The organism is Phormidium tenue FACHB-1050, from assembly GCF_014696925.1.
Classification (GTDB): Bacteria; Cyanobacteriota; Cyanobacteriia; order Pseudanabaenales; family Pseudanabaenaceae; genus Pseudanabaena.
In genome coordinates, this window is record NZ_JACJQY010000039.1 from 1 (window position 1) to 57291 (window position 57291).

45 protein-coding genes are annotated in these 57291 nt (G+C 43.2%); 26 read left to right on the top strand and 19 right to left on the bottom strand.

What is annotated here, in order from left to right; genetic code table 11:
• The 10 genes from H6G05_RS19165 to H6G05_RS19210 all read left to right on the top strand — a co-directional run.
• Window positions 1–516 (top strand): WD40 repeat domain-containing protein (locus H6G05_RS19165; RefSeq protein WP_190580443.1); only part of this gene is annotated, 516 nt, incomplete at its 5' end.
• A gap of 271 nt (window positions 517–787) precedes the next feature.
• Window positions 788–1027 carry a ribbon-helix-helix domain-containing protein gene (locus H6G05_RS19170; protein ID WP_190580445.1) on the top strand — a complete coding sequence of 80 codons (240 nt, stop codon included), beginning with the start codon at window positions 788–790 and terminating at the stop codon, window positions 1025–1027.
• Window positions 1028–1064: 37 nt separating this feature from the next.
• Window positions 1065–1370, top strand: a complete 306-nt coding sequence (locus tag H6G05_RS19175) for a DUF433 domain-containing protein (RefSeq protein ID WP_190580447.1) — start codon at window positions 1065–1067, stop codon at window positions 1368–1370.
• Between the two features lie 63 nt (window positions 1371–1433).
• Complete coding sequence (locus tag H6G05_RS19180; RefSeq protein ID WP_190580449.1) at window positions 1434–1685, top strand: hypothetical protein; 252 nt, start codon at window positions 1434–1436, stop codon at window positions 1683–1685.
• Window positions 1686–1687: 2 nt separating this feature from the next.
• The gene (locus H6G05_RS19185; RefSeq protein ID WP_190580457.1) at window positions 1688–2107 is read left to right on the top strand and encodes a type II toxin-antitoxin system VapC family toxin; all 420 of its coding nucleotides are present in this window, start codon (window positions 1688–1690) and stop codon (window positions 2105–2107) included.
• Between the two features lie 49 nt (window positions 2108–2156).
• On the top strand, window positions 2157–2516 hold the full coding sequence (locus tag H6G05_RS19190; protein ID WP_190580459.1) for a CU044_2847 family protein: 360 nt from the start codon (window positions 2157–2159) through the stop codon (window positions 2514–2516).
• Window positions 2517–2597: 81 nt separating this feature from the next.
• Window positions 2598–5462 carry an excinuclease ABC subunit UvrA gene (gene uvrA / locus H6G05_RS19195; RefSeq protein ID WP_190580462.1) on the top strand — a complete coding sequence of 955 codons (2865 nt, stop codon included), beginning with the start codon at window positions 2598–2600 and terminating at the stop codon, window positions 5460–5462.
• A gap of 29 nt (window positions 5463–5491) precedes the next feature.
• Window positions 5492–5728 carry a DUF2281 domain-containing protein gene (locus H6G05_RS19200; protein WP_190580464.1) on the top strand — a complete coding sequence of 79 codons (237 nt, stop codon included), beginning with the start codon at window positions 5492–5494 and terminating at the stop codon, window positions 5726–5728.
• Window positions 5729–5731: 3 nt separating this feature from the next.
• Entirely contained in the window at window positions 5732–6121 is a 390-nt protein-coding gene (locus H6G05_RS19205; RefSeq protein WP_190580466.1) for a type II toxin-antitoxin system VapC family toxin, read from the top strand.
• A 68-nt stretch (window positions 6122–6189) separates the two neighbouring features.
• Window positions 6190–7959 carry an ABC transporter ATP-binding protein gene (locus H6G05_RS19210; RefSeq protein ID WP_190580469.1) on the top strand — a complete coding sequence of 590 codons (1770 nt, stop codon included), beginning with the start codon at window positions 6190–6192 and terminating at the stop codon, window positions 7957–7959.
• Between the two features lie 31 nt (window positions 7960–7990).
• Here H6G05_RS19210 and H6G05_RS19215 read toward each other — a convergent pair whose 3' ends face one another.
• The gene (locus tag H6G05_RS19215) at window positions 7991–12142 is read right to left on the bottom strand and encodes a PAS domain-containing protein (RefSeq protein WP_190580478.1); all 4152 of its coding nucleotides are present in this window, start codon (window positions 12140–12142) and stop codon (window positions 7991–7993) included.
• A 754-nt stretch (window positions 12143–12896) separates the two neighbouring features.
• Here H6G05_RS19215 and H6G05_RS19220 point away from each other — a divergent pair.
• From H6G05_RS19220 to H6G05_RS19235, 4 genes are all read left to right on the top strand, one after another.
• Entirely contained in the window at window positions 12897–14366 is a 1470-nt protein-coding gene (locus H6G05_RS19220; RefSeq protein WP_190580480.1) for a TldD/PmbA family protein, read from the top strand.
• 414 nt (window positions 14367–14780) lie between these two features.
• Window positions 14781–17255 (top strand): response regulator, encoded by a 2475-nt coding sequence (locus H6G05_RS19225; RefSeq protein WP_190580482.1) that lies wholly within the window; start codon window positions 14781–14783, stop codon window positions 17253–17255.
• Between the two features lie 185 nt (window positions 17256–17440).
• Window positions 17441–18058 carry an ABC transporter ATP-binding protein gene (locus H6G05_RS19230; protein WP_190580484.1) on the top strand — a complete coding sequence of 206 codons (618 nt, stop codon included), beginning with the start codon at window positions 17441–17443 and terminating at the stop codon, window positions 18056–18058.
• A gap of 175 nt (window positions 18059–18233) precedes the next feature.
• On the top strand, window positions 18234–18689 hold the full coding sequence (locus H6G05_RS19235; protein ID WP_094532240.1) for a gas vesicle protein K: 456 nt from the start codon (window positions 18234–18236) through the stop codon (window positions 18687–18689).
• A gap of 31 nt (window positions 18690–18720) precedes the next feature.
• On the opposite strand, the gene larC2 is transcribed toward H6G05_RS19235, so the two are convergent.
• The 9 genes from larC2 to H6G05_RS19280 all read right to left on the bottom strand — a co-directional run bounded on the left by larC2 (window position 18721) and on the right by H6G05_RS19280 (window position 28408).
• The gene (gene larC2 / locus H6G05_RS25660) at window positions 18721–19209 is read right to left on the bottom strand and encodes a nickel pincer cofactor biosynthesis protein LarC2 (RefSeq protein WP_277874772.1); all 489 of its coding nucleotides are present in this window, start codon (window positions 19207–19209) and stop codon (window positions 18721–18723) included.
• Window positions 19210–19223: 14 nt separating this feature from the next.
• Window positions 19224–20114 carry a nickel pincer cofactor biosynthesis protein LarC gene (larC, locus tag H6G05_RS25665; protein ID WP_190580493.1) on the bottom strand — a complete coding sequence of 297 codons (891 nt, stop codon included), beginning with the start codon at window positions 20112–20114 and terminating at the stop codon, window positions 19224–19226.
• A gap of 426 nt (window positions 20115–20540) precedes the next feature.
• Complete coding sequence (locus H6G05_RS19250) at window positions 20541–21638, bottom strand: pentapeptide repeat-containing protein (RefSeq protein WP_190580495.1); 1098 nt, start codon at window positions 21636–21638, stop codon at window positions 20541–20543.
• A 75-nt stretch (window positions 21639–21713) separates the two neighbouring features.
• Entirely contained in the window at window positions 21714–22655 is a 942-nt protein-coding gene (gene queG, locus H6G05_RS19255; RefSeq protein WP_190580497.1) for a tRNA epoxyqueuosine(34) reductase QueG, read from the bottom strand.
• Between the two features lie 41 nt (window positions 22656–22696).
• A complete protein-coding gene (locus H6G05_RS19260; protein WP_190580499.1) occupies window positions 22697–23875 on the bottom strand; it encodes a J domain-containing protein in 1179 nt (392 codons plus the stop codon).
• Between the two features lie 180 nt (window positions 23876–24055).
• Window positions 24056–24739 carry a tetratricopeptide repeat protein gene (locus H6G05_RS19265; protein ID WP_190580501.1) on the bottom strand — a complete coding sequence of 228 codons (684 nt, stop codon included), beginning with the start codon at window positions 24737–24739 and terminating at the stop codon, window positions 24056–24058.
• Window positions 24740–24910: 171 nt separating this feature from the next.
• A complete protein-coding gene (locus H6G05_RS19270; protein WP_190580503.1) occupies window positions 24911–25957 on the bottom strand; it encodes a hypothetical protein in 1047 nt (348 codons plus the stop codon).
• A 384-nt stretch (window positions 25958–26341) separates the two neighbouring features.
• A complete protein-coding gene (locus H6G05_RS19275; RefSeq protein WP_190580505.1) occupies window positions 26342–26647 on the bottom strand; it encodes a hypothetical protein in 306 nt (101 codons plus the stop codon).
• Between the two features lie 27 nt (window positions 26648–26674).
• A complete protein-coding gene (locus H6G05_RS19280; RefSeq protein WP_190580507.1) occupies window positions 26675–28408 on the bottom strand; it encodes a TolC family protein in 1734 nt (577 codons plus the stop codon).
• A gap of 396 nt (window positions 28409–28804) precedes the next feature.
• Between H6G05_RS19280 and H6G05_RS19285 the strand changes: the two genes are divergently transcribed.
• From H6G05_RS19285 to H6G05_RS19295, 3 genes are all read left to right on the top strand, one after another.
• Window positions 28805–30334: a leucyl aminopeptidase gene (locus tag H6G05_RS19285; protein ID WP_190580509.1), complete on the top strand. Its 1530-nt coding sequence runs from the start codon at window positions 28805–28807 to the stop codon at window positions 30332–30334.
• A gap of 79 nt (window positions 30335–30413) precedes the next feature.
• Window positions 30414–35912, top strand: coding sequence for a WD40 domain-containing protein (locus H6G05_RS25450; protein ID WP_190580511.1), 5499 nt, complete (start codon window positions 30414–30416; stop codon window positions 35910–35912).
• Window positions 35913–36140: 228 nt separating this feature from the next.
• Window positions 36141–36755, top strand: a complete 615-nt coding sequence (locus tag H6G05_RS19295; protein WP_190580513.1) for a hypothetical protein — start codon at window positions 36141–36143, stop codon at window positions 36753–36755.
• Window positions 36756–36795: 40 nt separating this feature from the next.
• Here H6G05_RS19295 and H6G05_RS19300 read toward each other — a convergent pair whose 3' ends face one another.
• Entirely contained in the window at window positions 36796–37296 is a 501-nt protein-coding gene (locus tag H6G05_RS19300) for a gamma carbonic anhydrase family protein (protein WP_190580516.1), read from the bottom strand.
• A 70-nt stretch (window positions 37297–37366) separates the two neighbouring features.
• On the opposite strand from H6G05_RS19300, the gene H6G05_RS19305 reads away from it, so the two are divergent.
• Entirely contained in the window at window positions 37367–39172 is a 1806-nt protein-coding gene (locus tag H6G05_RS19305) for an ABC transporter ATP-binding protein (RefSeq protein WP_190580518.1), read from the top strand.
• 62 nt (window positions 39173–39234) lie between these two features.
• Window positions 39235–39807, top strand: a complete 573-nt coding sequence (locus H6G05_RS19310) for a Uma2 family endonuclease (protein ID WP_190580520.1) — start codon at window positions 39235–39237, stop codon at window positions 39805–39807.
• A 29-nt stretch (window positions 39808–39836) separates the two neighbouring features.
• Here the strand turns inward: H6G05_RS19310 and gshA are convergent, their stop codons facing one another.
• The 3 genes from gshA to guaA all read right to left on the bottom strand — a co-directional run bounded on the left by gshA (window position 39837) and on the right by guaA (window position 44129).
• Entirely contained in the window at window positions 39837–40982 is a 1146-nt protein-coding gene (gshA, locus tag H6G05_RS19315) for a glutamate--cysteine ligase (protein ID WP_190580522.1), read from the bottom strand.
• Between the two features lie 217 nt (window positions 40983–41199).
• Window positions 41200–42399 carry a DUF3095 domain-containing protein gene (locus H6G05_RS19320; RefSeq protein WP_190580524.1) on the bottom strand — a complete coding sequence of 400 codons (1200 nt, stop codon included), beginning with the start codon at window positions 42397–42399 and terminating at the stop codon, window positions 41200–41202.
• Between the two features lie 134 nt (window positions 42400–42533).
• Window positions 42534–44129, bottom strand: coding sequence for a glutamine-hydrolyzing GMP synthase (gene guaA, locus H6G05_RS19325; RefSeq protein ID WP_322096401.1), 1596 nt, complete (start codon window positions 44127–44129; stop codon window positions 42534–42536).
• Window positions 44130–44335: 206 nt separating this feature from the next.
• Here guaA and H6G05_RS19330 point away from each other — a divergent pair, with 206 nt between their 5' ends.
• The 3 genes from H6G05_RS19330 to H6G05_RS19340 all read left to right on the top strand — a co-directional run bounded on the left by H6G05_RS19330 (window position 44336) and on the right by H6G05_RS19340 (window position 46324).
• Complete coding sequence (locus H6G05_RS19330; protein WP_242025656.1) at window positions 44336–44953, top strand: DUF2808 domain-containing protein; 618 nt, start codon at window positions 44336–44338, stop codon at window positions 44951–44953.
• 114 nt (window positions 44954–45067) lie between these two features.
• On the top strand, window positions 45068–45532 hold the full coding sequence (locus H6G05_RS19335) for a YbjN domain-containing protein (protein ID WP_190580526.1): 465 nt from the start codon (window positions 45068–45070) through the stop codon (window positions 45530–45532).
• Between the two features lie 57 nt (window positions 45533–45589).
• Window positions 45590–46324 carry a lipoate--protein ligase family protein gene (locus H6G05_RS19340; RefSeq protein WP_190580528.1) on the top strand — a complete coding sequence of 245 codons (735 nt, stop codon included), beginning with the start codon at window positions 45590–45592 and terminating at the stop codon, window positions 46322–46324.
• Here the strand turns inward: H6G05_RS19340 and H6G05_RS19345 are convergent.
• Entirely contained in the window at window positions 46280–46906 is a 627-nt protein-coding gene (locus H6G05_RS19345; protein ID WP_190580550.1) for a pseudouridine synthase, read from the bottom strand. The two genes, H6G05_RS19340 and H6G05_RS19345, sit on opposite strands and share 45 nt — an antisense overlap.
• Window positions 46907–46958: 52 nt before the next feature.
• The gene (locus H6G05_RS19350) at window positions 46959–47504 is read right to left on the bottom strand and encodes a CAP domain-containing protein (RefSeq protein WP_190580530.1); all 546 of its coding nucleotides are present in this window, start codon (window positions 47502–47504) and stop codon (window positions 46959–46961) included.
• A 145-nt stretch (window positions 47505–47649) separates the two neighbouring features.
• Here H6G05_RS19350 and H6G05_RS19355 point away from each other — a divergent pair, with 145 nt between their 5' ends.
• Complete coding sequence (locus tag H6G05_RS19355; protein ID WP_190580532.1) at window positions 47650–48408, top strand: EAL domain-containing protein; 759 nt, start codon at window positions 47650–47652, stop codon at window positions 48406–48408.
• 254 nt (window positions 48409–48662) lie between these two features.
• The gene (locus H6G05_RS19360) at window positions 48663–48845 is read left to right on the top strand and encodes a hypothetical protein (RefSeq protein ID WP_103667401.1); all 183 of its coding nucleotides are present in this window, start codon (window positions 48663–48665) and stop codon (window positions 48843–48845) included.
• Here H6G05_RS19360 and H6G05_RS19365 read toward each other — a convergent pair.
• The 3 genes from H6G05_RS19365 to H6G05_RS19375 all read right to left on the bottom strand — a co-directional run bounded on the left by H6G05_RS19365 (window position 48842) and on the right by H6G05_RS19375 (window position 51997).
• A complete protein-coding gene (locus tag H6G05_RS19365) occupies window positions 48842–49216 on the bottom strand; it encodes a DUF1257 domain-containing protein (protein WP_190580534.1) in 375 nt (124 codons plus the stop codon). The two genes, H6G05_RS19360 and H6G05_RS19365, sit on opposite strands and share 4 nt — an antisense overlap.
• A 35-nt stretch (window positions 49217–49251) precedes the next feature.
• Window positions 49252–50871 carry an AAA family ATPase gene (locus tag H6G05_RS19370; protein WP_190580536.1) on the bottom strand — a complete coding sequence of 540 codons (1620 nt, stop codon included), beginning with the start codon at window positions 50869–50871 and terminating at the stop codon, window positions 49252–49254.
• A gap of 109 nt (window positions 50872–50980) precedes the next feature.
• Window positions 50981–51997, bottom strand: a complete 1017-nt coding sequence (locus H6G05_RS19375) for a transaldolase (RefSeq protein WP_190580538.1) — start codon at window positions 51995–51997, stop codon at window positions 50981–50983.
• Between the two features lie 424 nt (window positions 51998–52421).
• Here H6G05_RS19375 and psaA point away from each other — a divergent pair, with 424 nt between their 5' ends.
• Together psaA and psaB are read left to right on the top strand one after the other, a co-directional pair.
• The gene (gene psaA / locus H6G05_RS19380; protein WP_190580540.1) at window positions 52422–54674 is read left to right on the top strand and encodes a photosystem I core protein PsaA; all 2253 of its coding nucleotides are present in this window, start codon (window positions 52422–52424) and stop codon (window positions 54672–54674) included.
• A gap of 25 nt (window positions 54675–54699) precedes the next feature.
• The gene (psaB, locus tag H6G05_RS19385) at window positions 54700–56928 is read left to right on the top strand and encodes a photosystem I core protein PsaB (RefSeq protein ID WP_190580542.1); all 2229 of its coding nucleotides are present in this window, start codon (window positions 54700–54702) and stop codon (window positions 56926–56928) included.
• Window positions 56929–57291: the final 363 nt, after the last annotated feature.

Below are 57291 nucleotides of genomic sequence, written 5' to 3' on the forward strand. Positions count from 1 at the left end.
ACGGGAAGTTCCGACAAGACCGTCAAATTGTGGAATCTGGAAGGAAAAGAAATCCAAACCTTGACAGGGCATAGCTATGATGTCTTGAGCGTAGCCTTTAGTCCCGATGGCAAGACCATTGCCACGGGAAGTTCCGATAAAACCGTCAAATTGTGGAATCTGGAAGGAAAAGAAATCCAAACCTTGACAGGGCATAGCTATGGTGTCTTGAGCGTAGCCTTTAGCCCCGATGGCAAGACCATTGCCACAGGTAGTTGGGACGGCATCGTCAAATTGTGGGATCTGGAAGGAAAAGAAATCCAAACCTTCAAAGGGCATAGCTATAATGTCAGGAGCGTAGCCTTTAGCCCCGATGGCAAGACCATTGCGATAGGAAGTAACGACAAAAACGTCAAATTGTGGAATTTAAATCTTGATGACCTGATGGCGAAGGGTTGCGCGTGGCTCCACGACTATCTCGTTAATAACCCCAATGCCAGTGATGAAGACAGACAGGCTTGTCAAGTAAAAAGGTAAAAGTAAAAAGGAAAAAATTTGTAGGGGTTTTGCATTTGCGCCACCATTCCCAAACACCCCACATAAACCTCCATTCGCAAATGCAAAACCCTCTTCGCTTTCACCAATCGCTTGTCCCTGCGTTGTCAGGTATTGGAGCCGAGCATTCCCAAATCAAAGGAACCTGAGAATTTAGAAATTATCGCGGGAATGCTATGCCCCTACGCATGTTTACTAATCCCAACACTAGAGATAAAGATATAATCGATATAACGATCGCATCAATTAACCTATGCCTATCACCCTCCAACCCGAACAAGAGCAATTTATTCAAAACCAGCTCGCCACAGGACGATACACCAACGCCACTGAAGTAATCGCCGAAGCATTGCAACTTCTAGAAAAACGCAACCATTACGATCGCTGGGTCGAAGAACTAGGCAACAAAATCGACATAGCCGCCGCAGAACTCGATCGCGGTGAAGGTATTGATGGCGAAACAGCTATTAATCAGCTTCTATCGCGTCATTGATAAAAAACCTTAGTTCCTTGTTATGGAGGTCTGTACGATGCTCGACACACCAACCCAATATATGCACATCCAACTTCAAGGCAACGTACCTATCATCGCAGGTACGACCATGAAAGTCGTCGAGCTAGTCACCTCGCACCTCACCTATGGCTGGAGTCCCGAAGAACTACATTTTCAATATCCCCATATCGCTCTCAGCAAAATTTATTCCGCTCTCGCCTACTATTGGGATCACAAACAAGAAATTGATACCGACATCCAGCGCCGCCTCGACTATGCCGAACAAATGCGCCTAAACGCTCCCATCTCACCATTGCAAGCCAAACTTCAAGCAACACATTAATCTATGGCTATAATTTGACATGGTTAATGATTAATCTATTTGCAGGTATTGGAGAAAATTACAATGATTACTTTAGACACAGCGATCGCCAAAATCAAACAACTTCCAACAGAAGATCAAAAAGAAATAATTCGCTTTGTTGAGTTCATAGAATTCAAAAGCAGAAAAGCAATTACAAACCAAGATGAAATAGAAATTGCAGAAACAAAACCCATTTCTTTTGCTGAAGCCGCCAAAGACTTAATTGGTTGCTTAGATGGATTACCTCCAGACCTATCGACCAACAAAGCCTATATGCAAGGTTTTGGACAGTAATCATGCCAAAAAGTATCATTTTGGATACGAGCGTTTTAGTTGCCCTGCTAAGTGTTCGCGACAACCATCACGCTTGGGCAAAAGCTACTGTCGAAGCGATCGCCACCCCATTTTTAACCTGCGAAGCCGTCTTGACCGAAACTTGCTTTTTGTTGAGAAGTCATGATATGGGACGGAGAGAAGTTTTGAGATCGTTACAGCAAGGATATATACAAGTTCCTTTTCATTTGAGTGATGAAGCTGAAGCGATCAATCTACTCATGAATCGCTATCAAAATGTACCAATGTCCTTAGCAGATGCTTGTTTAGTGAGGATGTCAGAAATCTATGTGGATAGCGCTGTTCTGACCTTAGACAGCGATTTCAAAATCTATCGCAAGCACCGCAACGAACTGATTCCCGTAATTATGCCCGACTTGTAAGATCACATTCAGTCACATATCATAAATCCCTTCACCTGAGAGAAAAAACATGCCCCAACTCATCCCCACCGAACTCGAAGACGGAACCATTATTTATTTTCAAGTCGAAGAAACTGCGGTAACTTCCACTACGCCAAAGCGATCATTTGGTCTTCCTGAAAATGATCAAAATGCCGTCAAAGAAAAAGCAATGCAAAGTTTTCATGCCATGCAAAGCCTCGTGCGTGGCTACACCGTCAACACCCTCAACGCCTTTCGCAATTTAGGAAGTGCCGAAGTCAGCGAAGTCACCCTAGAATTTGGCGTGAGCCTTGATGCTAAAGCAGGCGTACCCTTCATCGCATCAGGCGGCGCAAGCTCCAATCTAAAAATTACCGTAAAATGCGTGTTTCCCAAGAAGCCAGAATAACTACAACCACCACAAATCTCCCAGCGATCGCATACACTAGTAACAAATCTTTACGCCAGCTAAAGCATAAATCGCGATCGAATGCCAGACCATACCCATATCCACGTTAGAGGTGCTAGACAGCACAATCTCAAGAATGTTGACCTGACGATTCCCCGCGATCGCCTGATCGTGTTTACAGGTGTGTCTGGCTCTGGTAAGTCATCTCTCGCTTTTGACACGATTTTTGCCGAAGGACAACGCCGCTATGTGGAGTCGCTGAGTGCCTATGCGCGGCAATTTTTGGGACAAGTCGATAAGCCTGATGTGGACTACATAGAGGGTTTGAGTCCTGCGATTTCCATTGACCAAAAATCAACTTCCCATAACCCTCGCTCAACCGTCGGTACGGTCACCGAGATTTATGATTATTTGCGGCTATTATTTGGTCGTGCAGGTTCGCCACATTGCCCCATCTGCGATCGCAATATAGCGCCTCAGACCATTGATCGGATGGTGGACTCGATTATGGAGCTTAGCGATCGCACTAAGTTTCAGTTGCTAGCACCCGTAATTCGTGGCAAAAAGGGAACTCATAAGAAATTACTATCTACCCTAGCCAGTGAAGGCTTTGCACGGGTGCGGGTAGATGGAGAAGTGCGAGAGCTTAGTGACAATATCGAATTAGATAAAAACAAACTGCATGATATTGAAATTGTGGTTGATCGTCTAGTTCGTAAAAATGATATTCAAGAACGTTTGACTGATTCCCTCGCAACTTGTTTAAAACGTGCCGAAGGGATTGCAATGGTCGAGATTTTGCCCTCATCCCCAGACCCTAAATCTGAGAAAGTTAGCAACCTGCTAACTTTCTCAGAAAACTTTGCCTGTCCTGAGCATGGCGCGGTAATGGAAGAACTATCGCCGCGCATGTTCTCCTTTAATTCTCCCTATGGCGCTTGTCCAGCCTGTCATGGATTGGGAAGTATTAAAACTTTTAGTCCTGAGTTGCTAGTTCCCGATCCATCTTTGCCAGTCTATGCTGCGATCGCGCCTTGGGCAGATAAAACCCATACTTATTACATTTCACTGTTATCCAGTGTTGGCGAATATGTAGGCTTTGAGATTACTGCACCTTGGGAAAAACTTACCCAGTCACAGATTGATATTATTTTGCATGGCACTACAGAGAAGATTTTAATTAAGCCAGACTCGCTCTATCGCGATCGCAGTGAGGGATATTACAAGCGCTATGAAGGTGCGATCGCTATTCTCGAACAGCAATATAAGGAAGCTGGAGAATCGCAAAGACAGAAGTTAGAGAACTATCTCATCGAAGAGTCTTGCTCGACTTGCGAAGGAACAAGGCTGAAACCAGAATCTCTCGCAGTGCGGATTGGTGGGTATAACATTAACGATTTTGTGTCAGTGCCGATTGGGACTTGTCGCGATCGCCTCAAAAATCTCGATCTTGATGATCGGACAAGACAAATAGGCGATCGGGTCTTGCAAGAAATCGAAGCCAGATTGCAATTTCTGCTGGATGTGGGCTTAGATTACCTCACTCTTGATCGTTCTACCATGTCCCTCTCTGGCGGCGAAGCCCAACGTATCCGCCTTGCTACCCAAATTGGTTCTGGTTTGACAGGCGTTCTCTATGTTCTTGACGAGCCGAGCATAGGACTACATCAACGGGATAACTCGCGGCTGCTTGCGACATTAACCAAACTTCGCGATCTTGGGAATACCTTAATCGTGGTCGAACATGACGAAGAAACTATTCGTGCTGCTGACTATCTCGTAGACATTGGTCCAGGGGCAGGAGTACATGGCGGTAAGATCGTCGCGCAGGGTACGGTCAAGGATATTGAGCAGCATCCTGAATCCCTCACAGGTGCTTATCTATCTAAACAAAAGCTGATTCACACACCCGCAGAGCGTCGCGAAGGTAATGGCAAATATTTAGAGATTTGTAATGCCTATCTCAATAATCTGAAGCACGTCAATGTCACACTTCCACTTGGTAAGCTAGTTTGTGTCACAGGTGTATCAGGTTCAGGCAAATCCACGCTTATTAATGACCTGCTCCATAATTCTCTAGATCATCATTTTTCGCGCAAAGTACCAGCACCTAAAGGCATCGATGAAATTAAAGGACTCCAAGCTCTAGACAAATTCATCGTCATCGATCAATCTCCCATCGGACGCACACCTCGTTCCAATCCTGCTACTTATACAGGCTTATTTGATGTCATTCGTGAAACCTTTGCACTGACGACGGCGGCGAAAACGAGAGGCTATAAAGCAGGACAGTTCTCTTTTAATGTTAAGGGTGGACGTTGTGAAGCTTGCTCTGGACAAGGTGTAAATGTTATCTCAATGAATTTTCTTCCCGATGTCTATGTGCAGTGTGATGTTTGCAAAGGCGCAAGATATAACCGTGAAACTCTGCAAGTTAAGTACAAAGAGAAGACGATCGCCGATGTGTTGGATATGACCATCGAAGAAGCAATGCACTTTTTTGAGAATATTCCTTCTGCTCATGCCAAATTAGGAATGCTAGTAGATGTCGGTTTAGGCTATGTGCGTCTCGGTCAGTCTGCGCCCACGCTCTCAGGTGGTGAAGCCCAACGGGTCAAGCTAGCCACAGAACTAGCGCGTCGAGCTACAGGTAAAACTCTCTATCTCATCGATGAACCGACTACAGGTTTAAGTTTTTACGATGTACATAAACTCCTAGACGTGATGCAACGCCTTGTGGATAAAGGTAATAGCATTATTGCGATCGAGCATAATCTCGATGTGATTCGTTGTGCCGACTGGGTGATTGATCTGGGGCCAGAGGGAGGCGATCGCGGTGGTGAGATTGTCGCTGAGGGTACGCCCGAACAGGTCGCCAAGGTCAAAAAATCCTATACTGGCAAGTATCTCAAACAAGTATTAGCGGATTACCCCCGTGCTAAGTAGTAACCTGTAAAAAATAGGAGGTTAAATTTATGATTGCTACCCAACAAGAACTCCTCAAGACCTTTGCGAGCCTTCCGCCCGAAGCACAACGCCAAGCCCTAAACTTCATCGCCTTCTTGCAACAAACATATGCCCCTGCGATCTCTAAACCACAAAAAACAGAAATTGATTGGACAAACGATCCATTTATAGGCATGTGGCAAGAGCGTCAAGACATGGATGACAGCACAACATGGGTACGCAATATTCGGAATAGCGAGTGGTAGGCTATGACAAATCTAACCATTATTGATACAGATATCTTGATTGATACTTCTCGTAGTAAAAGTGAAGCAATTGATTATCTGCAAAATCTACAAGCAAGCAGCACTCTTGCAATTAGTGCAGTTACACAAATGGAACTCATTGTCGGTTGCACCAATAAAGCAGATTTGAGAAAGATCGAAAATTTCCTCCAACAATTTTCGATCATCAAAATTGATCAAGATATTTCAGACAGATCAGTGGAGTTACTAAAATTTTACCGTTTGAGTCACGGATTGCTCATTGCTGACAGCCTGATCGCAGCCACTGCGATTGTTTGGGATTATCCACTCGCCACCAAAAATCAACGCGATTATAAATTTATCCAAGAATTAAACCTGTTGCCATATCCATAGGCACAAAAATCGTAAGACAAACAATCGCATATCTTAAGAACAATCCAAAAGCAACTAATTTACATCCCATGACTTATGTTCATCCGTTTATCCGACTGACTCGCTATGCCCGTACTTATCGCCAACAAATTTGGACAGCGACAACTTGCTCAATTTTAAATAAATTCTTCGATTTGGCTCCCCCAGTCCTGATAGGTGCAGCGATCGATCTGGTACTCCAAAAAGAGAACTTTTGGGCAAATCCCTTTGGTGTCCAAGGATTAGCAGCGCAGTTACTAGTACTTTCGGCAATTAGTGGCGTGATCTGGGGCTTGGAGTCGATTTTTGAGTATGCCTATGCGCTTCAGTGGCGTAACCTTGCTCAGACGATCCAGCATGACTTGCGCCTTGATGCCTATCAGCATTTACAAGAGTTAGAGCTAGCCTTTTTTGAGGAGCGGAGTTCGGGTGGATTGATGTCGATATTGAGTGATGATGTTAATCAATTAGAACGATTTCTTGACGGTGGTGCAAATGAAGTAATTCAAGTTTCGGCGACGATTCTGTTGATTGGTGGTGCATTTTTTGTGATTACGCCTAATGTGGCTTGGTTAGCCCTGTCGCCGATGCCGTTTATTTTATGGGGTTCGATTTGGTTTCAGAAATTCCTTGCGCCGCGCTATGCGGAAGTTCGCGAAAAAGTGGGACTGCTAAATGGGCAACTATCGAATAATATTGGCGGAATCACGACGATTAAGGCATTTGTGACAGAAGCCTATGAACGTAAACGCATTGAGAAGGAAAGTAATCAATATCGTCAAAGTAATCGCAAGGCGATCGCCTATAGTGCCGCGTTTGTTCCTTTGATCAGAATCCTGATCTTTATGGGATTTATTGCGATTCTTTATTATGGTGGCTTGGAGGTTCAGGCAAACAGGCTTTCGGTAGGCAATTACTCCGTGATGATTTATCTAATTCAGCGACTTTTATGGCCGCTCACGCGCTTAGGTGAAACCCTCGATCAATATCAAAGAGCGATGGCTTCGACTAACCGCATTCTCGATTTGCTCGATACCCCGATCGCAATTCATTCAGGCTCACAGGTACTAGACTCTGTAGTAAATGGTGATATTCAATTAAAAAATGTCACCTTTGGCTATGCTGCAAACTTCCCAATCGTAGAAAATCTATCCTTAGAAATCGCCGCCCATAAAACTACTGCCATAGTTGGGGCAACGGGTTCGGGCAAAAGTACTTTGGTGAAGTTGCTCCTACGCTTATACGAAATTCAATCGGGAAATATCTTGCTTGATCGCATTGATATTCGTGACTTAGAATTGCGATCGCTACGTTCTTGCATGGGCTGGGTAAGCCAAGATGTATTTCTATTTCATGGTTCAGTTCTAGAAAATATTGCCTATGGTTCCTTTGATGCAACCGTGGATCAGATTGTCGAAGCTGCCAAGATTGCCGAAGCCCATGACTTTATCCAAGCTCTGCCCAAGGGTTACGATACGATTGTCGGTGAGCGTGGTCAAAAGCTATCAGGTGGTCAGCGCCAACGAATTGCGATCGCCCGTGCAGTGTTACGCAATCCACCGATTTTAATCCTCGATGAAGCAACTTCGGCAGTGGATAATGAAACGGAATCGGCGATCCAAAAATCTTTGGATCGGATTACCAAAAATCGCACAACGATCGCGATCGCCCATCGTCTATCCACTATTCGCAATGCCGATCGCATCTATGTCATGGATCAAGGAAAAGTAGTAGAAACAGGAACTCATGATCAGCTAGTTGCGAACAATGGTATCTATGCAGGTTTATGGAATCTGCAAACAGGACAAACCCATATTTAAAGAAAAAAGACTGCCCAAAGGGCAGTCTTTTTTATAACACTGGTGAGCTACCTCCTCTAGATTGGAAAGTTTGATATACATAGTTATATTGGTCTTCTATATTCTCTAAAAGACTAGCAATTTTGCTGATATCTTCTTCAGTATGTGTCTTCGACTTGATTAACTTCTTGCAAATAGATTGTAGGGCTTGGCAAGAACTAAAAAGCTGGGCAGCTCCAAAGGTAGCACTTCCTCCTTTGAGGGCGTGATTATGGGCTTCAATCTTCACAAAGTCCTTAGTTTGAAAAGCCTCCTTCATTGTGGCGATCGCCTTTGCCGAATGTTCTAAATAGACATTGATTAATTCTTCTAAGTTCTGTGTACCTACAGAATCTTCTAGATTTGATAGGATCGATAAGTCAACAGGCGGCTGACTATGAATAGCAAGATGTTGATGTTGGGGAATCCTTTGTAACGCTGCTATTAAGCTGCTAGTTTTTAGAGGCTTAGTGAGATAGTCATTCATTCCTGCACTCATGGCTGACTCACGGGATTCTGAGAAAGCATTTGCTGATAGCCCAATGATCCAAGGTTGTTGACTTGGCAACTGGCGGATACTTTTGCTTGCAGTCAAGCCATTCATAATTGGCATTTGGATATCCATAAAGATCAGATCGTAGGCTTGATCTAAGAAAGCATTGATGGCTTTCTGCCCATTTTCCGTAAAACCTGCTTTATAGCCTAAGTTTTCTAGCATCAATAGCAGAATCTTTTGATTGACAGGATTATCTTCGACAACCAAGATTTTAAATGGATAACATTGAGCAAAATTCTCATCTCTCAAAATCTCATCGCTTGCAAATGGAGCTTGAGTTCTTGTATTAGTTGCATCTTGGGGGATAGTTGGGACTTTTTCACTAAAAATATTGCAAAAAGCTTGATAAAGTTTTGAGGCAGATATCGGCTTAGTGATGTAATCTCCAAAGCAAGCTAAATTGGCATTGTCATTCTCATTAAGAATGATGTTTACAGGGGTTAATAGAATTAAATTTAACTCAGGAAAAATTTCTTGAATGTGTTTAGCTAGTTCTAAACCATCCATTTGAGAACCATCAGATTCTATAAGTTGTCGGTCAATTAAAATTACATCAAAGTTCGATGTTGTCAATGATTGCAGCGCATTAGCGGCTGAGTAGACAGCCTGTAAGTTCATCTCCCACGGTTGCGTGTATAAAGCGATCGCCTGCTGGAGTGTCGAATTAGTGTTAACGCTTAAAATCCTCTTACCCCTCAGGTCTGGCGCGATCGCTGTAGTATCTTCGTCTTCAATAATGGCGCGTACTTGGATGGAGAAGCTGAAAGTAGAACCTTTACCGACATTGCTGCTAACCCCTATTTCACCGCCCATCAATTCGCAAAGTTGTTTACAAATTGCTAGTCCCAAACCAGTGCCGCCATATTGTCGCGCAATCGAATTATCAGCTTGACTAAAGGCTTTAAAAAGTTTGGAGATCGCTTCAGGAGCAATGCCAATTCCTGTATCGCTCACATCAAAATGCAATTCGTAAGTGTTAGTCTGATGATCGATTAATCGCGAATTTACCGTAATAATAATTTCCCCAGATTCGGTAAATTTAATGGCGTTACTTACTAAATTGACGAGGATTTGACGTAAGCGCGTATAGTCTCCAATCAACTGTTGCGGGACATCTAGACTTACAAATGGGACTAGTTCTAGGAACTTCTCAGCCGTGCGTGATGACATCAGTTCTAGAACTTCCTCAATACATTGTTGAAGTTTAAAAGGACGCTCTTCGAGTTCAAAATGTCCTGACTCAATTCGTGAGAAGTCAAGGATATTATTAATTACCGATAGTAGTACTTCCCCACCTTGACGAATCGTAGTGACATATTGCTGCTGTTGCCGCGTTAGGGGCGTACTTTCTAAAATCTCGGTCATTCCAATCACAGCATTCATCGGAGTTCGCAGTTCATGACTCATGACAGCGAGAAATTCGCTTTTAGCTTTGTTTGACAACTCGGCTACTCGCGCCGCCGCTAGTTTGGCTTCAGTTTGTTTGCGCTCAGTTACATCTTCTACCCCAGCGACAAATTGAATTGGCTTGCCATTTTCATCTCGCACTAGTCCAAATCGACTAATCACATCGATCGCATGACCATTTTTATGGATATATTGTTTCTCCAGTTCACCACTAGTTGCTTCATTCGCAATTAAGCGATGGAGAGCCGTTAATGTTTTTTCAACAGAATTGGGATGAGTCAGTTCAATTGCTGTCATAGCCAGCAATTCTGCTTCGGTATATCCAAATGTTGTACAGAAGCCCTGATTTACCATCAAAAATTTACCTTCTAAATCAAAGGTGGCAATCCCTATTGGTACATTGGCGAGTGTTAACTTAAGTAAGGCTTCACTCTGAAGTAGTTTTGCTTCTACAAGTTTGCGATCGCTAATATCTTGAGCCGTTCCATAAAGATTAATAATGCTTCCATGATCGTCATATTCCGCATGACCAAATGCTTCAATGTAAATATAGGATTCATCAGATTTTTGGACACGTAAGTCTAAATGATATGAACCGCCATTTTTGACGGCATTATCAACTGCTTGAATGTGTTTTTGGCGATCTTCTTCTACATAATATTGCAAAATCTCCTCATAACTGGGGACACCTAAATTTGGATCACGTCCAAAAATATGAAATAATTCGTCTGACCAAATGGTTTTCTGCTCAATGACATTCCATTCCCAATTACCAATCTTGGCGATTTGTTGAGCTTTTGCTAGGATTGACTGACTTTTGCGTAAAGTTTTTTCAGTCGCTTTGAGTTCACTAATATCTCTACCTTCAGGAATTAGTAAAATCACTTGTCCCGATTCATCTTTGAGAGGACGGAGCGAGAAATCGATAGTTGTAATTGTCTGACCAGCGCCAAATATATCCATTTCATAACGGACAAATTCACCTTGAGCAGCTTGCTGAACTGCTTGTTTTATCCGATTTTGCGTAGCCTCCGAAATTGTCAGCCAATAGGTTTCCCAGATTGGCTTACCAATTACCTCGGCGTGAGTAATTCCCCCAAAGTCTAAGGCTGTTTGGTTTACTTCCAAGAAAATACCATCAAGAGAAAGTAAGCCCACAAATTGAAAAGTGTTGTTAAAAATCCCTTGAAATCTTAGTTCGCTTTCTTTGCGATCGCTAATATCAAAAGCGGAACCCCGTAAAACTTTAGTTTTCCCATCTGTTGCCAAGCCAAGGTGAGCAGTATCACGCAACCATATAATTTTGCCATCACTAGCAATCATTCGATATTCACAGCAAAAAGGCTCTCCAGTCTCTATAGTGTGGCGAACTGCTTGATGTACGCGATCGCGATCGTCAGGATGCACATAATCAGCCCAAGTATTAAAAAAACCTGCATTCCATTTAGAAGAATCGATACCTAAAAGTGCTTGCAATTGTGGACTAATATAGGCAAACTCTGAAGTGTTCGTGATGGGGGAGACATAACATACATTAGGAATCTGCTCCACAAGATAACGATAATTCTCCATCCACCGATACAAGGTTGCGTAGGATTGCTCAGCTTCTTTTACCTGCTCTAGCAAACGGGTACTACGATTTTCTCGTTGTAAAATAATCTCGATCTGCATGGCTATTTGTTGGAGCATCAGCACATCATCTTGATCCCATGAGCTTTGAAAAGACTTCCCACCCAAAGCGGTGCATTGATGAACTGTCAGAAATCCCCATAATGGATGCTCTGGCTCTCGATCTGACAATATGATTGGCACAAGTAAATAAGCTTTACCTACAAATACTTCCGCCAAGTTAAGCTCACACCTAGTCATCCCCGCAGTATAAAGATCAAGGATTTGTCCCGTAATATCCTGTCCCCACTGATATTCTTCTCTCAGAATATTCTCAAGCTGAAATTGCGAGCAAGGCTGACATTGTGGTGCGATCGCCTCTGCAATAATCTTGCCACTGATCCCTATTCCACTATGGCGATCGGCAAATTTATCGAGCTTATAGATAGAAACATGAACAGCCTGAACTAAATTCAGTAACTTTGTGGTGATTGTTTGAAAAATTTTTTCTACGTTATCGCACTGATTATCATAATGGCGCATACTTTGCAAAATTTCTGAGCAAATCAGCATCCTTGATCTGAATTTATCCATTTCAATACTTGAATGGTTATCTAAACTACTAATTTTCGCATCCTTTGATGATGAGGATCTGTCAGGGTCTAAATCTAGAGGGGAATTCACTCATAACTCCAGTTAGTTCATAGTTTACAAAGATTATGGTGATAGTAAAATCTAGTACTAGCAGGTGACACAGCACTACGAAATGACATTCAATGTTTAGGTAGGGACAAGCCCCCGTGCTTGCCATCACTCAACAGTAGCCATAGATTGATCATCTGCGTTCCACTTAAAATCGAGAAGAACTAATGGAAATTTATGATAATCGTCTCAAAATAAGTATAGCAAAGCTTCTAAACTATGATTTTTACAATCGCTTGTAGTACTTAAAACATAATAAAAAATTGTGACAGCTAAGATTTATAGTAGTATTTCATGATTTTACCATAGCAATCTTCCTGTTACAAAAATGTGCAACTGTTACTTTTATAGTGCTTTATGCTCAAATCCAAACCAATAAAATTTTTGAAAGTGTTGCTTTGTAACACTTTCAAAAATTTTATTGTGGTTCGTTAGAGCGATAATTGCTGTATAGCTAACTTTTTAGCAATGTAAGTTTTGCTGAGAACATAAAACCCAAATCAATGAAGGTGGCGCAAAGCGCCGCCTTCATTGATTTGGGTCTTGATTTGTCCTAATTATCTCTGTCCTTGCGATAGGATTCGGTGAGAGCATTTCTTGATTTGTTACACTTGCTAAAGAAATCATTAACTAACTACTCAACATCATGATCAGTAACCTGATTCAGACAAAAGAGCTATCAAATCTGCAATATGCAACCGTCAGCGATCGCTTTGACGAAACATGGGAAGCCCCACTGGCGATTCTGTTGGGACTTGGACGCGCCGCAGGTGCGGATTTTGTAGAATTTTTCTTAGAGCGTAACAATTACATTAGCTGTCTTGCAGAAGATGACACGATTACAAGTATCTCGCCACGATTGTCTACAGGAGCAGGGATTCGTGCTTTTAAGGGCAAAGCCGATTGTTATGTCAGCACCAATGATTTGACTTTTCTAGGACTAAAATCAGCCCTCGAACGCGCTCTGTCCATCCTAGGACTACAACTTCCTTCTCAAAAATCGATTATTCCTTCTATTCATTTAGAGCTATTCCGTGACTATGCCACTAAAAAAGATAAAGAATCATGGATCGCGCAATGTAGCCCCATGCGAGAAATGGGTGATATCCTGCTTGGAGCCAATGCACTGTTAGCCAAAAAAGGTAAACATATCCAATCAAGGCGATCGGGCTATTTCCGTGATTGGCAAGAAGTTCTAGTTGCTGCTAGTGACGGTACATTCGCTAGAGATATTCGCCTTACTCAGTCGATAGGTTCTAACTTACTCTGTGCGGATGGTGCAAATCGTTCATCCATTGGTAAGCGGGTTGGCGGTACGAGCGACCCCAGCTACCTTCGTAATTGGAACTATGAACCCGTCGTCGATGAAATCGTCGAAGCCGCAGGTCAAATGCTCTATGCTGATTATGTGGAATCTGGTTCCTATCCGATTATTATGGCAAATCAGTTTGGTGGTGTGATTTTCCATGAAGCCTGTGGACATTTACTAGAAACGACGGGCATCGAAGCCAAAACAACGCCTTTTGCTGAGATGAAAGGTAAGAAAATTGCCCATGAAAACCTCACAGCTTGGGATGAAGGACGCTCTGAAGAAGCTTTTGGAACCATCGATATGGATGATGAAGGAATGCCCACACAGCGCACCCTCTTAATTGAGAATGGAATTTTGAAAAACTTTATTAGCGATCGCGCTGGTGAGTTACGCACTGGACATCCGCGCACAGGTAGCGGTCGTCGCCAAAGTTACGCCTATGCGGCGGCAAGTCGGATGCGAAACACCTATATTGATGCAGGTGATTTTTCCTTGGACGATCTGTTTGCCTCAGTGGATAAAGGCATTTACTGCAAAAAGATGGGTGGCGGTAGCGTTTTGCCTACTGGTCAGTTTAACTTTGCCGTTGATGAAGCTTACCTCATCGAAAATGGCAAAATTACCAAACCGCTCAAAGGAGCTACTTTGATTGGGGATGCTAAAGAAATCATGCAAGAAATTTCGATGAGTTCTCGCGATCTAGAACTTGCCGCAGGTTTCTGTGGCTCCGTCAGTGGCAGTGTTTATGTCACGGTTGGTCAACCTCATATTAAGGTTGATGCGATTACCGTCGGGGGGCGCTAATCTCGCAAAAAAGGTGACGCAGATCGTCGCTTTTTTGCCTTTAGGTAGCGTTTAGTCTAGTTTGTTTCCCCACCTTCGGCGGGGAAACAAACCTTTGTACCTCGTTTGTTTGAAAATTGCTATATAAAAGAGCCGTAATACCAGATCAAGAAAGTGTGACAACACTTTCTTGATCTGGTATAAAGTAAGACTTTTAACTGACGTTACGTGGAACCCTCATCCCCCAACCCCTTCTCCCGCAAGAGAAGGGGATCAAAACCCATATTTTCTTGTTCCCCTCTCCTGCGGGAGAGGGGTTAGGGGTGATGGCTTTACAATCTTCCACGTAACATGAGTTTTAATAAAAATCTAGGTTTTACTTCAGCACAAAGCACTGTAAGCTTTCTACTAAAATGATCAAAAGGTGATCAAGTCGTGCAAGCAAATGCGATCAATGTTGCTCAATCAACAATACTCTTAGTTGACAATGATCCAGATATTCGCCATGAACTAGCATCGGCTCTAAAAAAGCATGGCTATATCGTCAAAACTGCTGGAGATAGCAGTGGTGCTTTGTTGTACGTGCAATCCCATCCTCCAGACTTGATCCTGTTGAATATATTCTTGCCACAAATAAGTGGCTATGAAGTGGCTCGCATTCTCAAGGCTGACACAATCACCGAAAATATTCCAATCATTTTTACGAGCATCCATGATGATATCGCCGCAAAGCTTCAAGCTTTTGAAAGTGGTGGTTCAGATTTTATTGTCGTCAAACTGTCTCAGCTTGCTGAACTATTTGCGCGTGTGCATTTACATTTGTCATTGCGGCATCTGCAAATACACCTAGCGCAAAAGAATCAAGAACTCTCTCACGCGGTATTTGACAGAATTGGGATGCTCAAGGATCTTCAACGGACTAACCTCCTACTCCATGCTCAAAAAGAGGCGGTGATCGATGGAATTCTTGCCGTTGATGAACAAGGACGCATTGTTAGTTTTAACCGTCGGTTATGCGAAATGTGGAACATTCCCCATAACTTATTTATGGGTGATGGGCTGGAGCCTGAGTTTCATAATGGATCGCCACTGGGGACATTTTTTGTTAAATCCGATCTTCCCGAAGTATTAATAAGTTTGATAGAGACTACTTACGATGATCCTGATGTAGTCAGACATGGCGAAATTATTTATGGCGATCGCGTATTTGATTACTACACTAGCCCTGTCAGTTCTGAGCAAAATAAATTCTTTGGCTTGATTTGGTGCTTTCGAGATATCACCGCCAAAAAACAGGCAGATCTACTACAGATGCAATTAATGGAGGATCTGCGTAAAGCCAAAGATGAGGCTGAAGAAGCAGTTCGCACTAAAGCTGCTTTTCTGGCGATGATGAGCCACGAAATTCGGACACCGATCAATGGGGTGATCGGTATGACCCAACTCCTAGCAGGCACTGATCTCAACAATGAACAGAATAAATTTGTACGGACGATCCAAGTCAGTGGGGAAATGCTACTTTCAGTAATCAATGATATTTTGGATTTCTCGAAAATTGAATCTGGCAAATTGGAATTAGAAAGTGTAGCCCTAGATGTCAGAGCTTTGGTACGCGATATCTATGACGTGCAGTTATCGAAAGCCAAGGAAAAAAGTCTGAAGTTTGAAGTTAGTATGCATACCTATGTTCCTCCCTTTATCGTAGGAGACGTGACCAGACTGCGACAAATTCTATTGAATCTCGTTTCTAATGCCCTCAAATTTACAGATACAGGTTCAGTGCGAATTGGGGTGCGTTTAGCTTCTGAGCAAGTTCCTAACCCCGATCAGCCCTTTCAATTACTATTTTCGGTAACTGATACGGGGATTGGCATTACCGATGAACAGAGACAGCGACTATTTCAGCCTTTTTCGCAAGCAACTGCGACGACCGCCCGTAAATATGGCGGTACTGGGCTAGGACTCGTGATCTGTAAGAATTTAGTAGAGACTATGGGAGGTAAAATTCAAGTCGAAAGTAAGACTAATCAAGGTTCGATTTTTTCCTTTACCATCACCACCCAAATTGCTAAGGAACGACCAAGCTATACTCTGCAAGATGCGATGAATAAGAGTATTAGTAATGGTAGTCGGTTAGGCGATCGCGTGCCATTAAAAATTTTGATTGCGGAAGATAATTTAATTAATCAAGAACTGGCGATGGCGATGCTGATTAAGATGGGCTATCAGCCTGATGTCGTCGATAATGGCTTGGCAGTATTAGAAGCTTTACAGGTAAACCGTTATGATTTGTTATTGCTAGATGTGCAGATGCCAGAAATGGATGGATTAGAAACCGCAGCTCATCTGGTTAATCATTGGCATGATCTCCACACGGGTTATGAACGTCCTACGATTATTGCCATGACTGCTAGTGCGATGCAGGGCGATCGCGAAATGTGCTTACGCGCTGGGATGGATGATTACATCAGCAAGCCAATCATGATGGATTCACTGCAACGGACAATCGAGAAATGGGCTGTGGGTGAGCAAATTAATGAGGCGGATGCAATCAATACAGTTGCTAAGGATATGAGTTCTTCAGTGATCGATCCAGCCGCCATTAAAAATCTTCAACAAATTAATCCTAAGTTGATTGGGCGGATGATCAATTTATTCACGATCGAAGAAGCACCCGTCCTATTGAAAAACTTGAGACAGGCGATCGCCAATAACGATCTGCAAGAGGTGAGCTATAACGCACACACCTTGAAAGGAAGTAGCAATATTTTGGGAGCTAAGACTCTAGGAAAACTTTGTCTTGAAGTTGAGCTAAAGGGCAAACGTGAAGATCCCGTAGGCTTGCCCGACCTCTTCTCCCAAATTGAGCAGCAATATCAAATCGCTTGCGAAGAACTTGCAAAATTATGAACCCGTTTTTTAGGGATTACGCAAAAATGACTTGAAATCCGCACTGCAAAGTAAGGGAAATTCATGAATTGCCCTTACTTTGTGTTCTTTAGCATTTGAAGAAGTGTTAGCGCAAAGTGTTGCCATTTCTTCTTTTTAAGAATGAAGGTTAGAATGGCTTAGCCATTCTAACCTTCATATTTTTTATGCTTTCTATCCGCAATCTTTGCTATCACCCACCTGCTACCCCTGAAGCAATTCTTCAAAATATATCTTTTGAGTTGCAGGATCGGCAATTGGGCTTGATGGTGGGACCCAGTGGTTCTGGTAAAAGTACCTTACTGGAAATTTTGGCTGGATTTGTCGATTGGACTAGTGGCAGCATTTATTGGCACTCTCAAGAATTACTACCTGACCACTTGCAGCAAATATGTGGATTAGTATTTCAGTTTCCTGAACGTCATTTTTGTGGAAGTACGATTTTAGAAGAATTAAGATTGGGACATATCGATCTAGATGGCGATCGCATCCAAGGAGCATTAAATTCTGTGGGTTTAAGCCATCTCAGTCCCAGTGCATCACCACAGTCACTGAGTGGTGGTCAGCAGAGACGATTAGCGCTTGCGGTACAGTTAATTCGTCAACCCAGCCTGTTATTGCTTGATGAGCCTACCGCAGGCTTAGACTGGTCAATGCGAAAGCAAATCCTTGGCATCCTGCAAGAACTTAAAAAAAATTGGACAATTCTCGTCGTCACCCATGATCCTGAAGAGCTTGACTCGATGGCTGATCAAACTTGGACTATTTCCCATGGCAAGATATAAAAAGAGCAGGTTGCAGCGCTTCGTGTTGCAACCTACTCTAACAACAATTCTCGAAAGTTTGACAACACTTTTGTGAATAAAAAAACAAACCTAGTAAAGGTTTTTAAATTAAGAAATGGCGTAGCCATTTCTTAATTTGGTATAAACTACGCCAAGAAGCCTGTGGAATTCTCTAATGACTGATAGTAATGACAGTTTAATTGTCAAGCCCAAAAAATCTGGACTAGCGCCACTAATTCTCACATTAGTAGAACTGTTGCGTCAGTTAATGGAAGCCCAAGTAATTCGACGGATGGATGCTGAAAAGTTAACTGAATCTGAAATAGAGAAAGCCGCCGATAGTTTGCAAGCTTTAGAACAGCAGATTTTTAATCTTTGCGAAGTTCTCGATATCGATCCTGAAGACCTGAATCTTGATTTAGGTGAATTTGGCAAACTACTGCCTAGACGTGGTGCATATTATCCCGACAAATCATCAAGTGAATCATCAATTTTGGAATTGCTCGATCGCTTAATCAGTACAGGAATCGTTTTAGAAGGTGATGTACAAATAGGCTTAGCTGACATTAATTTAATAGACCTCAAGTTGAAATTATTACTAACTTCAGGCGATAAATCTGCATCTCATTAACATCATTGCATTGATTAATCGTAGGGGCAATTCATGAATTGCCCCTACGATTAATCAATTCTCCCGCTAGTTTAACTATTTCTTGAACTCGAATTAATGGAATATTATGCGATCGCGCTAACTTTGCACAGTCCTCATATTCTGGCTGAATCGTACAGAATCCATCGCGCCATGCAATCTTGACCCGCGCCTTGCCATATTCCGTTTCGACTTCATGAATTTCCCGATAGAGAATTTTACGCTCCTGTAATCGATACCTAATGCCGAGAGTACTGGTTTCCCGAAACAGAATTTGCTCACAAATGGTTTGGCGATCGCAGGGACAAGTAACCGTAATCAGTATTCCATTGCGCGATTTCTTCATGCCGATCGCTTGGGTATAAACATCAAGAGCGCCATTTTCCAATAACTGCTCCATGGTATAGGCGATCGCCTGTGCAGTCATGTCATCGACTTGCGTTTCTAAAACAGCGATGGTTTCGACAGTTTGAAACCCTTGAAGTAAAGGAACATCGGGCAACGCCCGATGTTCCTTTACTTCAAGGGTTTTTTTTTGCTCTTACCAATCCATAGCCGCAAAGTATTTGGAATTTCTAGATCTTGCGTACCAGCACCTAAACCCACTTTTTTGATTTTCATTAAGGGAACTTCACCAAAACTTTCACTGAGAGTTACGGCGATCGCTGCCCCTGTGGGTGTGACTAATTCCTTCCTAATACCATTATCAAACGTAGTCACCCCATGCATTTCCCACAATTTCAATGTAGCAGGTGCTGGCACTGGCATTTTGCCATGATCGCAATTTACATATCCTCCACCCGCAGGCAAAGCTGAGCAATAGATTTTTTCAACTTCTAACCATGCAAATCCTGCACAGGTACAGACAATATCAACGATCGCATCGATCGCCCCCACTTCGTGAAAATGTACTGCTTCGGGCGCAATGCCATGTACTGCTCCTTCCGCGATCGCTAGTTCTTTAAATGTTGCTAAACTCCAAACTTCAACCTGTTTAGGTAATTTAGCATCACGAATGATCTTCTCAATATCGGGTAAGTGACGATGAACTGGATGGGAATGCGCTTTATGGGAATGTGGCTTATGGGAATGCTCATGGCTATGGGAATCATGATTATGTTCTTCATGGCTATGGGAATGACCATGATCAGAATGAGAATGAGATTGTTCAGCCGCAATGGTGGGTGGCTCAGCACCGCTATAGTCTAGTAATTCGACATGCATTTTTGTGGCTGCAATCCCACCTCTATGAACAGATTCTGTCCACAGCTTCACTTCGCGATCGAGTCCTAATTGATGAACAATATTTTGCAAATACTCTAAAGGTACACCTGCACTCACCAACGCACCTAAGCACATGTCACCTGCAATTCCTGTCGGACAATCCAAATATGCAACGATTCCCATGCTAAGCCTTACGAAATTTATAAAAACAACCTGCAACTGAATCCTAACATTTCAAAACCCCAAACTTGTGAGGCGGCGCTTTGCACCGCCTCACAAGTTTGAGGTTTTATATCCTAGGCAAAACTACTCTGAAGAACAAGTGGCTTAAGCCACTTGCCTTTCTTACAAAAGATTTTGGCTTTCTATAGCAACACAAGAGATAGCTAGGACAGATCAAAACCAAAAAGATGAGTGGCGGTGCTTCGCGCCGCCACTCATCTTTTTGGTTTTATGTCCCAAGCAAAACTTACATTGCTATTTATAGCTGTTGCCATTCTTGTTAGGACATAAAACCCAAATAGTGTGAGGCGGTGAAAAGCGCCGCCTCACACTATTTGGGTTTTGATTTGTCCTGATACAGGTGGCTATAGCTATATAACAACAGCATTATTTCGGAGAAATCCCAATTACTCCCTGAAGATTTGCACCTGTCCAAATAGTACTTTCAATAACTACATCAGTTAAATTAGCATTAGCCAGATTTGCCTTTTCTAAGTTAGTTCCAATTAAGATCGCACCACTCAAATCCGCACCTCCTAAGTAAGCATTTTGTAGGTCGGCGATCGCAAAATTTGCTTTTTTAAGAATTGCCATACTCAGATCCACTTCCTGCATTTCCGCATGGCGAAATTTTGTTTCGATACAAGTTGTCTGTGACAAAATAGCTCTGTACATATAGGTTTGACTGAAATCAGCATCGCTGAGATTAGCTTTCGTAAAATTAGCCATGCTCAGAGAAGCATCATTTAAAAATGTGTTATGTAATTCGGCTCTAACCAGTTGCGCTCCACTTAAAATCGCACCACCTAAATTTGCATTGTTCAAAATCGCATTGTTTAAAATTGCCTCACTAAAATTTGCCATTAGACATCCCGCCATACTAATGTCAGCAAAATCAAGGGATGCTCCGTATAAATTGGCACGGGTTAATAATGCTCCCCTTAATTTGGAGCGATTTAGTTTAGCTTTACTTAAGTTCACATTGCTTAAGTTTGCGCCACTAAAGTCAGTGTTTTGGAGATTTGCACCACTAAGATTTGCACCGCTGAGATTTGCACTTTTGAAGCTCTCATCACTCAGATTCACACCACGTAAATCTGCGCCACTAAGATTCGCGATGCCAAGATTTATGCCTCTCAGTTCTAGCGATCGCAGATCTGTGTTAGAGAGATTCACATCCTGAAGATTAGCCTGACTAAAGTTAACTTGCTTGAGAGTTGCACCACTCAAATTAGCTCCTTTTAGATTGGCATTTACAAAGGCTGCCTCAGTTAAGTTTGAACCCGAAAGATTTGCTTGGGTCAAATCTGTTTTACTCAAGTTAGCTTTACTCAAGTTTACTTTAGACAGATTTGCACCACCTAGCTTCAAACCAGATAAGTCAGCCTTTTGCAGATCAATCTCCTCAGACTGAGTTTTTTCGCGCCAAGCATTCCAACGCTCAGCGCCATCTTTAATATGTCGAACAATCTTTAGATCAGCCAAGATGATTTAGTTACTCAAATTGATGTTTAGAGATGATTCTAATTTAAGCTGTTTCATTGAATAAATCCATACAAGCTAAATGGCTGAATTGATCGCAGCTTTAGCATTGCGTTGCCAGCGATCGCGTTTAATCCTTCTCAAAGCCGAGCCTGTAAAATGCTGATCCCACTCTTGCTCAGTCATGTTTACCAATGCTTCTAGCGGAGGATCAATATTGTGAGGAAAAGGCTGAAAATCAGTCTCCAAGGTTTCTTGAGCAAATCGCTGATTCCAAGGACAAACGTCTTGGCAGATATCACAACCAGCCACCCAATTTTGTAAGTTAGAGGCGATCGCGTCAGGGATTTGGGTAGCTTTATTTTCAATCGTATGAAAAGCAATACAGCGATTAGCATCAACCACAAAGGGCTGTGCGATCGCTCCCGTTGGGCAGGCCTCAATGCAGCGCGTGCATGTCCCGCAATGCTCTGTGTGTGGGCGATCGGGTTCTAATTCTAAATTAGTTAACACTTCTCCCAAAAACAACCAAGAACCATAGTCCCGTGTAATTACATTGCTATGCTTGCCAATCCAACCGATCCCTGCCCTCTGAGCAAAGGCTTTTTCCGCGATTGGACCAGTATCCACATAATAACGAGTTTGAATATTCTCCCCTTGAGCATTTAACCAAGTAGCCAAAGCTTTGAGCTTCTTGGTTAAAACCTTGTGATAGTCTCGTCCCCAACCATAGCGGGAAATTTTACCAACATTGCGATCGCCTGAATGCTGATGAGGTGTGTAGTAATTTAAAGCCACACAAATTACTGACTTTACTCCTGTCATTACCTGTGAGATATCTTGCCGCTTAGGATTGGTCATCCAGTCCATATCTGCTTGATATCCTAAGGCTAACCATGACTGCAAACGTTCTGACTCGATGCCCGATTCAGCTTTAGCTATGCCAACTTTGCTAAAACCGAGAGCGATCGCCTGTTGTTGGATCGCTAATTTAAGTTCTGCTTGCGATAATTTTTTCATAATGCCCATAATATAGGCAGTGCAAAGTACTACCTATATTATTAACCACCACCTAACCAACCAAAAAATCCACCTTTTTTATCATTCTTGGCTTTAGGATCTGTTTTTGTCGAATTAGTGCCACCAGCATTAGTACCACCAGCATTAGTACCACTGGCATTAGTACCACTTACTTGGTCAATATATTGCTTAGCTATTGGTTCATCAGGATTTAGTTTCAAGGCTTGTTGGAAACTCACTTTAGCCATGCCTGATAACTTTTGATTCATATAGACAAATCCCAATAAAGCATGACATTTGCTATTGTTACAATCAATTTGGATAGCACTCCGCAGTTCCTTTAAAGCGGAAGCCCATAACTTTTGATTGATAAAGTTTTCCGCTTGACGAATATATTGATTAAGTGAGCCATCAGCAGCATTACTTTTATTGCTCGCTTGGTTGTTATTGGCAGTTTGATTGGTATTTTTGGCTGCATTAGTATTAGACGTGCTGCTATTGTTACGCAATGGTGTTTGAGACTCGCTCCGCATTTGATAACTGCCTGCGCTATTGGAATAAGATGAGCCTGCCCTATTAGTTCCTGTGCTATTAACGCCCGTGTTACTAGTAGAACTTGCTCTATTAACAGATGTATTATTATTTTGAATGCGGGTGTCATCACTGCTAGTAGGCTTTGCTGGCGACGTATAGGCATTGCTAGAACTTACAGTCGGTGTACTTGGCGCATGTTTGTACCCCTCTTGTAGCAGGATATGCACTAAATTTAGTTCACTTAATAAGCCAATGTTTTCTAAAGCTTTGCCTAGATCTTGATACTGTTGTTTGGCTATTTCATGAATTGTTTGCTCATAATTAACTTCCTTTGAGGAAACCAAGTATTTTTGGGCAATATCTGACTGTGGTAAAAATTTTTGATTACGCTTCATTAAGCGTTTGCCCAGCAGTTTGAGAATTGCCGAATATTCTGTCCGCTCTCGCTCTTGAGACAGGACATTGTAGGCAGGATTAACTAATTTGGATAGATATTGGGTAGCTATTTGCTTTTCAGAATGCGATCGCCCATGAATATCAGGATGTAGACATTTGGCTATTAGAAGGTATCGTCTACGCACAAGGGAAGACTCTGCTGTTAATGGTAAGCCCAACACAGCATAGTAATCATTAAAGTCATATTGACCGATGCCGCGATCTATACGAAATGTTCTTGGGGTTTCCACTATCTATCCTCTGCGTTGCTCTACCCAAACAAGATCTTTCAGATTTTAAAAGATTCTAAACTAGATAAGTAATAATAGCTTACCCATTAGTAATACAGGTACTATCGCAATAATCACATATTTTCTATAGATTAAAATCCAAAAGGGTTAATGCGCTCCTCACCTTTTGCATAAAGCAAACTATAAGCTGGCTAAAACTTGTTTTGCCGTTTGAATTTGCTCATTACTAAAACCAGCTTCGTTAAGAAAGTTTAAAAATTCAGGACTACGATATCGAGAATCCACCCCGATCGCCTCTCGAAATGTTTTTTTTGCCCTAGTTTGATCACCAGATGTCCATTGGGCGATCGCACCAGCTACAAAGGGATGGGGATTATTTGGTTCCAGTTCAATCGCTTTTTGGGCATAGGCGATCGCTAGATCATATTGTTGTAAGCGTTGATAAGCCAAGCTGAGATTGTAGTGGGCGATTTCGTTGTCAGCTTTGAGCATCGCCGCCCAACTATGCAGGATTACAGATTGCGGTAAATCGCCACGCACTAAATAAACAATGCCGATCGCATTAAATGCTTGCAATGATGTTGGTGATAAATAAATTGCTTCCCACAGCGAAGTAGCAGCATCGTCATGTTTTTTAGCGAGGTGCTGTGTCCATCCAAGGATAATACGCCCATCCAGATTTTGAGGATCGAGGGTAACTGATTTTTGCAAAGCGGCGATCGCTTCATCAAAACGTTCTTGCTGACGATAGGCAAGCCCCATTTGCCGATATTCGTCAGCAGCACGTTTATTGGCTGGGGTGGTTTTGAGGGTCTGCGATAAATTTGTTTTAGTATTAACCGCGATCGCAGGTAATACTGACATGATGTTTGTGAGTACTACGCACAAATTCAAGCAGATCAAGAGTGTTGGCGATCGTTTCAAGACAAATTTCCTGTTGGTTATACAAAAAAGCTCACACGGGAATTTTTGTTAGAGCTTTTTTGTATTTTATGTTAATTAAGTAAAAAGCTTACGAAGTAAGCTTTTTACTTTCTATTTGCTAGCATTAATTTGTCGATAAGCCCTTGATACCAGTTTGTCATCTACAAAAGTGGCATTCATACTCAAGTCTGAACTTGTCCAACTAATTACTACTGCACGATCTCCAAAATTATGATCGATTCCCAAGGGCTTACCTTCATTGCCCAAGATACTTGCTACTTGGTCATAACGCATCCCCTTCCCTAGGCAGATATAATTTTTTAAAGATACAGCAGGATTACCGCAACGATACTGAACATCGGTGATATTAGTGTCATGATGACGCTTGGGCATGAGTGCAAGATTAATGCTCGGACCTGATAAAGCTTCAGTCAACCAATATAAAGCGATCAGCATGACTCCCATAATCAGGATATCTTCAATTACTGCACGAAACAAATTTCGTTGATGACGACGTTTGATTTGCTGAGCCTTTTCCTTTGTCCAATTTTCCCAAGGGAAAGTATCAACCCATTGGATCGTGTCATTAAACTTAGCGATCGCATTAATTCGCACTGCATCCAATGCACCTCTAGGATCACGAATTGTAATACGGCTGGCTGTGCGTGCAGCTTGGAGCGTTTTGGGATCAGTTAACCAACCACGAAAACGGCGGACGATATTACCAACTTTCGATTTGCCTTTAGCTAGAGAACTACTTGCCTTTACATTCCGTACAGGTGTTCTCCTAGAGTCATTATGTGCAAGGGCATTTTGCGGTAAAGGTGCAGGAGCCGCGATCAAACGAATGTCACGTCCTTGTGTTAAAAATGTTGCTGCTTCCCCAATTACATAAAATTCCCATTCAATCCGCCGCACCCCAATTAATTGTAGGCGATTGAAATATCGATCAATATTTTGTGTGAATTCGTTTAGGCGATCGCGATCGACATCAGAAGCAATCAGGGTAAAAGCAATGGATAGAACTTGCTGCTCAAACTTAAATTCTGTTTGCTCAGCAGCCACTAGATCCATATAATCGGAAGCAAGACTCGTCAGAACATGCTGCAATTTCTGCCAAGCCTGTCTATCTTCAAGATTTAATCGCACTGCTTTCATGATTTATCCTCATCTTGACCCTAACTTAGGTCTCATCGTCTTTGGCAACTGTTTGAGTATGTAGTTGCTTTGTGGGTAACAAGCAGGATGTTACCCAAACCCATGTATTTTTTTAACATGCTTGAGAATATAGCTGTATAGCAAAAAAAGAGTTAGCTAGTACAAACCAAAACCAAAGAATCGAGTGGCGGCGCGAAGCGCCGCCACTCGATTCTTTGGTTTTTATGTCCTAAGCAAAACTTGCTTTGCTGTAGCTAGTCAAGTCAGGATATAAAACCCAGAATAAAAGTGGCGGCGCGAAGCGCCGCCACTTTTATTCTGGGTTTTGGTATTACTCAGATCCAAAAGAAAAGAGATGGCGCTTTGCGCCATCTCTTTTCTTGATTACAGCAAGTTACGTTCAATAAACTCTTCTATTGCTTCTTTAGCTTCTCTAAGCCCTATTCCTGTTTCTTCTCGATAGAGCTTGATGGCTTCTAACTTTCTATAGGGATCAAGGGCGATCTGCTTGACTCGATCTGAAAGTTGAGATGGAACCTCAATCTCCATCCGATTTAATAGCACGCTTAGTGAGAGATCCATGCGTTTCATCTTTTTCTCAAGCCGCCTAATACTTGATTGGAGACTAAAGGTAATCAACACAATCGTAAAGAGACAAGCATAAATAACCCCATCTGTTACCGTCATCATCCAACCCTAAAAATCTAAAATTGGTATTTATAACCCACTGATGGCTCTTTCAAGATTAGCGCGGGATTGGTTGTAACCGATGATAGCTTGCAATCGATTAACCTCAGCACGAGTACGGTCTGACTCAGCAGTAATTACCTCAAGCTGTGTCCCCACTCCTGCATCAAGTCGCAAACGAGCTAGACGCAATGCTTCTTCAGCACTTGTCACAGCTTTGGTTGCTGTTTCAATTTGCTGGAAGCGCGATCGCTGATTGATATATGACTCTTCTACGTCATAACGAGCTTGGCGGGCATCTTGCTCAAACCGAGTTTCGGCAATAGCTTGGTCAGCTTTAAATTGATTTACTTGTGCGGCAGCTCTACCACCATCATAGAGATCCCAATCTAGTCTTGCGCCAACTTGATAGCCAACGCCGATACCACTACCACTGGTAAATTCAGAAGCCGTATTAAAGTTGCCAAACACACTAACTTGAGGACCTAATCTGGCTAACGATGTGTTGGCGCGATCGCGGGCAATTTCACGCTCCAATTTGCGAATATCTAGCTCAGCACGGTTTCGCACTGCTAATAAGATTGTTTCTTCTACTGGCAATTTCCATTCAGGGACAGGTGCAATTTTATCAGCAGCTGTAATCTCGATAGTAGCAGGATAATTTAGCTGACGTGATAACTCACGTCTTGCCACCAATTGAGCCGCTTCCGCATTGAGTAAATCCTGTCTAGCATTGGCAAGTTGAACTTCCGATTGCAATACGTCAAATTTTGTACCAACACCTGCTCTTTCTCTTGCCCTAGTATCTTTTAAGCTTCTTTCCGCATTTTCAACAGCTTTACTTTGAATACGGATAGTTTCATCAGTATTTTGTAAGTTGTAATAAGCAGTGACGATACTTAAGCGAATGTTTTGTCTAATGCGACTGAGATCTGATTCTGCGATGCGTAAGTTATTCTCAGCAATCCGAACCGTTGCATCATTAACACCTGAGTCAAAAACATTGTAATTTACTCCGACAGTACCAGTGAGAGGATTACTAGTGGTTCTACCTAGTGGAGTGTTGTTGTTAATGCTATTTAGACGGGCTTGAGCGGAGTCACTGTAACTGTATTGAACTGATCCTGTCACTGTTGGCGATCTACCTGCTTCGGATTCTTGTAATACAGCACGAGCACGTTCGATTGCAATTCTGGCGCGAATTGCATCAGAGTTAGTTTTTTCAACTAAGTCCAGAAGTTCTGCGAGGGAAACAGGTTTGGTGGTGTCTAGTTTGACTTGACTAGGGGTCGTCGGCACAACTAGTGGTTGGGCAGGATCGAGTTGCCCTGAATTCGAGGCAGCTGAGCTAGGAATTATTCTGGCAGGTTCGGTCGAAGAACTGACTTTTTCAGGTTGCGATCGCAGACTATCTTGGAGGATAGTTGACTCTGAGGCAGGTAGTTTTGAGGTGTCTGGAGGGACGGCTTTGGGTAAAGATGCGATCGTTAACTGAATATCTTGCAGGATAGGTTGTTGATCACTGGCTAATGCACTGTTTGCACTTGCACTGTTTTCACTATTAAGTTTAAGGCTATCTACTTTTGCAAGGGTATTCACTTCTGAAGCGATCAAGGAAGTGTATTTGATTGTAAAGTCAGGCTCTAGGACGACCTTTGTATAGGGTCTTAGGGGCATGGTAAATTCTTGAGCATTGGCTGTCCAAGCTGGAATCAGAAGCGATAAACTCGCACCAAGCGTCAACCAACTGGAAGAAATTCGCATAATTCAGTCCGTCACTCCTCGCATTTAAATAGCAACCAACATACTTTACTCAAAGCATCTTCTGATAGCTCCTACGTCACAATCATCATGCTATCGGGTAAAGATGTTTATGTCTGTATATTGGCATAACAGATTGTAGTACAAACCTAGAAATTTAGAGATATTACACATAAAAGTCTCTAGATTTTGCAAGCAAAATTTGAAGGACATAAAACCAAAAAGATGAGTGGCGGCGCGAAGCGCCGCCACTCATCTTTTTGGTTTTGATGGGTAGAATCTGTACATGCCAAAACTGCTTTGATCGGAAAACAGTAATTCACACCTCACGCCCCTTCTGCTTTCTAAGCTTTAATATTAGGTATAACGTCGCAACAAATTCTACAGACTGTATCTAAAATGAATATTCTCCCATCATTAACCGCTCCGCAGGCTTGGCATGGTGATGCCCTTGCGATCGCTGTTTTTGCTAGTCCACAGGCTAGTAATGAGCAATCTGAAAACTCAGTAAAGCAAGCTCTAGAATTATCTGAACCATTAAAAAACTTGGATATTCAGGTTTTGGCTTGCACTTTAACGGATTTGATTACTGAGTCAGAGTTTACGGGGGAAACAGGGGCTGCGGTCAGTGGACGTGTGGGGATTGACTATGCCATCCGTAAGGTAATTTTAATCGGATTGGGCGATCCTGCTAAAGCTAATGCGGATGTCTGGCGTAAAGCTGCTGCAACTGCTGTGAAATGGGCAAATAAGGAGAAGGTGAAAAAGCTGGCGCTTTCTTTTCCTATATATAACCAAGATGTGAGTTTGACATCTCAAGCGATCGCCGAGGGTGTATTACTTGCAGCGCACCAAGATAAACGATTTAAATCCAAAAACGCTAACCCGCAGTTCCTCGATCAAGTTGAAATTTTAGAAACCGATCCTGAGTTAGCAAATCCTGCGATCACGAAGGCGCAACAGATTGTCGATGGTGTGATACTGGCAAGAGAGTTAGTATCGGCTCCTGCAAATATTGTGACCCCAATTACATTGGCAGAAACTGCGGTAGCGATCGCCAATGAGTCAGAACACTTCACTGCCAAAATCCTCGAACAGGCTGAATGTGAAGCTCTGGGGATGGGCGCTTTCCTTGGTGTGGCTAGAGCCTCGGACATTCCACCCAAATTTATTCACCTTACCTACAGCAACGGTACACCGAAGCGCAAATTAGCGATCGTCGGCAAAGGCTTGACCTTTGACTCTGGTGGTTTGAATCTGAAAACGGGTATTGGCAGCAGCATCGAACTAATGAAAACCGACATGGGTGGTTCTGCCGCCGCACTCGGTGCAGCAAAAGTAATTGCTCATCTACAACCCACCGACATCGAAGTGCATTTCATCGTGGCTACTTGCGAAAATATGGTTAATGGCAGTGCGATGCGTCCAGGGGATATTCTCACTGCTTCTAATGGCAAAACCATTGAGGTGAATAATACTGATGCTGAAGGTCGGTTGACTCTTGCCGATGCGCTGGTCTATGCCGATAAGTTGGGTGTGGATGCGATCGTCGATCTGGCGACGCTGACAGGCGCTTGTGTGGTCGCCTTGGGTGAGGATATTGGAGGTATGTGGTCGATTGATGATGATTTTGCTGAGGCGATCGCTAAAGCCGCAAAAGAAGCTGGTGAGAAATTCTGGCGGATGCCCCTCGAAGATCCCTATTTTGATCAATTAAAGTCAGTGGTTGCTGATTTCAAAAATACAGGTTCGCGGGCTGGCGGTGCGATTACAGGGGCTTTATTCCTGAAACAGTTTGTGGAAAAAACAACTGCTTGGGCGCACCTTGATGTGGCGGGTCCCGTCTGGACTGAGCGTGAGTCTGGTTATAACAATGCTGGCGGTACTGGGTTTGCGGTACGAACTTTAGTAAATTTAATTATCAATTAAACAAAAAAGGCTTGCTTAGCAAGCCTTTTTTGTTTAATTGGTTAATAATGTAGCAGTCCTAAATCTGGGTCACAAAGCAATGAGTGATGAGTCTACTCTGACATCTGCCAATATTTCTCCTGAGAATGAGGATTTATTGCAAGAGCTTTCGATGACGCTAGATCTGTATGAGGGTGAATTTAAGCTGCTTTTGGTGCGATGCAACTATCAAGATTTGCGCGATCGCCTGATTACTTGCCTCAAAGAAATTCATCCGCAACCGATCCATGAGATTAGGTTGCCGCGATCGCAAAAAGACTTATATAACTACATCATTTCCCAAGTGCCGTCAGAGACTCCTGCCGCATTGTCTATCGTGGGGCTGGATGAATTAGAGGATCTACAGGCGGCGCTGTTGGATCTGAATATCAATCGCGAAATGTTTCGCAATCACTGCCCCTATCCGATTGTGTGGTGGATTTCTGATGCTGTGCATAAGCGGATTATTCGAGTTGCTCCTGACTTTGAGAGTTGGACGACGACTCTTGACTTTGAGATCGCTACTGATGAGTTACTGAATTCTTTGCATGATGGTAGTGAAGCTTTATTTAGTCATGTACTTTCGCCCAGTGAGGTTCCTTTTTTCAAAAAGTTGGGTGAGATTCATCGGCTAGGTTCAATTCAATGTTCTGAAATAGAAATAGCACTCAAGGACTTAGGCGATCGCGGGTTGAATCTTGAGCCAAAACTGCAAGCTAATCTGAACTTTATTCGCGGTTTAGACACGCTACCACCTAATAATTCTCCTGAAAAGGCTCTGCAATATTTGCAAGCGAGTTTTAACTATTGGCAAGAGATTCAAGATATTGAGCGCTGTGGTCTATTGATCAATCAAATTGGACAAGTCAATTACACAATTGCGGATGCTGAGAAATATCGCACACCTAATTGGGAATTAGCGCGATCGGGTTTTCAGTCTGCTATTGAGTTTTTTGAAAAGATAAACCGTGCCGATTTTGTAGCCAATATCATTATTCGTCTTTTTGTTACGGCTTATCGCATGTCTGATTGGGATGCGGTTGAGTCAATTGTCCAGAAAGCTTTACCTTTACATCAGGAGTTTCACGAACCTTATCATCTTTCGTTAGACTATCGATATTTGGCGGAGGTCGCACTCCAAAAACAAGAATGGGAAACTGCCAGAAATCAAGGAAAAATGGCGCTTTCTTTCTTGGATCAATCTCCTCAGGATTATCAAAAATGGCGTAATTTATATCTGTTTATCATTGCTCAAGCGGAAATCAAACTCGAAAATTATCAAGAGGGATTAAAACTACTTCTTGAAGCAAAGGAGTTAGGAGATACGGGGCATCCACAGATTTATATCAAACTTTTAACAGAACTGCGATCGCTTTACACCAAACAAAAGCAATATCTCGAAGCCTATGTCACCAAGCAGGAGCAATATGCGATCGAGCAGCAGTATGGCTATCGGGCGTTTATCGGTGCAGGTCGATTGCAGGGTAAGAAGTCGGTCGGCAAGTCGCAAACCGATGTGGCAACGGAAATTGAGGCTTCGGGACGCAAGCACGATCTCGATGAGTTGATTACGCGGATTGCCAAGCCTAGTTATAAGCTGATCGTGCTGTATGGCAAGTCTGGTGTGGGTAAGAGTTCGCTGGTGAATGCAGGATTAATTCCGCAGTTAGAGCATACATCTTTTGAGGGTAGAGATGTTTGCGCGATCGCTTTGCGGGTATATACAAATTGGGAAGAGGAGTTAGAGAAGGCGTTAAAGACTCTCAGCCCCCAGCCACTTCTCCCATTAGAAAGTAAAGCCCTCACCCCCCAGCCCCCTCTCCCATTGGGAGAGGGGGAGACGGATTCTTTGTCTATAGAGAAAGAATCTGAGAATAAAGTTTTGCTCCCCTCGCCTTCTGGGCGAGGGGCTGGGGGTGAGGGCATCATCTCAAAACTACGAGAAAAAGAAGCGCAAAACTTACGTTTAGTCTTGATCTTCGATCAGTTTGAGGAGTTCTTTTTTGTATATTACAATCAACCTACCGAGCGGCGGCGCTTTTTTGAGTTTATTGGGAAGTTGCTAAATGATTCGCAAAATTTATCTTCTTTGAAGGTGGTTTTGTCATTGCGGGAGGACTATCTGCATTATTTGCTGGAGTGCAACCAGATCGAGAGCATGGCGGCGATCGATCAGGATATTCTCAGTAAGAATGTGTTGTATCGGGTAGGCAATCTCAAGGTGGAGGCTGCTAAGTCGCTGATTCAGACGCTTATGGAGAAGTCACGGTTTTATTTGGAGCCTGAGTTGATTGGGGCGATCGCTGACGATCTCAAGGATGAGCTAGGTGAGGTGCGTCCGATTGAGCTTCAGGTAGTGGGGGCGCAGTTACAGCAGGAGGGAATTAAGACTTTGGAGCAATATCGCCTGTTGGGAGAGAATCCGAAGGCGATATTGGTGGAGCGCTATTTGAATGATGTGATTGTGGATTGTGGGGAAGAGAACGAGCGCTTGGCTAAGTTCTTGCTGTTTATGTTGACGGATGAGCGGGGGACTCGTCCGTTAAAGACTCGTGAGGAGTTAGAAAAGGATTTGCATGATTTGCTGGCTGAGATGCAGGGGGATACATCGGCGTTGGATTTGGTGTTGGAGATTTTTGTGCAATCTGGTTTGGTGGTATTGATTCCTGAGTCACCTTTGGATCGCTATCAGTTGGTGCATGACTATCTAGCAGAGTTTATCCGTGCGTCGCAAGCGCCTGAGATGGCGAAGTTGCAGCAGGAGTTGGCGGAGACTAAGGAGACACTGAGGGAAACAGTGGATCGGTTGAGTGTTGCCGTGAAGGAGGAAGAGGCGGCGAAGTTTAGGGCAAGGGGGCGGAGTCGGTTGGCTTTTGGGGTGGGGATTGTGGCGAGTGTGATGGCAGTGGGCGCAGGGATTGCGGGTTTTATGGCTCTGAAAACTAGCGTTGATTCGCAATTTGTCACTGAGAGTTACAAGATGCTATCGCTACTAAATGGAGATCTTCAGCTTGAGGCTTTAGTTGAGGCAGTAGAGACAGGGGAAAGATTAAAAAAAAGTGCGATCGTCTCTCCTGATACTGAGATTCGTGTAATTACCTCTATCCAAGAGGTTGTTCATGCTGTGCAAGAAAAAAATCGTCTACTTGGGCATAGCGCTAGTGTCTTGAGCGTAGCCTTTAGTCCCGATGGCAAGACGATTGCCACTGGCAGTGTGGACAACACCGTCAAATTGTGGAATCTCGAAGGCAAAGAACTCCAAACCTTGAAAGGGCATAGCGCTAGTATCAGTAGAGTAACCTTTAGTCCCGATGGAAAAACCATTGCTACAGCAAGTGAAGACAGCATCGTCAAATTGTGGAATCTCGAAGGCAAAGAACTCCAAACCTTGAAAGGGCATAGCGCTAGTATCAGTAGAGTAGCCTTTAGTCCCGATGGAAAAACCATTGCTACAGCAAGTGAAGACAGCATCGTCAAATTATGGAATATCGAAGGCAAAGAACTCCAATCATTAACATTAAAAGGACATAGTGATGTTGTAGTTTGCGTAGCCTTTAGTCCTGATGGCAAGACGATTGCCACTGGCAGTTTTGACAAAACTGTCAAATTGTGGAGTCTTGAAGGCAAAGAACTTCAATCATTAAAAGGACATAGCGATGTTGTCTTTAGCGTTGCCTTTAGTAATGATGGAAAGATCATTGCTACTGGAAGTTATGACAACACTGTCAAACTGTGGAATCTCGAAGGAAAAGAAATCCAATCATTAAAAGGACATAGCGCTAGTATCATTAGCCTTGCCTTTAGTCCTGATGGCAAGACGATTGCCACTGGAAGTTTTGACAACACTGTCAAACTGTGGAATCTCGAAGGAAAAGAAATTCAATCATTAAAAGGGCATAGCAATGGTGTAAGTAGCGTAGCCTTTAGTCCCGATGGCAAGACCATTGCAACAGGAAGTTTTGACAGCACCGTCAAATTGTGGAATCTCGAAAAAAAAGAAATCCAATCATTAAAAGGACATAGCAGTGTTGTCAGTAGCGTAGCCTTTAGCTCCGATGGCAAAACGATTGTCACAGGAATTGATGACAGCACCGTCAAATTGTGGAATCTTGAAGGAAAAGAACTTCAAACCCTCAATGGGCATAGCAGTGTTGTCAGTAGCGTAGCCTTTAGTCCCGATGGCAAGACCATTGCAACAGGAAGCTTTGACAACACTGTCAAATTGTGGAATCTTGAAGGAAAAGAACTTCAAACCCTCAATGGGCATAGCAATCGTGTCATTAGCGTCGCCTTTAGTCCCGATGGCAAGACTATTGCCACTAGCAGTGAAGACCTAACTGTCAAATTGTGGAGTCTCGAAGGTAAAGAAATCCAATCATTAAAAGGGCATAGCGATGTTGTCTTTAGCCCCAGTGGCAAGACCATTGCAACAGGAAGTTATGACAACACTGTCAAACTGTGGAATCTCCAAGGCAAAGAGATCCAAACCTTAAAAGGACATAGCAATCGTGTCATTAGCATAGCCTTTAGTCCCGATGGTAAAACCATTGCTACAGGAAGTGGTGACACCACCGTCAAACTGTGGAATCTCCAAGGCAAAGAGATCCAAACCTTAAAAGGGCATAGCAATCGTGTCAGTAGCGTTGCCTTTAGTCCCGACGGCAAGACGATTGTCACAGGAAGTGGGGATAATACCGTCAAATTATGGAATCTCGAAGGTAAAGAAATCCAATCTTTGAAAGGGCATAGAAATCCTGTCATTAGCGTCGCCTTTAGTCCCGATGGCAAGACGATTGCGACAGCAAGTAGGGACAAAACCGTCAAATTGTGGAATCTAGACTTAGACCGTCAAATGGGACTTGCTTGCTATTGGTTGCAAGACTACATTTCAACTCAGCCAGACTTACAGCAAAAACTAGCAACTTGCCGCGATCCTCAAACCCTGAAAGCGGCGGCTCCTGCCCTAGTCGCTGAAGCAAGAACTAAAGGGATGAATGGTAAACCTGAAGCTGCGCTATCACTATTTCAAGAAGCCAAAAAACTAGATCGCAGTATCACTCTCGATCCGCAAACAGAAATTAATCCATACTTCATCCCAAAAGGAGAACGCTTAGCCCAAGAAGGCGATATCAAGGCTGCTTTAGTTGCCTATGATGAAGCTATAAAGCGAAATCCCAATATCAAAGTTCCCGCAGATTCATGGGCTACCCTTTGCTGGAATGGAAGTATATATAACTCTGCCAAAAACGTTATATTTGCCTGTGATAATGCCATCAAACTCGAACCAGATAGCAATTACTATCTGCAAAGAAGGGCAATAGCAAAAGCGATCGCTGGTCAAAATGATGAAGCAATCAGTGATTTTGAAAGTTATCTAAAAAAAATTTACAACAGAAAGCTTAAAAGTTTACTTTTTGTCATAGAAGGTGCTGACTATCTAAGCTTTGGAGATGAGGAAGTAAAAGAGTGGCTTGAGGAGCTAAAGGCAGGAAAAAATCCAATTACCGAAGAGAAATTAGAGGAATGGCGACAAGCGGCAAAAAGAACTAGAGGTTCTTAATGGTAATTCCTGCAAAAGTAACCTGTAACTGCCCAGATCCCCGACTTTTTCTTTGCTATCAAAAGTGATTTGCAAGTTCACAAAAAAAGTCGGGGATCTTAATCTCTGCTTTTCAGGTTGTGAGCTAAGCGATCGCCCTGCTAATCTCCTCTCAAAGCGATCACCCTATTTCATTGAAAGGTAGACTATCATAAGCGCATATTAGTCTAGCTTCTTGGAAACATAGCAATGAGTCACAAAGCGATCGAGTTACCAGCATCCTGTGACTTCTCAGACTATTTCAAACTTAACTATTACCCCAAAGACCTTTTGGCATACTTTGGCTATAAATGGCAGGTTGCTAAGCTCACTCTACCTAAAACTTCACAAGTAATTACTTCTCTAACTGATTTGCAACATCGGATAGAACGTAACTTACTGAGAATTGCCTTTGATAGTGAACTAGCTAGACGCGAATTTTTGATTGCTCCTGTCCTCATGGAAGTTATGGATTACATCGATACCCAGTTATTTGTATCCTATCCATTAATGGTCACCGAACAATTAAAAGGCTCCCTAGACTATTACCTAGAAGCATCGCAGCAATTATTGATTATTGAAGCAAAGAATGAGAACCTTGAGCGGGGATTTAAGCAGCTAGCAGTAGAACTAATTGCTGTGGATATAGCAGAAGTCAGTGATTGCCCTACACTTTATGGGATAGTCTCAATCGGCAAAATATGGCAATTTGCAAAATTAGATCGTAAATCTAAGCAAATGACTCAGGATGTCGGTTTATATCGAGTACCTGAAGATCTTGCTGATTTAGTAACAAGCTTAATTGGGATTTTAGAGGAAAAATAAATACAATATCAGTGCGGTAAAAGATGCTAAGCGATCGCCTTTACTGCACATGCAACAGCGATAACTGATAATAATTTTCCGCATGGGCGATCGCCTGTTGTTGCTCCTCTTCTGAAATCTCGCGCATCACCTTCGCAGGCACACCTGCCACCACCACACCCGCAGGCACATCCTTCGTCACCACCGCCCCCGCACCCACAATACTCCCCGCCCCAATTTTCACCCCTTCCAACAGGATTGCCCCCATCCCAATCAAGCAACCGCGCCCAATTTCCGCACAGTGAATCACCGCCCGATGCCCGATCGTCACATATTCACCAATTACCAAGGGCTGGTCAGGATCGCCATGCAAGATCGCCCCATCCTGAATGTTCGTACAGTAGCCGATCTCCATGCGATTGACATCCGCCCTAATCACCACCTTGTACCAAATATTTACGCGATCGCTGAGATGCACATCGCCAATTACCACCGCATCACTAGCAATAAAAGCAGCACGGGAACAGTCTGGGGTGGGTAGTTGCGAATAGGGAAGATGCATATTGTTTATTATTATAGGAGCGTGCTTAGCAGGCTCCTATAATAATAAACAATATGCCAGCCAATAACCTATGTCACAACCCCTCGATTTAGCCCAAACTCCAACACAGACTGAAGATTTCTTGCTTTCTGTGCGTAATTTACAGGTTAGCTTTAGGGGCGATGAAGGCATCGTCCATGCTGTCAAAAATATTTCCTTTGACCTTGCCCAAGCACAAACCCTTGGCATAGTCGGCGAATCTGGCTCTGGCAAATCGGCAACAGCTTTAGCAATCATGGGCTTATTGGGAGAATCTGGCAAAATTACCAATGGGGAAGTTATATTTCGCCCCAGTGGAGAATCTCCGATTGATCTAGTGCGCGTGTCACAACAGAAAATGCTCAAATACCGAGGCGATCGCATATCGATGGTATTTCAGGAGCCGATGACATCGCTCAATCCCTTGTTTACTTGCGGCTATCAGGTGATCGAAGCAATTCGGTTGCATCAAAAGGTATCGGAGCAGGAGGCAGAAGCACGCACGATTCAGCTATTTCAGGAAGTGCAATTACCCAATCCTGAGCAACTAATTGAACGCTATCCCCACGAACTTTCGGGTGGTCAATTACAACGGGTGATGATTGCGATGGCGATTTCCTGCAATCCGCAGTTGATTATTGCTGATGAGCCGACAACGGCGCTAGATGTCACCGTACAAGCGACAATTCTGAAATTGCTCAAAGAAATTCAGCGATCGCGTCAGATGTCGATGATTTTTATTACCCATGATTTAGGGATCTTGGCAGAGATTGCGGATAAGGCGATCGTCATGAATCAAGGGGAAGTTGTCGAAACTGGTGATACTCAAGATATCTTCCAAACACCAAAACATCCCTATACCAAGGGATTAATTGCCTGCCGACCTCAGCCCGATCGCCAGTTGCGCCTATTGCCAACGGTAAGTGACTTTATGGAAATTCAAAATGGGCAAATGGTTGAGAAAGAACCAAGTGATCCTCGTTATTTAGAAGTTGTTCCACCTGAAGAAATTAGTACACGTTTACTAGAATTACAGAAACAAGAACCAATTCTCTCTGTGCAGAACCTCAGAATTGAGTTCCCAATTCGCAGCATTTTAGGACTTAAAAAACGATATCTCGTTGCTGTCAATAACATTAGCTTTGATGTCTATCGTGGTGAAACCCTTGGACTAGTTGGCGAATCTGGCTGTGGCAAAACCACCACAGGTCGAGCAATTCTGGGTTTAACTAATGGCGTGATGGGTTCTGTTAAATTTGAAGGACACGAAATCTCCCGCCTCAAAGGAGAAGCATTACAAAAATTACGCTGTGATCTGCAAGTTGTATTTCAAGATCCTTACGGTTCACTCAATCCGCGCATGAGTGTTGGTGATGCGATCGCTGAGCCATTAATCGTCCATAGCCATCAAGAACGGTTTCACCGCTATCGCAGTGCGACCGCAAGACAAGAAAGAGTAGCCTATTTACTAGAGCGTGTGGGTCTAACTAAAAGCGCAATGCGTCGATATCCTCATGAGTTCTCAGGTGGTCAACGTCAACGTATTTGTATCGCTAGAGCCTTGGCCCTCAATCCTAAATTAATTATTGCAGATGAACCTGTTTCTGCCCTTGATGTATCGGTACAGGCTCAAGTTCTCAATCTCTTAAAGGAACTCCAAGCAGAATTTGGCTTAACCTATATTTTTATTTCCCATGATCTCGGCGTAGTCAAATTTATGAGCGATCGCATCATGGTGATGAACAAGGGCGAAATTGTCGAACTAAACACTGCTGAATCCATCTACACCAATCCTCAAGAACCCTATACTCAAAAACTAATTAGCGCCATTCCCAAAGCTTTAGTTTTATCTCCCTAAAAACCTGATTTCGTGGGGTGCTTCGCTCCCCTACGAAATACTCTCAAATTAAGAAGGTAATTATGCTAACTCTCACCCAAAAATATTCCCTTACCGAGTACTTTGATCGTGAAATTCTTTCAGAGACAAGAAATGAATACATTGATGGAGAAATCAAACCGATGACTGGTGGAACCCCAACCCATAACCGTATTATTGGCAATTTCTTTGCTGCTTTACATCAAGCAATCCAAGACAAACCCTATGGAGTATTTGTCACCGATCAGCGTCTTTGGATTCCTGTTCAAAAAATAGCCACATATCCTGATGTAATGGTTATCGCAGAACCATTTGAATATCAAGAAGGAAGAAAAGATACCTTAGTCAATCCTATTTTGATTGCCGAAATTCTATCGCCATCAACAGCAAGCTATGATCGGATTGGCAAATTTGAATCCTATCGGACTATTTCCTCATTCAAGGAATATTTGCTAATTTCTCAAGATCGCAAGTATGTCGAACATTTCTATAAAGAAGGCGATCGCTGGATATTCACGGTCTATGAAAACGATGCGACTATTTCCCTATCATCCTTTGAAGTAGCGATCACTACTTCAGTTCTATATAATCGTATTAATTTTGAATTAGAACCTTAAGGATTGAGAGCGCTTTGCGCTCTCAATCCTTAAGATAATAACAACGCTTCTGCTAGTTCTTTATCCATTTGTTCAGCAGAGGCGATCGCATCAGTCATGATTTGGCGAGGTGAAATACCATTGTGATAAGCTGCAAGCCAACGTTGGGCTTCATTACCCTGTTCGAGAATTTTTTTCAATGGTGACAAGAAGCACCATACACCGTTATCCTTAGCACGCGATCGCAATTCTTCGTATTGATCTGAAATCCATTCCCTTGCGGTAATTTGTTCGCCTGTTTGCCAATGGGTCAAAACTGCATCAAGACTATTAATAGCAGCAGCAACTTCATTTTGATCGGCGATCGCCGCAAGTTCTTCAGGAGTAAACTTAGTTGCATGGGGCGCAAGGGGATCGAGCGATGAACCGATTCCAGCTTCGAGAAATTGATTGAGGCGCATTTCTAAAAGAGCCGTAATCGCGAGTAATGCGACGGGATCGATAACTAGATCAGAAATTCGCAGTTCTAAACGGTTAAGGTTATAGGGGCGATTATCGCCATTAGGACGCACCGATGACCAGAGATGACGCACATTTTGCATCGTGCCTAACTGCAATTGTTGTTCTGTCCATTCTACGAAATGATGATGACTGCTAAATAAAGGAACTAGCTTTGGAGTTTTTGGAAACATTTGCCAACGGGAAGAATGGAATCCTGTTGCTTTACCATCAAGGAAAGGAGATGCGGCACTTAGGGCAAGATAAAGCGGTGCTTCCAAACGAATTAACCGACAAGCCGCGATTAATAACTCTAGATCGGGGATACCGACATTAATATGAATGCTTGCAGTTACGACATCAGTTCCGTAGGTCTGCTCGATGTAAGTGTGATAAGGATTCTGGGGATCAGAACGATAAAAATGATCGACCCCACCCAAAGCTAGCGTACTTCCTGGCATCAAAGTGTAATCACCAAGCGATCGCAAATAGCTGCGTAGCTTCTGGCGTGGCTCTACCAATGCCATCAGCAACGGCTCATATTTATGAAAAGGCGGCGTGATGTATTCAACATTGCGACTGTCTGGCTCGCGCACAAACCCATTTAGATTAGCTACAATGCGATCGCTAAAGCCCACCACATCCCCCGTCGGTGTAGAGGTGTAGATTTCCACTTCAAAGCCTTTGGATAAAAGCACGGGAGGTTTCCTTTTGCTATAGACACTTTTATTAGCCTACCGTGCAATGCGATCGCTTTAAAGATGCCTTAAGACATACAGCAAGTAAGAATCCCCAATACAACGCTTTGCGCTTAATTAAATCCCAGAGAAATTTTTGGAAGCGGCGCGGAGCGACGCTTCCAAAAATTTCTCTGTACTACTCAAAGCTTCAATAGGCTGTAATGCAAAGAGTTTACTAACTTTTCATTAGTTCTTTCATGTTTTTGGCTGCTAAGGCATAGCCCCCATCAGCTCCATCCACAAAATGTACTTGACGACCATCGCGCTCAAACACTAAGCAAGTCATCAGGGCGCGATCGGACACATGAAAGCCATAAACTAACCGACCTTCCTTAAACTTTTTGTCTAGATACTCAATTAATTGTTGGCGTTGTCTAGCTTTACCAGAAATCACCATTCTTAGGACATCATCAAATTTTTTGAAGTCAGTGGCTTCGGAAACAATTTGCTTATAATCTCCCCAATTAAACCCTCCAATTTGAATATTAAATGTCATAAAGATCAACCCCAGTAAATTAATCAGGCGCAATTTCCACAAATACAACTTCTGTTTTAGCCACCCCTGAGAAGCAGCAACAACCTTTGTCTCTGACGATAGGTTTTTGTTCTTAAAAGCAAGTTGCAAGTTCTCGGATACTACAGGGTTACAGTCTATCCCCGTCCCATAGATGCGCTCAATTTGGGTAATTACTTCGCGATAGAGAAGATCAATTTGGCTTTGACTGGGAGCTGTTACAAAAACGATTAAACTAAGAATCTCCTCATGGCGAGTGGGAATATCTTGCCAACGACATTCTAAGCCAGAGAAATCAGCGATCGGATAGGAGTTTTTGTGTCTAGGACTGTACAAATCCGTTGTTGCTTGATCCTTAACTAAACGTGTCGCATAGCTGATCCCTCCACCTCTGAGGATCGCTTGTACATAATTGTCAGAGATACGGAGTTTCGCAACTTTAATGTCATAGCTTGATGTAATAGTCGCAAGTGGGACAATCCCGATGCGTAATTTAAGATTAAATTCTTCAGCCGCTAATTTCTGTACAGCCAATAATGCTTGTTCTGATTCGGGGATAAACCTTGGGGGAATGAGGATAGATGCGCCATCACCACCGAATACAAAGGGAATCTCTAAGTCTCCAACTATATTTAAAATCACAATAATGGAACAAGCGCCTAAGAGATTGATATCTTTGTATCTGCCATCCTCGATCGCTTTGGTTGAGTCAGCAATATCAGTAATAATCGCAGCCCAGTCATCGGGTATTGTATAAAAATTCTCACTATGAGTAATATCGGCAAAATTTAGAAGAACAGGTAGATCGGCATAAAAGTTTTCAGAACTCGTATTTCGTGGCTGAAAGTTTTGAATACTCATACCTGTAGCTTTGAATGCGCTCGTAAAATCATAATAATGATCCTAACAATAAAAGAGAAGGATGTATAACCGCCAACTGGCGGTTATACATCCTTCTCTTTAGCGACGAAAGAATAATTTTATCCCTTTCGTATTTATTCCCATTCAATCGTGCCAGGGGGCTTGGATGTGATATCTAACACCACTCGATTGACTCCTTCCACTTCATTAACAATCCGATTGGAAATAGTTTCCAATAGATCATAGGGAACTCTTGCCCAATCCGCAGTCATGCCATCCTCACTGGTGACAAGGCGTAAAACTACAGGATGGGAATAGGTACGCTTATCACCCATCACACCGACGCTGCGAACTGTGGGCAATAGCACTGCAAACGCTTGCCAGAGATTATTGTATTGACCTGCGCGATTAATTTCTTGACGCACGATCAAGTCAGCATCACGTAAAGTATTTAAGCGATCGCTCGTAATATCACCGATAATCCGAATCGCTAAACCAGGACCTGGAAAAGGCTGACGCTTGACGATTTCTTCGGGAAGTCCAAGCGCTGTGCCAACCTTACGCACTTCATCCTTAAAGAGTTTGCGAAGTGGCTCTACGAGAGTAAATCGCAGATTATCAGGTAAGCCGCCCACATTATGATGGCTCTTAATTTTGACAGCGACACGTTTACCAGTGACTGGATCAGCGTTGGTATCAGCAGATTCAATTACATCTGGATAGAGAGTGCCTTGAGCAAGGAAGTCAAAAGGACCTAATCTCTGTGATTCTTCCTCAAAAACATTGATAAATTCGCCGCCAATAATCTTCCGTTTTTGCTCAGGATCAGTAACTCCTTTGACTTTCTCAAGGAATCTTTCGCGGGCATTGACATACTCGACATGAATATGGAACTGTTCTTCAAAGAGTTTGACAAGGCGTTCTGGTTCGAGCTTTCGCATGAAGCCTTGATCAATAAACATACAGGTGAGTTTATCGCCGATTGCCTTATGTAATAAAAAGGCAAGTGTGGAAGAATCTACACCACCTGAAAGGGCTAGTAATACTCGCTTGTCACCAACTTGAGCGCGAATCTCACGGATTGAATTTTCGATAAAAGCATCAGTCGTCCAGCTTGGCTCACATCCACAAATGTGATACACAAAGTTACGAATCATCGCCATCCCACCTGCGGAATGGACGACCTCAGGATGAAACTGTACTCCATATAGCTTTTTGTCATGATCAGCGATCGCCGCGCAGGGAGTGTTAGCGGTATGTGCTAATACCTCGAATCCTCTAGGTAAATCAATCACGGAGTCACCATGACTCATCCACATAGTGATGCCCGTATCTACGTTAGTTAATAGATCAGTGGGATCATCAATTTGTAACTCTGCTTTACCATATTCCCCGCGATCAGCTTGCTCGACCTTACCTCCGAGTTGCTTCGCCATCAATTGCATTCCATAGCAAACACCTAAAATAGGAATGCCCAAATTAAAAATTTCAGGATCACATTGAGGAGCGCCTGCATCATAAACAGAGTTAGGACCACCTGATAGGATGATCCCCTGAGGATTAAACTTCAGTAAATCTTCGGCTGATATGTGATAGGTTAAAACTTCTGAATAAACCTGTGTCTCACGGATACGTCGAGCAATTAGCTCAGAGTACTGAGATCCAAAATCGAGAATAGCGATCATTGAACGACTAGTTATATTGTCTGTGGTACGATCAGAGTCTGGGATAGGGGAATCAGTACTAGAAGAAAGAGAACCTTCAAGATTTAGTACTGCATTCGACGATGTTGGAGGGGAAGAAACCACAGTGGATACCTCTATCTTAATGAGATAGCATTTTAATGAGATAGTCAGGCTTTCTGTAAGCCTATCGCTGCGAAAAAGTAGCTATTCCTACAATGCTAGCAAAACGGTACGTCTTTATGGTGAAAAAAATGCGTAAAAAAGTTATGACTGCGATCGCATTGTTACCTATTTCTACACTGTCAATTTTAGCGATACCAGTTTTTGTAGGTAACAATCAAAATCTCCCCTCCAGCAGTTTTTTAAATTCCTCAGCAGGAGCCGTACAGTTACGTGATGGCAAAACCCATTTTGTACAACTGCCATTTCTTTTAGGTGCGGAAACTACCGTTAATCGGATTTACTCTCGGAGTGCGATCTATTACTTTGCGATCGCCTTACCTGAAAATATGGGAGAGCCTTTACAAAAGCTAGAAGTTTCTCAGACAGAAGGTTTTGATGCGGTCGATTTTCTGAGCAATGAAACGATCTCCTATGTGCAGTTGTCTTCGGGAGAGCGTATCGCCATTTCTAGCAAAACTGAGATTTTGCCAAGTCAAGATCGCGATAAAGTGACGATTACTTTTGACCCGCCAATTCCTGCTATTAATCAGCTTAACAGTAAGCTAATTGTAGGACTGCGACCTGTCCGCAATCCTCGTTATGATGGCGTTTACCTGTTTGGAGTGACTGCATTTCCTCAAGGCGATCGCCCCAATTCGCAATTTCTTGGTTATGGCAGGCTCAGTTTCTACGATTCACGTTATTAGTTATTTAGTTAAGTAGGGTGGGCATTGCCCACCCTACTTAACTAACAGGGTGTTTTATGAAAAACATTGACGTTTGCTATACACTATTGGCAGATAGTAACTAGATAAATAACTATGACCTTCACAACAGAATCGCCCATAACTCCTGTAGAAGCAGAATCTAGTTTTGCACCACCGTCTAATCACATAGTGCAAACGATCCAAACTGTCATCGCCAGTATGGATGCTGAAAATTCGGCTCTTGAAAACCAGACCGAGGATACGTGGAAATTTCAATATGGCACTGTAGAGGTAGTTGTCAACATTACTGGAACCGAGCCTAATGATACCTTTACTGTTTTCTCGACAGTACTGGCTGCACCATTTAAAGATGAAGCAAAAATGACGCGCTGGCTTTTAGAAAAAAATGCTGCTGATACCTTTGAAGCTCGTTATGCGCTCCAGAACGATCAAGTACTGGTATTATGTTCGCGCTCTGTCGAGGATCTTTCACCTGCGGAAATTTCTCGGATCATCACGATAGTGGCAGCGATCGCTGATGAAAATGACGAAGTATTAAAAGAAAATTTTGGCGCTTAGAACTGTGTTTTATAAGAAAGTATCCCTTGGGTACTTTCTTGTCATTTTTAAAAATTCATGAACAAACAATGGCAGCTTGTTCCTTATTCCGAGATATCGGGAAAGTTGCAAATGGCTCTTGATAATTCTTTGCTCGATCTGCATAGCCAAGATCCGCAATCACCATCAATCTTAAGATTTTATCGCTGGACTCCACCTGCAATCTCTTTAGGGCTTCACCAAAAGCAATATCCCATTCGCTGGAATGCGATCGCTCAAAAACATAATCTCGATATCGTTCGTCGTCCGAGTGGGGGGCGTGCTGTGCTGCATCAAGGGGAGCTGACTTATGCAGTAATTACCAGCGCTGATATTTGTGGGGACAAAGTTGGTGAGTTTGATGACAATACCTTTGGCAGAAAGCGATCGCATCGAGAGATCTATGAATATATCAGCGAATTTCTCATTCAAGGTTTTGCCAAGTTGGGGATTAATCTAAGCTATGGAAAAGCAGGACGGGGCTATATTCACAATCCCAGTTGCTTCTCTACAGCAACCAATGCGGATTTAGTAATTGCGGATGGACGCAAACTGATCGGTAGCGCTCAAGTTTATCGTCATAATTCAGTTTTGCAGCACGGATCAATCTCGATCAATCCCAATTACCAGTTACTGAGAGAGCTATTTCAAGCAGAAGTTCCAATTGTTGGCTACCAAGAATTGGCATGGAATACCCACAAAGACTTAGCTGTAGAAATTATCGATGTTCTATCTCAATCGGCGCGGGATTACTTTCAGACGGAGTTCTTGTAGTTCTGCTGGAGTCAAATTTCGCCATTGTCCCACAGCTAGATCTCCTAAACTTAAATGGGCGATCGCTACACGGACTAACCGCAAAGTTGGAAAACCTACTGCTGCCGTCATTCTCCTGACTTGTCGATTTTTTCCTTCAGTTAAGGTTAGCTCTAGCCAAGTTGTGGGGATATTTGCCCGAAAGCGAATAGGCGGATTCCGCTCTGGTAAATTTGGGTCACTATCTAATAATTTAGCGATCGCTGTTTTAGTCCGATATCCTTGGATGGTCACCCCATTACGCAATTTCTGTAAAGCCGCTTCAGTGGGAATGTTTTCTACTTGTACCCAATAGGTTCGTGGATGTTCAAACTGGGGATCGATTAAGCGATGCTTTAACTGTCCATCATTGGTGAGGAGTAACAATCCTTCACTGTCAAAATCCAATCTTCCTACTGAATACACTTCAGGGATATCAATATATTCCTTTAAAGTAGGACGGGGAGATCCACTATCGTCAGTAAATTGACAGAGAACGCCATAGGGTTTATAGAAAACAATATATTTGGGAACGTATTTGGGAATATCGAGGCGATCGCTCATAAATTTTTTAGAGAATAAAAAAGCTCGCATTGCGAGCTTTTTTTATTCTAATCTAGCGCTGTGGCTTACCAAATACTTGTACCCAGTAATGCCGATAGGGGGAATTTGGTGCATTTGCATATCCAAATCCAATCTCTGTAAACTTAGCATTGAGAATATTGGCGCGATGTCCAGAGCTATTCATCCATTGTCGAATTGTCCCTTCAGGTGTAGCTTTACCTGCGGCAATATTTTCGCCTAACGCCGAATATTTATAGCCAGTCCCCTTAGCTCTATCCACCATACTTGAACCATTTAGCCCTGTATGACTAAAATAACTATTCCTAGCCATATCTGCCGCGTGCGCCTGAGCTGCGCTTGTCAATTGTGAAGATAGTTTTAACGGAGGCAAACCGACTTTTTTCCGTTCTAAGTTCGTCAACTTCAATAACTCAGATTCAAAGCTGACTCGGCTAGTACTTTGGCTGATGTTACGAATAGATTGGATTGGGGAAACTTGGTTTTGTTGTTTGAGTGAAGATGTTGCACTTAACTCAGGTGCGATCGCTATTGTCCCCCCAAATACCAAAAGGCTACAGCAGACTAAAGTTGATTTCATAAAATTAGTTGCACAACTTGTGAATAAATACACATGGTTATTGACTTTGCTATCACTTAAGGGTTCCCATATTAAAGAACGTAAGTTACAGGCTCTAAAGAATTTAAGCTTTAAAACTATGCAACGAAATATTTAGGTAACACAAATGACACCTTACCAAGACCACAAAACAATTGGTTGCGCTGAATGTACAAAGGGAGCGGGATTAGGATTTGACTTTACGATGGCATTTCAACCAATTGTTAACACTACTACCAAGGAAGTTTTTGCTCAAGAGGCTTTAGTGAGGGGAATTAATCAGGAGCCTGCGGGTGAAATTTTGGCGCGAATCAATGATGACAATCGCTATCGCTTTGATCAAGCTTGCCGAGTCAAGGCAGTGCAACTGGGGGCGAAGCTAAATATTAAATCTTTTGTCAGTATTAATTTTTTGCCAAATGCAGTTTATCGTCCTGAATTATGTATTCGCACAACGCTTGAGGCTGCTGAGACCTTTGGGTTTCCTGTTGACCGTATTATCTTTGAGATTACTGAAGGAGAGAAAATTGAGGATCATGGACATCTTCGAGAAATTGTTCAATACTATCGACAACAGGGTTTTTTAACAGCGATCGATGACTTTGGGGCGGGCTACTCAGGGCTTAACTTATTAGCTGAGTTTCAAACTGATTTAGTCAAGTTAGATATGGGTTTAATCCATCACATCAATCAAAATAAGGGTCGCCAAGCGATCGTTAAAGGAATTATTCAAGTATGTAAAGAGTTAGATATTAAGGTAATTGCTGAAGGCGTTGAAACCTATGAAGAGTTAAGTATTCTCCAATCTTTTGGAGTTGAGCTATTCCAAGGATATTATTTTGCCAAGCCGAAATTTCAAGGTTTAGCGTCTCTAAATAATCTATAGCAATGCCCTTCGCACCCAAGGATTAGCGGTGCGGAGGGAGTATCTATAGTTCTCATGGAAACTTAAAAGAGATTTGCGGCGCTTCGCGCCGCAAATCTCTTTTAGGTCTATACCTTCACAGAAATTGACATTTATTGATATTTATATAAAGTTTCAACCTCGACATATCAACCTATTTATAGATGACGATCCCCATCAGTCAACCTAGTGTGAGATGTTGACTGATCAAAAAATGTAGAATTCAAGTAATAACCATGATTCATCAATTAGCAGTTCGCTTAGGTGTGTCGTGTGTGCTACTCGCAACCTTGCCTTTGGCTACAGACGAAATAGTTAAATATGTTCAAGCTCCTCATATTTTTTCAGGAATTGGAGCGATCGCCTCATGTGTTGGAGCCTGCGTACCAGTTTTAACTCTATTTCGCAATTCCGATTAAGCCCAGCGACCAATCACAATCCGCACTGTTCCATCTTCTAGTACTTCCTGCTGCTCGATCGCAAAGCCCTGTTTGGTAGCACTCTCTAAGACTATTTGAGCAGCATATTGCTGATTCAGCTCCCCTAAAAATTCTTCGACATTCATTGCTATGCCCCACATATCAGCAATGAGTTCATAGCGATCGCCTATTTTCCGAAAGCCAATGTCATAGGCATTAGGCATCGGGATCACATAGTCGGCTGAAGTAGCATCGCCAAGATATCCGCGCACTAAAGTATTTTGCTTGACAGGATAGCCTAGCGATTGCAACGCTTGCTCTAGCAAGTCACCATTTTTGATTTCGATGGCGATCGTAGTAAAGTGGGACATAAAATTTAGAATAAAGGGTGTGCTTTGCACTTCATTTATTCTAAGTTAATTGCGAATTTTCGTAATTCTTGAAGTAATTGTTCATCATTTGAAGCAGTCCTTGCACCAGACTCAGCAGCCCATTGTTTGAGGGATTCGATTTGCTGGGAGGCGATCGCGGCTAATGGGACAGTCTCCTCGATCGCACTAATGATATCTTCAGTGGTGAAGTCTTCGCGGTTGCCACTGCTACCACGTCCAAAAGCGCGATGAATACCATCAATAATTACTTGTTCAATTTCTGCCCCACTAAAGTTTTTGGTGTGTCGGGATAAAAGCATCAGATCAAATTCGCGCAAACGACTGGGGCGTAATTTTTGTAGATGCACTTTAAAAATTTCTTGACGTTCCGATTCGGTGGGTAAATTTAAAAAGAAGATTTCATCAAATCTACCTTTTCGCAAAAGTTCGGCTGGCAAAATTCGGACATTGTTGGCTGTGGCGACAATAAAAACTGGGGCAGTTTTTTCTTGCATCCAAGTGATCAATGTTCCAAATACACGCCGACTTGCGCCCGAATCTCCATCAGTAGATATATTGGCATTACCAAAGGCTTTATCGATCTCATCAATCCACAATACACAGGGCGCAGTTGCCTCAGCAAGTTGGATCATCTGCCGCATCCGACTCTCACTCTCGCCCACAAAACTTCCAAATAGCCTTCCAATATCCAGACGTAATAGTGGTAATCGCCATTCATTAGCGATCGTTTTTGCAGATAAAGACTTGCCAGTGCCTTGAATGCCGACTAATAAAACACCCTTGGGCGTAGGAATGCCGTAGCGCTTTGCCTCTTCCGTAAAGGCATCACGACGAATCCTTACCCATTGTTTGAGATTATCCAATCCTCCTACATTTTTCAGAGATTCGTTAACGGTAAAAAATTCTAAAATTCCTGTTTGTCTGATCGCTTGTTGCTTTTCGGCGAGTACAGCATCAATGTCAGCATCGTTAACTTGCTCTTTTTCGGCGATTGCCTTAGCTAAAACTCTCTGTATCCTTGTACGACTTAAACCTTGACAAGCCTTGACTAGTTGCTCAAAAGCTAATTTAGACAAATTCAGTTTATTTGGTGAAATTTTTTGCTTAATTAAATATTCGATTTCGGCGATCGCTGGCAAGGGAAAATCGATCGCTGTAATTTCTTCGTTCAATTCAGGCGGTATTTCTAAGACATGACTAGTTAGAGCGATAGTGCGGCGATCAAGTTTCAGATCCCGGGCAAGATTTTTTAACTCGCGAATAATCGGAATGTGGCGATCGTGATGGGGATATTTAAGAATAGGATGCAAATCCCGCAATACATATAAGACGTTATCGCCATCCTTAGTTGCCTTATCTCGTTGAGCAATCCGTGACAAAGCCGCCATCACCGATCCTTTATCCGCATTATTGTCGCTCCAGCCTCTGGCAATGTCCCAAAACAAGATTCTGCGGCTAGGACTAGATTGCAAAGCTACTTCTGTCAAAATATCTTCGACAGGCTCTTCTTCGGCTGTAACTATATATATCAGTGGATATTTGGCACGGAGCAATAAATCAAACTGCTCTATCAGAGCTTGATAGACTCTGCTTTTGAGGGGAGATACTGGAATTATTGGCGATTGTGGCGACATATTGGCAAGTATAGCAATAAGCAAAGTAGGGTGGGCAATGCCCACCCTACTTCTGGAATTTTTATTATAAAAATCAATGTTTCCAGCGCCGAAGGCGCTGGAAACGTAATTAGGCTGCTGCGAGTACTTGCTCTTCGAGTTTGGCTAGTCTGTCAGTGAGTAGCTCCTCTAAGGTAACTAGTGCTTTAGAAAAACCCTTGATTCCTTCATCAAGCTTTTCGGCTGCCATGCGATCGCTAGCGTGCATGGCTTCAAAAGTCGCTTTATCCATTGGGATTTGGGCAATATCGGCATGAGAAGCAATTTCAGGATCGAGTTTGCGTACCAGTTCACCTTGGGTATGGTGTAACTCATCCAGTAAAGCAGGGGAAATTGTTAACAAATCACAGCCCGCCAGTTCAACGATCTCGCCCATATTGCGGAAACTTGCGCCCATGATCTCTGTTTTATAACCAAACTTTTTGTAGTAGTTATAAATTCTTGCCACTGATAATACCCCTGGGTCTTCGGCAGCAGGATAGCTATCTTTACCCGTATCTTTCTTGTACCAATCGAGAATCCGTCCCACAAAAGGTGAAATTAATTTCACACCTGCCTCAGCACAGGCGATCGCTTGGTGTAACCCAAATAGCAAAGTCAAATTGCAGTGAATACCTTCTTTTTCAAGTGATTCGGCAGCCTTGATCCCTTCCCAAGTTGAGGCAATTTTAATCAAGATGCGATCGCGGGAAATCCCATGAGCCTCATACTGTGAAATTAAATAATGCGCCTTAGCGATCGTGGCTTCAGTGTTATAAGACAAACGCGCATCTACTTCAGTGGAAACACGACCAGGAATAATTTGCAAAATCCTCATCCCAAAGGCGATCGCTAAGCGATCAAACGCTAAAGAAACCACTTGAGTTGGTGGAGCCTCTTTACCTAGATCTTTTCTAGCTTCTAGTAAGGTCTCGTCAACAATCTCTTGATATTGGGGCATCTGAGCCGCCGCCGTAATCAATGATGGGTTTGTGGTTGCATCTTGAGGTTTCACCATCTCAATCGCATGGATATCCCCTGTATCGGCAACCACTACAGTCATTTCACGCAACTGATCAAGAAAACTTTTGGGCAAATCATTAGGCATAATATCCTCCATAGCACCAGTTATAACTGGCTACCTTTGCACGCCTATCTTAGCCTTAACAATTTTGAGGGTTAGGCAACCTTTAGGGAAATTACAAGATCACTGCCTTAATAGGGGAGAAAACATGACGTTTGCGAATTTAATAAAGTTTTATTAAGAAAAATGTAGATCTCATTGACTTAATAAACTGAGTTCATTTGTCTAAATTTATTGCATAGTCAAGGATTGAGCTGATTTGAGACATTCTAAACAATTGTTACAAAGACTCTAGAGCGACACAAACGTAAATCTATAATTACGACATCGTGGCTTAGGTTCTCTTATTAAAGCAGTACTTATCTCATTCATAGATTCAGCACTATGAGAGAACTAGCCTAATCGTTTAATCTACTTTGTCTTAACAGTCTGAGAGAGGAAAATTTACATGACAATGACTCCTCAAAAGCCAGACACAGAGGTAAAGGTATCGGTTGATCGTGACGTAGTACCTACTTCCTTTGAGAAGTGGGGACAACCTGGTCACTTTGATCGCACCTTAAAGAAGGGACCAAAGACAACCACATGGATTTGGGATCTTCATGCCAATGTGCATGACTTTGACAGTTTCACAACCGAAGAAGATACTGCCCGTAAGATCTTCTCCGCTCACTTTGGGCACCTAGGTATTATCTTTATCTGGCTCAGTGGTATGTATTACCACGGAGCAAAATTCTCTAACTACACTGGTTGGCTTGCCGATCCAGTCAACATCAAACCCAGCGCCCAAGTGGTCTGGAATGTTGTCGGTCAAGATATCTTGAATGGCGATGTTGGTGGCGGTTTCCAAGGTATTCAAATCACTTCTGGTTTGTTCCACCTTTGGAGAGCATCTGGTATCACTACCGAGTATCAACTCCTCTGCACCGCAATTGGCGGTTTGGTGATGGCAGGTTTGATGTTCTTCGCTGGTTGGTTTCACTACCACAAGGCTGCTCCTAAACTTGAGTGGTTTAAGAATGCTGAATCGATGATGAACCACCACTTGGCAGGTTTACTCGGTTTGGGTTCACTCTCTTGGGCTGGACATCAGATCCACGTTTCGATTCCTATCAACTACTACCTTGATAAGGGCGTACCTGCTGATCAGATCCCTCTACCCCATGAGTTCATCCTAAATCCTTCCTTGATGTCGGATATTTTCCCTAGTTTTGCTCAAGGTGTAACACCTTTCTTTACCTTGAACTGGGGCGCTTATGCTGACTTCTTGACCTTTAAGGGTGGTTTGAATCCTCAAACTGGATCTCTTTGGCTAACTGACCAAGCTCACCATCACCTTGCGATCGCTACACTTTTCATCATCGCTGGACATATGTACCGCACCAACTTTGGTATCGGTCACAGCATGAAGGAAATCCTTGAAGCTCACAAGGGACCTCTAACTGGTGAAGGTCACAAGGGTCTATACGAAATCTTGACATCTTCTTGGCATGCTCAGCTAGCTGTTAACCTAGCTTTGATGGGTTCTTTGAGCATCATCGTCGCTCAGCACATGTACGCGATGCCTGCTTACCCCTACATTGCTACTGACTACGCAACTCAAGTTTCTCTGTTCACACATCACATGTGGATTGGTGGCTTCTTGATCTGTGGTGCGGCTGCTCACGCTGGTATTTTCATGGTTCGCGATTACGATCCTGCTAAGAATGTAAATAACTTGCTTGATCGCATGTTGCGCCACCGCGATGCAATCATTTCTCACCTTAACTGGGTATGTATTTTCCTTGGCTTCCACAGCTTTGGACTTTACATCCACAACGACACCATGCGTGCATTGGGTCGTCCTCAAGATATGTTCTCCGACACCGCAATTCAGTTGAAGCCTGTCTTCGCTAACTGGATTCAAGGTATCCACGCTGCTGCTGCTGGTACAACCGCTCCTTACGCAACCTCTAGCGTTAGCCCCATCTTTGGTGGCGATACTATTGTTGTTGGTGGCAAGGTTGCTGTTGCTCACATGGCTCTTGGTACTGCTGACTTCTTGGTACACCACATCCATGCGTTTACCATTCACGTTACTGTCTTGATCTTGCTGAAAGGCGTGCTTTATGCTCGTAGCTCTCGCTTGATTCCAGACAAGGCTGAACTAGGTTTCCGCTTCCCTTGCGACGGTCCTGGTCGTGGCGGCACATGTCAAGTTTCGGCATGGGATCACGTATTCCTAGGTCTTTTCTGGATGTACAACTGTATTTCCGTTGTTATCTTCCACTTCTCTTGGAAAATGCAGTCCGATATCTTCGGTACTGTCGATGCAAGCGGCACAATCACCAATATGGCTGGCGGTAACTTTGCACAGAGTGCATTGACTATCAATGGCTGGTTGCGTGACTTCTTGTGGGCACAAGCTTCCAATGTAATTCAATCTTACGGTTCGGCTTTGTCGGCTTACGGTTTGATCTTCTTGGGCGCTCACTTCATCTGGGCATTTAGCCTCATGTTCCTGTTCAGTGGTCGTGGCTACTGGCAAGAACTCATCGAGTCAATCGTTTGGGCTCACAACAAGCTCAACGTTGCTCCTGCTATTTCTCCTCGCGCTTTGAGCATTACTCAAGGTCGTGCAGTGGGTCTAGCTCACTACCTATTAGGTGGAATTGCCACAACTTGGGCATTCTTCCTAGCCCGTTACGGTGCACTTGGCTAATATTAACGGAGAAATTGAAGTAATTATGGCAACGAAATTTCCTAAGTTTAGCCAGGCTCTCGCACAGGATCCAACAACCCGTCGGATCTGGTATGCGATCGCCACAGCGAACGATTTTGAAAGTCACGATGGTGTTACTGAAGAAAGTCTTTACCAAAAGATTTTTGCTTCACACTTCGGACATTTGGCAATCATCTTCCTGTGGACATCTGGCAACCTGTTTCACGTAGCGTGGCAGGGTAACTTCGAGCAATGGATCAAAAATCCTCTCACCACACGTCCAATCGCCCATGCGATTTGGGACCCTCACTTCGGTAAAGCCGCAGTTGAAGCGTTTACTCAAACCGACGCTGCTGGCCCTGTAAACATCGCTCTTTCAGGTGTTTACCACTGGTGGTACACCATCGGTATGCGTACCAATGCAGAGCTATTTGCTGGCGCAATCTGGATGCTAGTATTCGCTGCTGTCCTGCTATTTGCAGGTTGGTTGCACCTACAGCCCAGCTTCCGTCCTAGCCTCTCTTGGTTCAAGAATGCTGAGTCTCGCCTCAATCACCACTTGGCTGGTTTGTTTGGCGCAAGTTCCTTGGCTTGGACTGGTCACATGGTTCACGTTGCGATTCCTGAATCCCGTGGTATCCATGTAGGTTGGGACAACTTCTTGAGCGTTCCTCCTCATCCAGCTGGTCTTGCACCTTTCTTCACTGGCAACTGGGGCGTATATGCTCAGAATCCTGATACCGCAGGACATGTATTTGGTACATCTCAAGGCGCTGGTACTGCAATCCTGACCTTCCTTGGTGGTTTCCATCCTCAAACCGAATCTCTTTGGATGACTGATATCGCGCATCACCACTTGGCGATCGCTGTACTATTCATCATTGCTGGTCACATGTACCGCACCAACTTTGGTATCGGTCACAGCATCAAGGACATTTTGAATGCACACAATCCTCCTAAAGGTACTCCCTTCGGTGGTTTGCTAGGCGATGGTCACAAGGGTTTGTATGACACAGTTAACAACTCCTTGCACTTCCAACTCGGTTTGGCTCTTGCTTCTTTGGGTGTAATCACCTCCTTAGTTGCTCAGCACATGTACTCGATGCCTTCCTATGCGTTCATTGCTAAGGACTTCACCACTCAAGCTGCTCTATATACTCACCACCAATATATTGCTGGTTTCTTGATGGTCGGTGCATTTGCTCACGGTGCGATCTTCTTCGTTCGTGACTATGATCCTGAAGCAAACAAGAACAACGTGCTTGCACGTATGCTTGAGCATAAAGAAGCAATCATCTCTCACCTAAGCTGGGTATCTCTCTTCTTGGGCTTCCACACTCTTGGCATTTATGTTCATAACGACGTAATGCAAGCTTTTGGAACTCCTGAAAAGCAAATCTTGATCGAGCCTGTTTTTGCACAATGGATTCAAGCTGCTCACGGTAAAGCATTGTATGGATTTGATGTCCTACTTTCTAATCCTGATAGCATCGCTGCAACAGCTTGGCCAAATAGCGGTAACGTTTGGTTGTCTGGTTGGTTGGCTGGTATCAACTCTGGTGATAACTCTTTGTTCCTCACCGTTGGTCCTGGCGACTTCCTAGTTCACCATGCGATCGCTCTAGGTCTACACACCACCACCTTGATCTTGGTTAAGGGCGCGTTGGATGCTCGTGGATCTAAGCTCATGCCAGACAAAAAAGACTTTGGCTACAGCTTCCCTTGCGACGGTCCTGGTCGTGGCGGTACTTGCGATATCTCAGCATGGGATTCCTTCTACCTCGCGATGTTTTGGATGTTGAACACCATTGGTTGGACAACCTTCTACTGGCACTGGAAACACCTCGGTGTATGGCAAGGTAACGTTGCTCAGTTCAACGAATCCTCTGTCACCATCATGGGCTGGCTCCGTGACTACCTATGGCTCAACTCTGCACAGTTGATCAATGGCTATAACCCCTATGGCATGAACAATATCTCTGTTTGGGCTTGGATGTTCCTCTTTGGACACCTCGTTTGGGCAACTGGATTCATGTTCTTGATCTCTTGGCGTGGTTACTGGCAAGAGTTGATCGAAACCCTTGTATGGGCACACCAACGCACTCCTCTTGCAAGTTTGGTTCAGTGGAAAGACAAGCCTGTGGCTCTCTCCATCGTTCAAGCTCGTTTGGTTGGCTTGGCTCACTTCACGATTGGCTACATCGTCACCTATGCAGCCTTCCTGATCGCCTCAACGACAACGGCTTTCGGTTAATCTAGCTTGCTAGTTAATTAAAAAAATCCCTCACAGCAATGTGGGGGATTTTTTTGTAAAAGCTGTAATATCTAATATTTATAAGAGTGGCGAATATGACAGCGTTGGAAAGCTAGACTAGCGACTGAGGCATGAAGTTTTTAATTGATTACAATTTTCAGTCTTCCAGTTGTAACTATTAGTAATGTGGATCGTCTTGATGAGAAAGTGTATCAAGAAAAATGTGTGGCTAGTTTGATAGAAATTGGTCTTGATATAGATAATACCAAATCACAAAAGAGAGGCAACAGATAGGGCATCCAGTATGGAATCTCTACCGACAAGAGAAGCAATTACAGATTTAGTCATTTCGGAGAGACGATT

Bases quoted from the DNA above. Each gene is read 5' to 3' on its own strand.
- H6G05_RS19170 (WP_190580445.1), top strand. From the start codon at position 788: ATGCCTATCACCCTCCAACCCGAACAAGAGCAATTTATTCAAAACCAG.
- H6G05_RS19175 (WP_190580447.1), top strand. From the start codon at position 1,065: ATGCTCGACACACCAACCCAATATATGCACATCCAACTTCAAGGCAAC.
- H6G05_RS19180 (WP_190580449.1), top strand. From the start codon at position 1,434: ATGATTACTTTAGACACAGCGATCGCCAAAATCAAACAACTTCCAACA.
- H6G05_RS19185 (WP_190580457.1), top strand. From the start codon at position 1,688: ATGCCAAAAAGTATCATTTTGGATACGAGCGTTTTAGTTGCCCTGCTA.
- H6G05_RS19190 (WP_190580459.1), top strand. From the start codon at position 2,157: ATGCCCCAACTCATCCCCACCGAACTCGAAGACGGAACCATTATTTAT.
- uvrA (WP_190580462.1), top strand. From the start codon at position 2,598: ATGCCAGACCATACCCATATCCACGTTAGAGGTGCTAGACAGCACAAT.
- H6G05_RS19200 (WP_190580464.1), top strand. From the start codon at position 5,492: ATGATTGCTACCCAACAAGAACTCCTCAAGACCTTTGCGAGCCTTCCG.
- H6G05_RS19205 (WP_190580466.1), top strand. From the start codon at position 5,732: ATGACAAATCTAACCATTATTGATACAGATATCTTGATTGATACTTCT.
- H6G05_RS19210 (WP_190580469.1), top strand. From the start codon at position 6,190: ATGACTTATGTTCATCCGTTTATCCGACTGACTCGCTATGCCCGTACT.
- H6G05_RS19215 (WP_190580478.1), bottom strand. From the start codon at position 12,142: ATGGATAAATTCAGATCAAGGATGCTGATTTGCTCAGAAATTTTGCAA.
- H6G05_RS19220 (WP_190580480.1), top strand. From the start codon at position 12,897: ATGATCAGTAACCTGATTCAGACAAAAGAGCTATCAAATCTGCAATAT.
- H6G05_RS19230 (WP_190580484.1), top strand. From the start codon at position 17,441: ATGCTTTCTATCCGCAATCTTTGCTATCACCCACCTGCTACCCCTGAA.
- H6G05_RS19235 (WP_094532240.1), top strand. From the start codon at position 18,234: ATGACTGATAGTAATGACAGTTTAATTGTCAAGCCCAAAAAATCTGGA.
- larC (WP_190580493.1), bottom strand. From the start codon at position 20,114: ATGGGAATCGTTGCATATTTGGATTGTCCGACAGGAATTGCAGGTGAC.
- queG (WP_190580497.1), bottom strand. From the start codon at position 22,655: ATGAAAAAATTATCGCAAGCAGAACTTAAATTAGCGATCCAACAACAG.
- H6G05_RS19265 (WP_190580501.1), bottom strand. From the start codon at position 24,739: ATGTCAGTATTACCTGCGATCGCGGTTAATACTAAAACAAATTTATCG.
- H6G05_RS19270 (WP_190580503.1), bottom strand. From the start codon at position 25,957: ATGAAAGCAGTGCGATTAAATCTTGAAGATAGACAGGCTTGGCAGAAA.
- H6G05_RS19275 (WP_190580505.1), bottom strand. From the start codon at position 26,647: ATGATGACGGTAACAGATGGGGTTATTTATGCTTGTCTCTTTACGATT.
- H6G05_RS19280 (WP_190580507.1), bottom strand. From the start codon at position 28,408: ATGCGAATTTCTTCCAGTTGGTTGACGCTTGGTGCGAGTTTATCGCTT.
- H6G05_RS19285 (WP_190580509.1), top strand. From the start codon at position 28,805: ATGAATATTCTCCCATCATTAACCGCTCCGCAGGCTTGGCATGGTGAT.
- H6G05_RS25450 (WP_190580511.1), top strand. From the start codon at position 30,414: ATGAGTGATGAGTCTACTCTGACATCTGCCAATATTTCTCCTGAGAAT.
- H6G05_RS19295 (WP_190580513.1), top strand. From the start codon at position 36,141: ATGAGTCACAAAGCGATCGAGTTACCAGCATCCTGTGACTTCTCAGAC.
- H6G05_RS19300 (WP_190580516.1), bottom strand. From the start codon at position 37,296: ATGCATCTTCCCTATTCGCAACTACCCACCCCAGACTGTTCCCGTGCT.
- H6G05_RS19305 (WP_190580518.1), top strand. From the start codon at position 37,367: ATGTCACAACCCCTCGATTTAGCCCAAACTCCAACACAGACTGAAGAT.
- H6G05_RS19310 (WP_190580520.1), top strand. From the start codon at position 39,235: ATGCTAACTCTCACCCAAAAATATTCCCTTACCGAGTACTTTGATCGT.
- H6G05_RS19320 (WP_190580524.1), bottom strand. From the start codon at position 42,399: ATGAGTATTCAAAACTTTCAGCCACGAAATACGAGTTCTGAAAACTTT.
- H6G05_RS19330 (WP_242025656.1), top strand. From the start codon at position 44,336: ATGCGTAAAAAAGTTATGACTGCGATCGCATTGTTACCTATTTCTACA.
- H6G05_RS19335 (WP_190580526.1), top strand. From the start codon at position 45,068: ATGACCTTCACAACAGAATCGCCCATAACTCCTGTAGAAGCAGAATCT.
- H6G05_RS19340 (WP_190580528.1), top strand. From the start codon at position 45,590: ATGAACAAACAATGGCAGCTTGTTCCTTATTCCGAGATATCGGGAAAG.
- H6G05_RS19345 (WP_190580550.1), bottom strand. From the start codon at position 46,906: ATGAGCGATCGCCTCGATATTCCCAAATACGTTCCCAAATATATTGTT.
- H6G05_RS19350 (WP_190580530.1), bottom strand. From the start codon at position 47,504: ATGAAATCAACTTTAGTCTGCTGTAGCCTTTTGGTATTTGGGGGGACA.
- H6G05_RS19355 (WP_190580532.1), top strand. From the start codon at position 47,650: ATGACACCTTACCAAGACCACAAAACAATTGGTTGCGCTGAATGTACA.
- H6G05_RS19360 (WP_103667401.1), top strand. From the start codon at position 48,663: ATGATTCATCAATTAGCAGTTCGCTTAGGTGTGTCGTGTGTGCTACTC.
- H6G05_RS19365 (WP_190580534.1), bottom strand. From the start codon at position 49,216: ATGTCCCACTTTACTACGATCGCCATCGAAATCAAAAATGGTGACTTG.
- H6G05_RS19370 (WP_190580536.1), bottom strand. From the start codon at position 50,871: ATGTCGCCACAATCGCCAATAATTCCAGTATCTCCCCTCAAAAGCAGA.
- H6G05_RS19375 (WP_190580538.1), bottom strand. From the start codon at position 51,997: ATGCCTAATGATTTGCCCAAAAGTTTTCTTGATCAGTTGCGTGAAATG.
- psaA (WP_190580540.1), top strand. From the start codon at position 52,422: ATGACAATGACTCCTCAAAAGCCAGACACAGAGGTAAAGGTATCGGTT.
- psaB (WP_190580542.1), top strand. From the start codon at position 54,700: ATGGCAACGAAATTTCCTAAGTTTAGCCAGGCTCTCGCACAGGATCCA.